57 protein-coding genes are annotated in these 56,009 nt (G+C 66.8%); 19 read left to right on the top strand and 38 right to left on the bottom strand.

Annotation, left to right across the window (positions count from 1 at the left end; all coding sequences use genetic code 11):
- Window positions 1-71: 71 nt before the first annotated feature.
- The gene (locus tag AB0I14_RS05290; protein WP_358016982.1) at window positions 72-941 is read right to left on the bottom strand and encodes a TIGR03619 family F420-dependent LLM class oxidoreductase; all 870 of its coding nucleotides are present in this window, start codon (window positions 939-941) and stop codon (window positions 72-74) included.
- 47 nt (window positions 942-988) lie between these two features.
- Between AB0I14_RS05290 and AB0I14_RS05285 the strand changes: the two genes are divergently transcribed.
- Both AB0I14_RS05285 and AB0I14_RS05280 read left to right on the top strand, forming a co-directional pair.
- The gene (locus AB0I14_RS05285) at window positions 989-2,323 is read left to right on the top strand and encodes a deoxyribodipyrimidine photo-lyase (RefSeq protein WP_358016979.1); all 1,335 of its coding nucleotides are present in this window, start codon (window positions 989-991) and stop codon (window positions 2,321-2,323) included.
- An 82-nt stretch (window positions 2,324-2,405) separates the two neighbouring features.
- Complete coding sequence (locus AB0I14_RS05280) at window positions 2,406-2,660, top strand: DUF2631 domain-containing protein (RefSeq protein ID WP_358016976.1); 255 nt, start codon at window positions 2,406-2,408, stop codon at window positions 2,658-2,660.
- Window positions 2,661-2,682: 22 nt separating this feature from the next.
- Here the strand turns inward: AB0I14_RS05280 and AB0I14_RS05275 are convergent, their stop codons facing one another.
- Entirely contained in the window at window positions 2,683-3,549 is an 867-nt protein-coding gene (locus AB0I14_RS05275) for an acyl-CoA thioesterase domain-containing protein (RefSeq protein WP_358016973.1), read from the bottom strand.
- Window positions 3,549-4,133 carry a hypothetical protein gene (locus AB0I14_RS05270; protein ID WP_358016970.1) on the bottom strand — a complete coding sequence of 195 codons (585 nt, stop codon included), beginning with the start codon at window positions 4,131-4,133 and terminating at the stop codon, window positions 3,549-3,551. The genes AB0I14_RS05275 and AB0I14_RS05270 overlap by 1 nt, the downstream gene beginning before the upstream one ends.
- A 227-nt stretch (window positions 4,134-4,360) precedes the next feature.
- Here AB0I14_RS05270 and AB0I14_RS05265 point away from each other — a divergent pair, with 227 nt between their 5' ends.
- On the top strand, window positions 4,361-5,068 hold the full coding sequence (locus AB0I14_RS05265) for a DUF427 domain-containing protein (RefSeq protein WP_358016967.1): 708 nt from the start codon (window positions 4,361-4,363) through the stop codon (window positions 5,066-5,068).
- 33 nt (window positions 5,069-5,101) lie between these two features.
- Window positions 5,102-5,596 carry an SRPBCC family protein gene (locus tag AB0I14_RS05260; RefSeq protein WP_358016964.1) on the top strand — a complete coding sequence of 165 codons (495 nt, stop codon included), beginning with the start codon at window positions 5,102-5,104 and terminating at the stop codon, window positions 5,594-5,596.
- An 8-nt stretch (window positions 5,597-5,604) separates the two neighbouring features.
- Here the strand turns inward: AB0I14_RS05260 and AB0I14_RS05255 are convergent, their stop codons facing one another.
- The 8 genes from AB0I14_RS05255 to AB0I14_RS05220 all read right to left on the bottom strand — a co-directional run bounded on the left by AB0I14_RS05255 (window position 5,605) and on the right by AB0I14_RS05220 (window position 13,921).
- The gene (locus tag AB0I14_RS05255; RefSeq protein WP_358016961.1) at window positions 5,605-6,843 is read right to left on the bottom strand and encodes a MinD/ParA family protein; all 1,239 of its coding nucleotides are present in this window, start codon (window positions 6,841-6,843) and stop codon (window positions 5,605-5,607) included.
- Between the two features lie 176 nt (window positions 6,844-7,019).
- On the bottom strand, window positions 7,020-7,943 hold the full coding sequence (locus AB0I14_RS05250) for an alpha/beta hydrolase (protein ID WP_358016958.1): 924 nt from the start codon (window positions 7,941-7,943) through the stop codon (window positions 7,020-7,022).
- Between the two features lie 3 nt (window positions 7,944-7,946).
- A complete protein-coding gene (locus tag AB0I14_RS05245) occupies window positions 7,947-9,479 on the bottom strand; it encodes an NAD(P)/FAD-dependent oxidoreductase (protein WP_358016955.1) in 1,533 nt (510 codons plus the stop codon).
- Window positions 9,461-10,165 carry an SDR family oxidoreductase gene (locus AB0I14_RS05240; protein ID WP_358016952.1) on the bottom strand — a complete coding sequence of 235 codons (705 nt, stop codon included), beginning with the start codon at window positions 10,163-10,165 and terminating at the stop codon, window positions 9,461-9,463. The genes AB0I14_RS05245 and AB0I14_RS05240 overlap by 19 nt, the downstream gene beginning before the upstream one ends.
- A gap of 35 nt (window positions 10,166-10,200) precedes the next feature.
- A complete protein-coding gene (locus AB0I14_RS05235; RefSeq protein WP_358016949.1) occupies window positions 10,201-11,013 on the bottom strand; it encodes an aldolase/citrate lyase family protein in 813 nt (270 codons plus the stop codon).
- Window positions 11,010-11,978 carry a zinc-binding dehydrogenase gene (locus AB0I14_RS05230; RefSeq protein WP_358016946.1) on the bottom strand — a complete coding sequence of 323 codons (969 nt, stop codon included), beginning with the start codon at window positions 11,976-11,978 and terminating at the stop codon, window positions 11,010-11,012. The genes AB0I14_RS05235 and AB0I14_RS05230 overlap by 4 nt, the downstream gene beginning before the upstream one ends.
- A 1-nt stretch (window position 11,979) precedes the next feature.
- Window positions 11,980-13,209: a cytochrome P450 gene (locus AB0I14_RS05225; protein WP_358016943.1), complete on the bottom strand. Its 1,230-nt coding sequence runs from the start codon at window positions 13,207-13,209 to the stop codon at window positions 11,980-11,982.
- Between the two features lie 7 nt (window positions 13,210-13,216).
- Window positions 13,217-13,921 carry an NIPSNAP family protein gene (locus AB0I14_RS05220; protein ID WP_358016940.1) on the bottom strand — a complete coding sequence of 235 codons (705 nt, stop codon included), beginning with the start codon at window positions 13,919-13,921 and terminating at the stop codon, window positions 13,217-13,219.
- A gap of 79 nt (window positions 13,922-14,000) precedes the next feature.
- On the opposite strand from AB0I14_RS05220, the gene AB0I14_RS05215 reads away from it, so the two are divergent.
- Window positions 14,001-14,903, top strand: coding sequence for an SMP-30/gluconolactonase/LRE family protein (locus AB0I14_RS05215; RefSeq protein WP_358016937.1), 903 nt, complete (start codon window positions 14,001-14,003; stop codon window positions 14,901-14,903).
- 9 nt (window positions 14,904-14,912) lie between these two features.
- A complete protein-coding gene (locus AB0I14_RS05210) occupies window positions 14,913-15,740 on the top strand; it encodes a thioesterase family protein (RefSeq protein ID WP_358016934.1) in 828 nt (275 codons plus the stop codon).
- On the opposite strand, the gene AB0I14_RS05205 is transcribed toward AB0I14_RS05210, so the two are convergent.
- Both AB0I14_RS05205 and AB0I14_RS05200 read right to left on the bottom strand, forming a co-directional pair.
- Window positions 15,737-16,909 (bottom strand): alpha-hydroxy acid oxidase, encoded by a 1,173-nt coding sequence (locus AB0I14_RS05205; RefSeq protein ID WP_358016931.1) that lies wholly within the window; start codon window positions 16,907-16,909, stop codon window positions 15,737-15,739. The genes AB0I14_RS05210 and AB0I14_RS05205 overlap by 4 nt on opposite strands.
- On the bottom strand, window positions 16,906-17,814 hold the full coding sequence (locus AB0I14_RS05200) for a cyclase family protein (RefSeq protein WP_358016928.1): 909 nt from the start codon (window positions 17,812-17,814) through the stop codon (window positions 16,906-16,908). Before AB0I14_RS05200 ends, AB0I14_RS05205 begins: the two co-directional genes overlap by 4 nt.
- Before the next feature lie 29 nt (window positions 17,815-17,843).
- Between AB0I14_RS05200 and AB0I14_RS05195 the strand changes: the two genes are divergently transcribed.
- Window positions 17,844-19,073, top strand: a complete 1,230-nt coding sequence (locus AB0I14_RS05195; protein ID WP_358016925.1) for a cytochrome P450 — start codon at window positions 17,844-17,846, stop codon at window positions 19,071-19,073.
- A gap of 4 nt (window positions 19,074-19,077) precedes the next feature.
- Here the strand turns inward: AB0I14_RS05195 and AB0I14_RS05190 are convergent, their stop codons facing one another.
- Both AB0I14_RS05190 and AB0I14_RS05185 read right to left on the bottom strand, forming a co-directional pair.
- Window positions 19,078-19,269: a ferredoxin gene (locus AB0I14_RS05190; protein ID WP_358016922.1), complete on the bottom strand. Its 192-nt coding sequence runs from the start codon at window positions 19,267-19,269 to the stop codon at window positions 19,078-19,080.
- Between the two features lie 11 nt (window positions 19,270-19,280).
- The gene (locus AB0I14_RS05185) at window positions 19,281-20,537 is read right to left on the bottom strand and encodes a cytochrome P450 (protein ID WP_358016919.1); all 1,257 of its coding nucleotides are present in this window, start codon (window positions 20,535-20,537) and stop codon (window positions 19,281-19,283) included.
- A gap of 87 nt (window positions 20,538-20,624) precedes the next feature.
- On the opposite strand from AB0I14_RS05185, the gene AB0I14_RS05180 reads away from it, so the two are divergent.
- Window positions 20,625-21,161, top strand: coding sequence for a helix-turn-helix domain-containing protein (locus AB0I14_RS05180; protein WP_358016916.1), 537 nt, complete (start codon window positions 20,625-20,627; stop codon window positions 21,159-21,161).
- Window positions 21,162-21,197: 36 nt separating this feature from the next.
- Window positions 21,198-23,411, top strand: coding sequence for a glycoside hydrolase family 3 C-terminal domain-containing protein (locus AB0I14_RS05175; RefSeq protein ID WP_358016913.1), 2,214 nt, complete (start codon window positions 21,198-21,200; stop codon window positions 23,409-23,411).
- Here the strand turns inward: AB0I14_RS05175 and AB0I14_RS05170 are convergent.
- The gene (locus AB0I14_RS05170; RefSeq protein ID WP_358016910.1) at window positions 23,399-24,580 is read right to left on the bottom strand and encodes a CoA transferase; all 1,182 of its coding nucleotides are present in this window, start codon (window positions 24,578-24,580) and stop codon (window positions 23,399-23,401) included. The genes AB0I14_RS05175 and AB0I14_RS05170 overlap by 13 nt on opposite strands.
- Before the next feature lie 55 nt (window positions 24,581-24,635).
- On the opposite strand from AB0I14_RS05170, the gene AB0I14_RS05165 reads away from it, so the two are divergent.
- The 4 genes from AB0I14_RS05165 to AB0I14_RS05150 all read left to right on the top strand — a co-directional run bounded on the left by AB0I14_RS05165 (window position 24,636) and on the right by AB0I14_RS05150 (window position 28,478).
- Window positions 24,636-25,784 (top strand): phosphotransferase, encoded by a 1,149-nt coding sequence (locus tag AB0I14_RS05165; protein ID WP_358016907.1) that lies wholly within the window; start codon window positions 24,636-24,638, stop codon window positions 25,782-25,784.
- Between the two features lie 43 nt (window positions 25,785-25,827).
- Window positions 25,828-26,385: a TetR/AcrR family transcriptional regulator gene (locus AB0I14_RS05160; protein ID WP_358016904.1), complete on the top strand. Its 558-nt coding sequence runs from the start codon at window positions 25,828-25,830 to the stop codon at window positions 26,383-26,385.
- Window positions 26,386-26,523: 138 nt separating this feature from the next.
- Window positions 26,524-28,008 carry an aldehyde dehydrogenase family protein gene (locus AB0I14_RS05155; protein WP_358016901.1) on the top strand — a complete coding sequence of 495 codons (1,485 nt, stop codon included), beginning with the start codon at window positions 26,524-26,526 and terminating at the stop codon, window positions 28,006-28,008.
- A 50-nt stretch (window positions 28,009-28,058) separates the two neighbouring features.
- A complete protein-coding gene (locus AB0I14_RS05150; protein WP_358016898.1) occupies window positions 28,059-28,478 on the top strand; it encodes a nuclear transport factor 2 family protein in 420 nt (139 codons plus the stop codon).
- Between the two features lie 132 nt (window positions 28,479-28,610).
- Here AB0I14_RS05150 and rlmN read toward each other — a convergent pair whose 3' ends face one another.
- Window positions 28,611-29,702, bottom strand: a complete 1,092-nt coding sequence (gene rlmN / locus AB0I14_RS05145) for a 23S rRNA (adenine(2503)-C(2))-methyltransferase RlmN (protein WP_358016895.1) — start codon at window positions 29,700-29,702, stop codon at window positions 28,611-28,613.
- A 13-nt stretch (window positions 29,703-29,715) separates the two neighbouring features.
- A complete protein-coding gene (locus AB0I14_RS05140; protein WP_358016892.1) occupies window positions 29,716-30,567 on the bottom strand; it encodes a LysR family transcriptional regulator in 852 nt (283 codons plus the stop codon).
- Window positions 30,568-30,722: 155 nt separating this feature from the next.
- On the opposite strand from AB0I14_RS05140, the gene AB0I14_RS05135 reads away from it, so the two are divergent.
- A complete protein-coding gene (locus tag AB0I14_RS05135) occupies window positions 30,723-31,691 on the top strand; it encodes a DMT family transporter (protein ID WP_358016889.1) in 969 nt (322 codons plus the stop codon).
- Here AB0I14_RS05135 and AB0I14_RS05130 read toward each other — a convergent pair.
- The 4 genes from AB0I14_RS05130 to AB0I14_RS05115 form a co-directional block, all read right to left on the bottom strand.
- A complete protein-coding gene (locus AB0I14_RS05130; RefSeq protein WP_358016886.1) occupies window positions 31,599-32,444 on the bottom strand; it encodes a phosphatidate cytidylyltransferase in 846 nt (281 codons plus the stop codon). The two genes, AB0I14_RS05135 and AB0I14_RS05130, sit on opposite strands and share 93 nt — an antisense overlap.
- A gap of 23 nt (window positions 32,445-32,467) precedes the next feature.
- The gene (gene frr, locus AB0I14_RS05125; protein ID WP_166904167.1) at window positions 32,468-33,025 is read right to left on the bottom strand and encodes a ribosome recycling factor; all 558 of its coding nucleotides are present in this window, start codon (window positions 33,023-33,025) and stop codon (window positions 32,468-32,470) included.
- 42 nt (window positions 33,026-33,067) lie between these two features.
- The gene (gene pyrH / locus AB0I14_RS05120; protein WP_358016883.1) at window positions 33,068-33,820 is read right to left on the bottom strand and encodes a UMP kinase; all 753 of its coding nucleotides are present in this window, start codon (window positions 33,818-33,820) and stop codon (window positions 33,068-33,070) included.
- A 146-nt stretch (window positions 33,821-33,966) separates the two neighbouring features.
- The gene (locus tag AB0I14_RS05115) at window positions 33,967-34,659 is read right to left on the bottom strand and encodes a class I SAM-dependent methyltransferase (RefSeq protein ID WP_358016880.1); all 693 of its coding nucleotides are present in this window, start codon (window positions 34,657-34,659) and stop codon (window positions 33,967-33,969) included.
- Between the two features lie 36 nt (window positions 34,660-34,695).
- Between AB0I14_RS05115 and AB0I14_RS05110 the strand changes: the two genes are divergently transcribed.
- Complete coding sequence (locus AB0I14_RS05110; RefSeq protein WP_358016877.1) at window positions 34,696-35,136, top strand: MarR family transcriptional regulator; 441 nt, start codon at window positions 34,696-34,698, stop codon at window positions 35,134-35,136.
- 56 nt (window positions 35,137-35,192) lie between these two features.
- On the top strand, window positions 35,193-36,314 hold the full coding sequence (locus tag AB0I14_RS05105; protein ID WP_358016874.1) for a glycerate kinase: 1,122 nt from the start codon (window positions 35,193-35,195) through the stop codon (window positions 36,312-36,314).
- Window positions 36,315-36,327: 13 nt separating this feature from the next.
- Here AB0I14_RS05105 and AB0I14_RS05100 read toward each other — a convergent pair whose 3' ends face one another.
- The 12 genes from AB0I14_RS05100 to rpsB all read right to left on the bottom strand — a co-directional run bounded on the left by AB0I14_RS05100 (window position 36,328) and on the right by rpsB (window position 49,139).
- Window positions 36,328-36,783, bottom strand: a complete 456-nt coding sequence (locus AB0I14_RS05100) for a DUF350 domain-containing protein (RefSeq protein ID WP_358016871.1) — start codon at window positions 36,781-36,783, stop codon at window positions 36,328-36,330.
- Between the two features lie 18 nt (window positions 36,784-36,801).
- Complete coding sequence (locus AB0I14_RS05095; RefSeq protein WP_358016868.1) at window positions 36,802-37,965, bottom strand: glutathionylspermidine synthase family protein; 1,164 nt, start codon at window positions 37,963-37,965, stop codon at window positions 36,802-36,804.
- Window positions 37,966-38,472 carry a hypothetical protein gene (locus AB0I14_RS05090; RefSeq protein WP_358018960.1) on the bottom strand — a complete coding sequence of 169 codons (507 nt, stop codon included), beginning with the start codon at window positions 38,470-38,472 and terminating at the stop codon, window positions 37,966-37,968.
- A gap of 245 nt (window positions 38,473-38,717) precedes the next feature.
- Complete coding sequence (locus AB0I14_RS05085) at window positions 38,718-40,694, bottom strand: primary-amine oxidase (RefSeq protein ID WP_358016865.1); 1,977 nt, start codon at window positions 40,692-40,694, stop codon at window positions 38,718-38,720.
- Between the two features lie 4 nt (window positions 40,695-40,698).
- A complete protein-coding gene (locus AB0I14_RS05080) occupies window positions 40,699-42,222 on the bottom strand; it encodes an APC family permease (RefSeq protein ID WP_358016862.1) in 1,524 nt (507 codons plus the stop codon).
- 25 nt (window positions 42,223-42,247) lie between these two features.
- The gene (locus AB0I14_RS05075) at window positions 42,248-42,970 is read right to left on the bottom strand and encodes an ABC transporter ATP-binding protein (RefSeq protein ID WP_358016859.1); all 723 of its coding nucleotides are present in this window, start codon (window positions 42,968-42,970) and stop codon (window positions 42,248-42,250) included.
- A 7-nt stretch (window positions 42,971-42,977) separates the two neighbouring features.
- On the bottom strand, window positions 42,978-43,544 hold the full coding sequence (locus AB0I14_RS05070; RefSeq protein ID WP_358016856.1) for an FtsX-like permease family protein: 567 nt from the start codon (window positions 43,542-43,544) through the stop codon (window positions 42,978-42,980).
- On the bottom strand, window positions 43,541-44,734 hold the full coding sequence (locus AB0I14_RS05065) for an ABC transporter permease (protein WP_358016853.1): 1,194 nt from the start codon (window positions 44,732-44,734) through the stop codon (window positions 43,541-43,543). Before AB0I14_RS05065 ends, AB0I14_RS05070 begins: the two co-directional genes overlap by 4 nt.
- A gap of 145 nt (window positions 44,735-44,879) precedes the next feature.
- Window positions 44,880-46,331, bottom strand: a complete 1,452-nt coding sequence (locus AB0I14_RS05060; RefSeq protein ID WP_358016850.1) for an amidase — start codon at window positions 46,329-46,331, stop codon at window positions 44,880-44,882.
- A gap of 52 nt (window positions 46,332-46,383) precedes the next feature.
- The gene (locus AB0I14_RS05055; RefSeq protein WP_358018957.1) at window positions 46,384-47,238 is read right to left on the bottom strand and encodes an LLM class F420-dependent oxidoreductase; all 855 of its coding nucleotides are present in this window, start codon (window positions 47,236-47,238) and stop codon (window positions 46,384-46,386) included.
- Window positions 47,239-47,452: 214 nt separating this feature from the next.
- Window positions 47,453-48,280: a translation elongation factor Ts gene (gene tsf / locus AB0I14_RS05050; protein ID WP_358016847.1), complete on the bottom strand. Its 828-nt coding sequence runs from the start codon at window positions 48,278-48,280 to the stop codon at window positions 47,453-47,455.
- A 28-nt stretch (window positions 48,281-48,308) separates the two neighbouring features.
- Window positions 48,309-49,139, bottom strand: a complete 831-nt coding sequence (gene rpsB, locus AB0I14_RS05045) for a 30S ribosomal protein S2 (protein WP_358016844.1) — start codon at window positions 49,137-49,139, stop codon at window positions 48,309-48,311.
- A 334-nt stretch (window positions 49,140-49,473) separates the two neighbouring features.
- Between rpsB and AB0I14_RS05040 the strand changes: the two genes are divergently transcribed.
- Window positions 49,474-49,935 (top strand): M23 family metallopeptidase, encoded by a 462-nt coding sequence (locus tag AB0I14_RS05040; RefSeq protein ID WP_358018954.1) that lies wholly within the window; start codon window positions 49,474-49,476, stop codon window positions 49,933-49,935.
- A 97-nt stretch (window positions 49,936-50,032) separates the two neighbouring features.
- On the opposite strand, the gene AB0I14_RS05035 is transcribed toward AB0I14_RS05040, so the two are convergent.
- The 3 genes from AB0I14_RS05035 to AB0I14_RS05025 are packed head-to-tail and all read right to left on the bottom strand — an operon-like array spanning window position 50,033 to window position 53,597.
- Window positions 50,033-50,878: an alpha/beta fold hydrolase gene (locus tag AB0I14_RS05035; RefSeq protein WP_358018952.1), complete on the bottom strand. Its 846-nt coding sequence runs from the start codon at window positions 50,876-50,878 to the stop codon at window positions 50,033-50,035.
- Window positions 50,879-50,935: 57 nt separating this feature from the next.
- Complete coding sequence (locus AB0I14_RS05030) at window positions 50,936-51,835, bottom strand: tyrosine recombinase XerC (RefSeq protein WP_358016841.1); 900 nt, start codon at window positions 51,833-51,835, stop codon at window positions 50,936-50,938.
- Window positions 51,836-51,893: 58 nt separating this feature from the next.
- Window positions 51,894-53,597, bottom strand: coding sequence for a CocE/NonD family hydrolase (locus AB0I14_RS05025; RefSeq protein ID WP_358018950.1), 1,704 nt, complete (start codon window positions 53,595-53,597; stop codon window positions 51,894-51,896).
- Window positions 53,598-53,897: 300 nt separating this feature from the next.
- On the opposite strand from AB0I14_RS05025, the gene AB0I14_RS05020 reads away from it, so the two are divergent.
- Together AB0I14_RS05020 and AB0I14_RS05015 are read left to right on the top strand one after the other, a co-directional pair.
- Window positions 53,898-54,254 carry a hypothetical protein gene (locus AB0I14_RS05020; RefSeq protein ID WP_358016838.1) on the top strand — a complete coding sequence of 119 codons (357 nt, stop codon included), beginning with the start codon at window positions 53,898-53,900 and terminating at the stop codon, window positions 54,252-54,254.
- A gap of 6 nt (window positions 54,255-54,260) precedes the next feature.
- The gene (locus tag AB0I14_RS05015) at window positions 54,261-55,781 is read left to right on the top strand and encodes a sensor domain-containing protein (protein WP_358016835.1); all 1,521 of its coding nucleotides are present in this window, start codon (window positions 54,261-54,263) and stop codon (window positions 55,779-55,781) included.
- 6 nt (window positions 55,782-55,787) lie between these two features.
- On the opposite strand, the gene AB0I14_RS05010 is transcribed toward AB0I14_RS05015, so the two are convergent.
- On the bottom strand, window positions 55,788-56,009 hold a 222-nt coding region (locus tag AB0I14_RS05010; RefSeq protein ID WP_358016832.1), incomplete at its 5' end, for an alpha-hydroxy-acid oxidizing protein.

The raw sequence follows: 56,009 nt of genomic DNA, 5'->3' as shown, positions 1-56,009 counted from the left end.
TTTCAAGCATCATGTTGACGCTGCGCTCAGGCGGATGAACTCTGCGCCATCGCCAGACCCACGATGAGCGGCTATGACACCTTCGCGATGACGGTTTCCGCGAACCGCTCGATGGGACCCCGGAACCGGTCGACGCCGGTGGCGCCGTTGGGCATCGAGAGCCAGGGCGCACACATCACCGCGGTGATGCCGAGATCCTCGGCCCGCCGGTACAGATCCGGCGAGGGCGGATCCAGCAGCGCCAGGATGATGTCGAACGGCTCGTGCTCGCGCCCATATTCGCGGCGAAGTTCGGCCAGCCGGGCGGTGTAGCGGGCGGCCTGCTCCAGGGTGTACGCGTAGCCGATCCAGCCGTCGCACGTGCGGGCCGCGCGCCGCAGCGCCGTCTCGGATTCACCGCCGCACAGGATCGGCACCGGCGCAGGCGGGTGCGGTTCGATCATCATCTCGGGAACCGAGTAGTAGTGCCCTTCGTACGACACCCAGCCGCCCCGCCACAGTTCGCGCAGGGCCGGGATCATCTCGTCGAGCCGTTTCCCGCGAGTGTCGAAATCCTGGCCAAGGAGCTCGAACTCCTCCCTCATCCAGCCGACGCCCACGCCGAGGGACACCCGCCCACCGGAGATCACCGCGGCCGTCGCCACCTGCTTGGCAACCTCAAGCAACGGACGCGCCGGTGCCACGTAGATGGCGTTGGAGAAGCGCAGCCGGCGGGTGAGGGCAGCCATCGCACCGATCAGAACCCAGGAGTCCGGCCAGCCGGTCTCGGGCCCCCACGGCGGCTTACCGGTCGATGAATCCGGGTAGGGCGAGGACAGTTCACGCGGGTAGATCATGTGATCCGAGCACACCATGCCGTGGTAGCCGGCCTCATCGAGCAACGGCGCCACCGCCAGCGCGTCGGTGGTGTCCATGAATGCCGTACCGCTCCAAAACTGCATCTGCGACCTTCCGTGTATTCCGGTGTGCTCATGGGCAGCATGGACACATGCCCACGCTGCTCTGGTTTCGGCGAGACCTGCGGTGCCACGACCATCCCGCCCTGCTGGAGGCCGCACAACAAGCCGGCGAGGTACTGGCCTGCTACGTGCTCGATCCGCGCCTGGAGGCATCCTCGGGTGCGCGTCGCCTGCAGTACCTGTACCGGACGTTGCGCGAGTTGTCCGACAACCTCGACGGAAATCTGCTGGTGACTCGCGGCCGACCCGAGCAGCGGATTCCGGCGCTCGCCCGGGCCATCGGCGCCACCTCGGTGCACGTCTCGCAGGACCACTCGCCGTTCGGTCGGCGTCGCGATGACACGGTCCAGGCGGCCCTCGGCGAGATCGCCCTGTGCGCAACAGGATCGGGCTATCTGGTGTCGCCCGGGGAGATAACCAAGTCGGATGGAGCACCGTATCGGGTCTTCACGCCGTTCTTCCGCGCCTGGCGCCGGCACGGCTGGGCAACTCCTGCGGATTCCGGGCCCGATTCCGCGCGCTGGATCGACCCCGCGAACATACCCGGCGACGCCTGTGGACGCGTCGAAATACCTTCTGTCACAGATGAACTGAAGTTCGAAGTGGGCGAACACGCGGCGTGGTCGCAGTGGCGGGAATTCGTGGCGGAGGAATTGGCCGACTACCCGGCCCGGCGCGACCGCCCCGACCTCGACGCCACCAGCCGGATGTCGGCGCACCTCAAGTTCGGCGCCATCCACCCACGCACCATGGCCGTCGACCTCGCCTCCGGCGATGAGGCCTACTTGCGGGAGCTGGCCTTCCGCGATTTTTATGCCGCGGTGCTGCACCACTGGCCCCACAGTGCGTGGCAAAACTGGAACCGCGATTTCGACGCGATCGAAGTGGACGACGACGAGGCGGCCCAGCAGGCATTCGAGGCGTGGAAGGACGGCCGGACCGGCTTCCCGATCGTCGATGCCGGGATGCGTCAGCTCGCCTCGACCGGGTTCATGCACAACCGGGTGCGCATGATCGTGGCCTCGTTCCTCGTCAAGGACCTGCATCTGCCGTGGCAATGGGGGGCGCGCTGGTTTCTCGACCAGTTGATCGACGGCGATCTGGCCAACAACCAACACGGGTGGCAGTGGGCGGCCGGTTGCGGCACCGACGCCGCACCCTACTTCCGCGTTTTCAATCCGGACCTGCAGGGCGCCAAGTTCGACCCCGATGGCGACTACATCCGACGCTGGATCCCGGAGTTGGCCGATGTCGTGAGTGTGCACAAACTCGGTGCCGGTCGGCCGAGGTCGTATCCGGAACCGATCGTCGACCACACCGAGGAGCGGCAGGAGGCGCTGCGGAGGTACCGGCGCCTGGGTTGAACCCCCAGGGCTGGCGTACGACACAGCGTCGTATGCCAGAATGTGCGCAAGCCAGAAGCCAGTTCGATCCGGAGGAGCAACCGTGGCCAGCACCGAAGTGGAGCGCAACAACGGCGTCGACGTCGAGGAAGTGCCGTCCGCAGCGTGGGGCTGGTCGGATCTGAACATCAAGGTGATCCACATCGGCGGCATCCTGTCCGCGATCTTCCTGCTGGTCATGATGCACGGCAACCACATCGGACACGTCGAGAACTGGTTCCTCATCACGTTCGCGGCGTTCATCTTCCTGGCCGTGTTCCGCAACATCTGGATGCGTCGCCGCGGCTGGATCCGCTAGCCGCACATCCCACCCGTCGGCCCTACAACCGGGCCGACACGGCGATCGTCGTGTCCATCGTTCGCATCGGACGGATCAGCCCCTCCTGAGCGAATGACGCCAGCAGCTCGCCGTCCTCGGTGTGCACCTGACCGCGGACATATGACATCCCCTGTCCGGCCGCGGTGCTCTCGTGGCTGTAGAGCAGCCAGCCATCCCACTCCACGGCTTCGTGAAAGCTGACCGACGTCGACAGCACCGCCGTGGACACCGTGGCGTGCGCCTGCGCTGTACCGACCCCGCGATGTGGCCGCATGGTGGTCGAGATGCCGAGTTGCCCGGTGAAGTACGCCAGCAGTGCCTTGGCGAGGTCGTCACGTTCGGGGATGGGGTCGTAGCGCAGCCAGGCATAGAGTTCGGGCGGCCCCACCTCCTCGGGGCTGTTGACGTCGACCACGTCGACGAGGCGCAACTCGTGGCCGACCATGGCCCGTCCGGCCGGGTTGGCATCATCGGGCGTTTCGACGTCGGGCCGCAATGCGTGGTGACAGACGACGTCGCCCGCCGGCACATCGGCCAGGACCGTCACGGTCGCGCACAGCCGTGCATTCTGGGCGACGGCCACCACCGCTGTCGCCGTCGAACGGCCCTCGTGCACCACATTGACCGAAAGCTCCACACTGGAGTCGATTCCGACCGGCTTGGTGAAGACCGCATGCGCTGAACGAATCAACTTGTCCGGAAATCGCTTTGCCACTGCGACGATGGCCTGGCCCAGCGCTTGCGCACCTTTGGCCACCTGCCTGCCGTCGGTTCCGGCCGGTCCGGTGACGCCGACGAACCGGTCCGGCCCGACTTGCGTCACATCGAACAGCTCGAGCAGGCCGGCGACCGACGCCTGTTCCGGCATCAACACACCGGCACCAGGTCGGCGTCGAGCAGGCCCGCGGACCGCCCACCCCGGAACAGCGCCTCCACCCGCCCAACCGACCCCGGATCCGCCCCGGCCACCGCCAACGCGTGGGCCTTGAACGCCAGTGCCGCCGCGCTCGGCCGGTACTGCACGCGGTCCACGGCCCCGCCGAGTCCATCGGGGCCGTGCGCCCCGAAAAAGATCACGTCGGCACCGGGGTTGTGCACGGTGAGCCCATGGTCACCGGATTCGAAGCGATCGGTGTCGATCGCCGTCATCGCCACCGTATCCGCCCCGGCCGACCGCCACAGGCCGTTCAGGCCAACGGCTTTCACCCCGAGGATCCGCAGTGCACGCTCGTCTGCGCAGTCGTCGGCGGCGACGCTGACGCGCCAGCCCGCCATCGCCCGGTCGAACAGCCATCCGCCGATGCCCGACACCATGCCGGCGACGTCGACGGCCACCACGTTGAGTTCGTACTGCATGGCCTTCTCGGTTTGCACCCGCGGCCGGGCGAGCGGGCCCATAAGAGAAACCGTGCCGAGCACATTGCCGTGCGCTCCGGACAACTGTGCGGACATTCCTGACTGTAGGGACATAGGGCATCCAATCCGGGTCCAAAGGGCTGATCGGCCGACACTCTCGACGGAGGTGTTGCGGGGTGGCCCGCCTCACTCAACAGCGTGACATTCTCAAGAGAATCTGTAAAGCTTCTATCTTGACGCAACTATCGACCGCGCGAAAGGCCACCGCTGCGTCACGTAGACGCGCCCGCGTCCAGCAAGTCAGCCAAAATGGAGGTGCCGCAATGAGTCTCGTTGCAGGGCGGGGTCCGTTCAGTACACAACCGGCCGGTTGGTTCACACCCCCGCTCGCTGCCGGCACGGTCTACGTGGAACCGCACCCGCGCCGTATTCAAGCTTTCCGCGGCGACGTCGCCGTACTCGACACCGAACACGCTGTGATGGTGCACCGCGCCGGTCACCCACTCAGTTATGCGTTTCCCGGCGATGAGGTCGGCGGCCTTCCGCAGGCGCCGGTAGCCGAGGCACCGGGATACGTGGCGGTGCCCTGGGACGCCGTCGACACATGGTTCGAAGAGGGCCGCAAGCTCGTCCACTACCCGCCGAACCCCTACCACCGGGTCGACTGCCGGCCGACCCGCCGCGGTCTGCGGGTGACGGCCGCCGAGACCGTACTGGTCGACACCGACGACACGGTGATCGTCTTCGAGACAGCTTTGGAACCGCGGCTGTACGTGGACCCCGCCCGGGTCCGCACCGATCTCCTGCAACCCAGCCCGACCACGTCGTACTGCAACTACAAGGGCACCGCCACCTACTGGTCGGCAGTCGTCGGCGACACCGTCATCACCGACGTGGCGTGGAGTTACCCCGACACCCCACCGGAGTCCCTGCCCATCCAGGGATTCCTCAGCTTCGACGACACGCGCGCAGACATGCTCGCCGAACTCCCCTCGTCCGGGACGTCGGCGACGTGCGGCTGCGAGCTCTGACCACATCTGGAATACCGAGGAAGGCGAACAGCATTGGGCATCGTGACCACCAGTTCCGAAACGGCGTTCACGCAATCCGCGGAGGAGGTCTACGACTTCGTCACCAACCCGGCGAATTGGGTGAAGACCTACCCGGGCAGCGCACACGTCGGCGGATTACCCGACCGGCTGCCGCTGGAGGTCGGCGACACCTGGACCGAGGCCGGACCCGATGGTACGCAGATCTACACCTGGCACCTGGCGATCGCCATGCGACCGCGAATGTGGGTGTTCAACTCGGTTGGCCGGCTCGGCCACGATGGTGACGGCAACGGCGGTAAGGAAGGCCGCATCACCGTCCAGTATCAGTTCACCCGCCCGGGCAACGACATCACGCTGTTCAGCCGCACGATGACCATCGAGGCCTACAAGGATGCCCCGCTGCCGGATGCGCTGTTCCGCGTGGTCAATCCGGCCAACATCGATGCCTATCACGCCGCGGTGGCTCGGGAGCTGGCGCTGAGCCACGAATCAAGCGACCGCGGCTGAGCCGCGCATCAGGCTAGCGCCGCACCGCCCTCGAAATCGTCGGACAGCGCAGCCGCCAGCTGCAGTGTGCGTCGCCGGAATGCGGGCCGCAGCAGGTCGAAATGGATCTCGGTACCCGCGGCGATGTGCTTGTCCCACGGCAACACGAACACGCGGCCCGGGGCGACATGCTTCTGGAACTGATGCACAAGGTCACCGGTGTTCACGTTGGGTTTGCGGGGCCCGACATGGTTGACCACGACGCAGGAGCGGTTCAGCAGATCCTGGTAGCCGTTGTGCCGCAGCCAGTCCATCGTCACCGCTGCCTGGCGGGCACCATCGATCGAGGCGCTGGCCACGATGACCGCGCTCGAAACCGTCGACAGCACACCGCGGCCCGCCGGGGCGAACATGTCGGCCGCGCAGTCGGCCAGCACCAGGTTGTAGTGCTTGGAGACCGCGGCGGTCGCCGCGTTCCAGTCCGCGTCGTTGAAGGCCCGGCTGGCGCCGCTGTACTCATCGCTGGACAGCACCTCGAGCTTCGACTCGTTCATGCTGGTGTAGGCGCGCACATCGTTGTAACGCGACAGGTCCTTGGCGGCCAGGAGATCGCTCACCGTCGCCGCAGACTGCCGTCCGACGCGGTCGGCCAGGTTGCCCCCGGCCGGGTCGGCGTCGAGGGCCAGAATCCGATCGCCCCGAACGGCACTCAGCACCGATCCGAGCGCCACGGTGACGGTGGTCTTGCCCACGCCACCCTTCAGGCCGAAGACACCGATCTGGTGGGATTCGCGCGCCGTGCGGCGCACCCTGGCGTAGAGATCCAGTTCGTACAGTTCGTCGCGGGAAAGCCCGAGGTTGAGGCGGGTGGTGACGTAGACCGCCCGCCGCCAGCCGCGTCGTGGCTGCATCTTGACCGAGGAGCGCACGCCGACGCGGGAGAGATTGTCGATGGCGCGCGGCTCGCCGGGAGCGGCGGCCGGGAGCGGCTGTTCCAGGATCCAGCTCCCGGCTGAGGACGACCCGCTGATCGGGCGGCCAGGAACCGGCGGGAGCTTGGTGGTGATCTCCGCTTCGCGTGGGGCGGCGAAATTCGAGGTCAAAACGATAGGAGGAGTCGATACCCTGGCATCGCCGTGGCGGGACCGCCCGTTCGGCAGCGCCGCGACCGGTCCGCCCAGCAAGGCGTCAAGTCCGCCGTATGCCAGAGGTTCCCTGGCGTGTTTGGCGTCCCCGGAGTACATGAGCCGGTCGTCGTCGGCCGACATAGTTACCTCTCAATCGCTCACTCGCTCCCGACGTGCCCGGGTTGACCCTTCGGGCGTGCCGGAGCCATCGTCGCACCGGTCGCACCGATTTGTGCATGCGAGATCCGGATAGAACAGACCTGCATTATTGCCCACAACGTCGATCACAACCACCGCCGAGCTGACCAGCTACCGCATCATCCATGCAGCGCACGGCGCAGCGCCGCGCCCTGTAATGCGAAAAGTTGCTGGCTGACCTCCCACTCGGGAAGCAACGAATCGAATCCATGGCACGTCCCGGGAAACAGATGCAGTTCGGTGGCAACGCCCTCGGTCAACAACCTGCGCGCGTAGTCGAGTGCCTCGTCGCGCAGCGGATCGAGTTCCGAACACGTGATCAGTGCCGGCGCCACACCGGTCAGGGTCGCGGCCCGGGCGGGCACGGCCGCCTCCGGAACGTCCCTGCCGCCCGCGTAGTGCCGCCACATCGCTACGGTCGCCGGGCCGTCGAAGCCCGGGGTGTCGGAGAACTCCTGCTTGGACCGGGTGGGACGGTCGTCGAGTACCGGCTGGTGCAGTGCCTGGAACACGACCGGCGGTGCCGAGCCGGCCGCGGCGTGCTGCGCCAGCAGTGCGGCCAGCGCGCCGCCTGCGCTGCTGCCGGCCACTGCGATGCGGCCCGCGTCGATGTCGAGTTCGCCGGCCAGCGTGGCCGCCCAGTTGAGCACCACCATCGCGTCGTCGAACCCGGCCGGATACGGGTACTCGGGCGCCAACCGGTAGTCCATCGCGATCACCGTGCATCGGGCCCGCCGCGCCAATTCCACGCATTGGATCTGGTCGGTGTCGAGGTTGCCCAGGACGAAACCACCGGAATGGCAGTAGACCACCGCGGGTGACGGCGACGGCCCACCCCGATAGATCCGCACCGGGATGGTGCGCCGTCCGAGTGCGACGCGGGCCCCGACGATCTCTACCCCCGGCGTGTCCAGGACCTGCGCGGCATCGCGGCGACGCTGATCCAGCGAGGTACGCACAACGCCCAGCTGCTCAGTGGTCAGATCGGTCCGGGCCTCGGCAAACCCTTGCAACGCGGGGTCGAGGCGCTCCAGCCAGGCCATGGCTCAGCCGTCCGTCCGATCGGCGGCCGCGGTGACCGGGGCCGGGTAGTTGGTGGGCGGTTCGAAAGTGTAGTCCGCCGCCCGGAACCGGCGGGTCATCGACCAGAAGACTCGGGCGCTGCGCGGCCATTGGGTGACCACCCGGCCGCTGGGCGCCCGGAAATAACTGCTGCACCGGGTCAGCCACACTGTGCCCTGCATCCACCTGTCGATGTCGGCGAGAAATGCGGCCATCGCACTGGGACGCACCGCCACATATGACTTACTTTTGCGCCGAAGGTGTTTCAGTGCCCGCACCACGTAGCGGGCCTGCGCCTCCAGGATGAAGATGACGCTGTTGGAGCCGACGTTGGTGTTGGGCCCGTAGAGCATGAAGAAGTTCGGGAAGCCGGGCACCGTCATTCCCAGGTAGGCGAATGCCCCGTCACGCCACGTGTCGTGCAGCGACACCCCGCCTTCGCCGGTCACCTCGATCTGCCCGAGGTAATCGGCGGCCGCATAGCCGGTGGCGCACACCACCACATCGACGTCGAGTACCCGACCGTCCTCGGTGACCAGCGATCGGGCCCGCAGCGCGCGGGCCGGACTGGACACCACCTCGACGTTGGATCTCGTCAGGGTGGCGATGAAATCGGGCGAGAACACCAGCCGCTTGCACCCGAGTGGATGGTCCGGGGTCAGTTGGGCCCGTAATTCCTCGTCGGCCACGGTCGATTCGAGGAGGTTGAGCGCCAGCGCCTTGAACTGCTGCGTCTTGTCGCTGCCGTTCTCGATGACCGCGATGTTGGACTCACTGCGCAGCCACAGCCGGGTTCGGTAGGCCTTCTTCGCGAACGGCACATGGGCGAACAGCCAGCGTTCCCGCTCGGTGTAGGGGCGGTCGGGTTTGGGCAGCACCCAGGTCGCCGAGCGTTGCACCGAGTACACCTTCTCGGCAACTTTCGCCATTTCCGGAACTACTTGGGAGGCAGTCGATCCGGTGCCGAGCACGGCCACCCTGGCGCCGTCGAGCGCGACGCTGTGATCCCAGTTCGCGGTGTGCATGACGGTGCCGGTGAACGGCTCCTCAGCCGGCAGGTCCGGTTGCAGCGGTTGGGTGAACAGGCCGATCGCCGACACCACGATGTCGAATCGGTGCTGCACACCCGACCCCGTGGTCAGCACCCAGCTGTTGTCATCGGCGTCCCACCGCGCCGAGGTGATCTCGGTGTTCAGGTGTAGATGCGGACCCAACCGATAGCGCTCGGCGCACCGCTCGAAGTACTCCAGGATCTCCGGTTGCCCCGCCCACAGCCGGCTCCAGTCGGCATTGAGCTCGAACGAATACGAGTACAGGTGCGACTTCACGTCACAGGCCAGACCCGGGTAGGTGTTGATCCGCCAGGTCCCGCCGACCCCGTCTTCGCGGTCAAAGATGATGAAATCGTCGAAACCGGCCTTTTTCAGGAAGATTCCGAGCGCCAGTCCACCCGGACCGGCCCCGATGATCCCCACCGAGGGTGAACTCGACATTCGACCTATCCGATCTGCAGACATTGGCCGCCGTCGACAAGGAGCTCGGAACCGGTGATGAACGCCGCCTGGTCCGACAGCAGAAACGCCACCGCATCGGCGATTTCGGTCGGCTTGCCCAGGCGGCCCAGCGTCGCCCGGTCCACCAGCCGGGCCCGGGTCGACTCGTCGAGCATCGGTGTCTCGACCGGTCCGGGGAACACCGCGTTGACCCGGATCCCGTCGCGGCCCAGCTCGGCCGCTGCCAGCTGGGTGAGCCCGCGCAGTGCCCACTTGGATGACCCGTACGCGGCGTGGTGCGGGAACGGGCGGACCGCACCGGTGCTGCAGGTGTTCACCACGGCAGCACCCTCGGCCTGCCGCAGCGGCTCGAGGGCCGCCTGCAATCCCAGGAACGGGCCCAGACAGTTGACCCGCCAGGAGCCTTCGAAACCGGCCGGCGTTTCCTCGGCGATCGACGCCCGGTGCAGCACCCCGGCGTTGTTGACCAACGCGTTGAGCCCACCGAACCGTCCGACGGTGGCCTGCACCGCCGCCTGCCACTGCTCGGCCGAGGTCACGTCCAACCCGACAGCCAGCACGTTGTCACCGAACTCGGCTGTGTTGGAGGATAGTTCGTCGATCAGAAGATCGGCCGCGGTCACCCGGTAGCCGTCGGCCACCAGTCGACGGACAATCGCCGCACCCTGGCCGCGGGCGGCCCCGGTCACCAATGCGGCACGGCTCCCCGGCCCTGCTCCTGCGTTCAGTTGTAGCCTCCTCGTTCGGTGCCGGTCGCGGCCTCCCCTGTTGCGGATGGGCCACCGGCATTTCCTGTTGCTTCGTTGAGGTGCTCGGTGGCACCGCGGCGTAGTGCCTGTGATTCCGAGGCCAGCGTGATCATCTGGAAGCCCAGCGCTGCCGCGGTCTTTCCGAGTTTGCCTGCCCCGGCATGGATTCCGATGACCAGGCCGGCCGCCTGGGCGGCAGTTCGGATCACGACCATCGCCGCCCGCACCTCGGGGTGTGTCCAGGCGTCGGAAAGCCGATATCCCATGGAGATGGCCAGGTCGGCCGGGCCGACGTAAATCCCGGTGAGTCCCGGCACCGCACAGATCTCCTCGGCCGCGGCCAGGCCCCGCGCCGTCTCGATCATCGCGAACACGCTCACCCGGGCCTCCAGCTCTGCGGTGTCGTGTCCAAGGGCGGCCCGCAACGGCCCGAAGCTGCGCACCCCGGCCGGCGCATACCGGGTGGCCGCCACCGCTGCGGCGGCCTGTTCGGCCGATTCCACCATGGCGATGATCACCGCGTCGGCACCCGCGTCGAGCACCCGGCCGATCGGTGCGGGATCGGCCGACGGCAGCCGCACCGCGGTCGCGATCGGCACATGCTCGAGCCGGCGCAGCAGCAGGGCCACGTCGGCGTCGTCGAGATATCCGTGCTGCACGTCGAATCCGACGTAGTGGTAGCCGGCCGCGGCGAACTCCTCGGGACCGAGGATCGTGGGCCCGACCACCCAGCCACCCCAGACCTGGGCATTGGCGGCCAGCGCGTCCTGAAGTCGGCTGGGGCTCATCGGGTGATCGCGATCTTGACGCGTTCGGGCACCGGGCGGCACGCGAAGTCGAATGCCGCCTGCACGTCGTCCGAACCGAAGGTGTGGGTCACATAGCTTTCCAACAGGTCGGGATGCGCGCGGGCGAACTCGTCGGCCCGGCGTAGCACGCGCTGACGGTCCAGGGTGACACCGGATTTCAGCGTGAGGTTGTTGCGGAGCATGGTGCGCATGCTGATCGGGTAGCTGTCGTCATCGGGCACGCCGAAGTAGAACACCGTGCCTCCGAACGCGGCGGCTTCCAAAGCGTGGTTGAGCGTGGCGACCTGATGCCCCACGGTCTCGATGACGATCTCAGGCTTACCGGTGCCCGCCAGATGCCGCACCCAGCGGTCGCTCGTGGCCCGGACCGGGGTATCGACGCCGAACTGTGTCCTCACCGAGGAGCGGTCCACCGGATCGACACCCGTCACCTGCGCGGCGCCGAAAGCCTTTGCCACGTAGGAGAACAGCAGCCCGATCGAACCCTGCCCGATGACCGCGACGTGGCGGCCCGTGACGTCGGGTAACTGTTCCATGGCGTAGAGCACGCACGCCAGCGGCTGCAGGCCGACAGCCAGCTGCGGGGACAGCGTCGGGTCGTAGGACACCAGCCCGGCGCCGTCGGCGACCACGCGGCCCATCAGACCGTCGAAACCCGACGCCCAACCGACCACCCGGTCCCCCGGTGCGTGGTCCGGATGGCGGCTGGCCAGTACCTCACCGACGATCTCGTGGATCGGGAAGCCGATCATCTCCGCCGCACAGGGTCCGGTGTCACCGGGCAACTTGCCCTGGGTGCCGCGGAATCCGGGGAGGTCGCTGCCGCAGATCCCGGCGGCCAGGAAGTCGAGCAACACCTGCCCGTCGGTCAGGGATTCTGCCGATGGCTCTGAGACCTCTTGCCGCTCAAACGTATACGGAGCGACGAGCCGGTAAGTCCACACGTCACACCTCCACGGGAATGTTGTTCCAGCCCCACTGGAAGCTCGACGGCGGCCGGGATGCCGCAGCCTCGTCGATGCGGTAGTCGGGCACGCGTTTGAGAAATTCCTGGATCATGATGGTGATCTCCAGCCGGGCGACGTGGACGCCGAGGCAGAAGTGCTGTCCATGGCCGAACGACAACAGCCGTTCGATGGGCCGGTTCCATACGAAGTCGTCCGGATTGTCGTACTCCCGTTCGTCGCGGGCCGCCGAGGCCAACAGGGTGATGACGCGTTGGCCGGGGTCGATGGTGGTGCCGTGGACGGTGTAGGGCCGCCGGACGGTACGGGCGAACCACTGCGCGGGTGCACTGTGCCGGATGATCTCTTCCCGCGCGACCGGCACGTTCCTGTCGAGATCGGAACGGACCGCGGCCAATTGGCCTGGATGCCGCAGCAGCTGCCAGAGCCCGGTCGCGGTGATCTTGGGGACGGTCTCGGTACCGCCGATGAACACGCCGAGCATCTGCACCGCGGCTTCCATGTCGCCGAAGGCCGAGCCGTCGGGCAGCCGGAAATCGATCAGGGCATCGGCGATCGGGACGCTGCCGTCATGCCCCTCGACACGCCGGCGCTCGATGATCGGGGTGAGGTAGGACAGGTAGCCCGGGCGGGCGTTTCCGACCTCGACGCCTTCCCCGGGTTGCGCGAGGCTGCCCGCGTTGACCGTCGCCAGTACTTCCGGCGCGAGATCAACTGGTAATCCGACGAATTCGCAGACCATCGCGGCCGCGACGATGCCGCCGTAATCCTGCGTCAAGTCGAATGTGCCTCGCGGCAGCAACTCGTCGAGGCGCTCGTTGGCCAGTGTCCGGATCCGGTCGGCCAGCTTGGCCGCCGACCGCGGCCGGAACTGCGCCGAGGTACACCGCCGCACGTTCTCGTAGAGCGGCGAGTCGAAGTTGGCGTGGAAAGGCATGGGATGCGACGGCGGATCCGGTACCGGTCCGTCATTGCGATGCGCCAGGACATTCGCGGCCGGCAGTGTCCCCTCCGACGCGACGAAGGTTCCGTCGTTGGTTCCGAGCATCTGCCAGATGTCGTCGAACCGGGACAGCGCATAGGTGTCCCACTTGTCGATGTAGTACAGCGGGTACTCGTCGCGCAGGATCCGGTAGTACGGCAGCGGGTTGGCCATCACTTCCGGATCGAACGGGTCGTAGGTGAAATCCTGCAGCACAGGTTGATTCATGGCGGGCCTACTTCAACGGCGAGGGCGGTAAGGCCGACAGGATGGAGTCCTCCCAGCCGTCGCGGAGCGCGGGAGCCACGCTCATCCAGGTGACGATCTCCGCGGGCGGGTCGCCCTTCCAGGACGGGTAATGGTTTTCGAAGCAGTCCCAGTCGTCGTCGAGCGCCCAATAGTGGATCACCTCGTTGAACCGGAACGTCGTGATGAACGAGCCCAGCCAGCGCTTGCCGGTCGATTCCGACCACGGCACATAGAGTCGCTCGAGCTCACGGATGTAGTCGTCCTGGCGCCCGGGCTTGGTCTGCATGATCTCCTGGATCACCAGGCCGGCACCGAAGTTCGCTTCTTCGAGTTGGGCCAGTGTCCTGTTGTACTTGCCCGCGTACATGATTCGGCCCTCACCGCGGGCCCCGACCTCGGACAGGTAGGCGGCCCACTGCAGCGCGGGCTTCTCGTGACTGCCGCCGACCGCCTGCGCCTTGCCGATCCGGGCGTAGTCGGCGAATGCGTCGATCTCCCAGATGATCGTCACCTGCGGCCAGTGCCCGTTGTAGGGAGTGGTTTCCCAGATCGAGAACAGGCGGGCGCCGAGATCCTGCATCATCGGGTGATAGACCTCGCCGAAAACTTCTGTGAACCGATCGGTCCTACCCGACCCCAGGTCAATGGTCTCGTGCAGATACAGCAGCGTGTGGCCATAGAACTTCTTCATCTAGGGCGCTCCGGTGGTTGACAGTGACACCCTGCGAGCGTGACACTTATGGCGTGTTTTGTAAAGGTGGTGCGAGAACGTGACGGCGGGAACCGAACAAACGGGGACAACCGAACTGGCACATGGTTTCTGCTTCGGCGAAGGACCGCGTTGGTTCGAGGGCCTGCTGTGGTTCTCCGACATGTTGGGCGAGACCGTGCATACGGTCACGCTGTCAGGTTCCATGACCAGCCTGCCCGTCCCCGGACATTCCCCGTCCGGGTTGGGTTTTCGGCCCGACGGCACCCTGCTGATCGTGTCTGCCGAGCGCCGCCAGGTACTGCGCTACGACGGCGACACCGTCGAACTTCTGGCGGATCTCAGCGACCTCGTCCCCGCAGCCCTCGGTGACATGGTGGTCGACGAGCACGGCCGGGCCTATGTCGGGTCCCAGGCCCGCCTCAGGGGCGAGCGCAGCGACGGGGAAATCGACCGCGGCGGGGTGATCGTGCGCATCGACCCGGACAATGAGACCGACCCCGTTCGTGTGGTCGCCGAACATCTCGACTTTCCGAACGGCATGGTGATCACCCCGGACGGCAGCACCCTGATCGTCGCGGAGTCCACCGCGCGACGGCTGAGCGCGTTCACGATCCGCGCCGACGGCAGCCTCACCGACCGGCGGGTGTTCGCCGACGGTCTCGACGGCCCGCCCGACGGTCTCGCGATCGACGCCGAGGGCGGAGTGTGGGCGGCATTGACCCTGGCCCAGGAGTTCCAGCGCATCGCTCCCGACGGTTCCGCGGTCACGCACCGGATCGACGCCGACGGTCGCACCGCCATCGCGTGCGCCCTGGGCGGCGCAGAGGGACGCACCCTGTTTCTGGTCACCACCACCGACGCCTATCCGGAGCGCCTCATCGGCACCAAACTGTCGCGGGTCGAAGCGCTGATGGTCGAAACACCCGCACCGGGCGATCACGACACCCATCATCACCACTGAACGGTAGATATGTCTGACTCCTACTACGAGCTGATCGACGAGAACGATCCGCTCGGCGAGAAGTTTCGCGCCACCGATATGGCGCGCGGCACCTGGTCGGCGGCGATCCAGCACGGTGCGCCGGTGTCGGCATTGCTGGTGCGTGCGCTGGAACGTTGCGAGCACCGTGCCGACACCCGGCTGAGCCGGGTCGCCATCGATTTGATGGGCGGGGTGCCGTCCGACGGTGACCTGTGGCTGCGTGCGCAGCTGGAACGTCCGGGCAAGCAGATCGAACTGGTCAGCGCCGAGATGCTCGCGACCGGGCCCGATGGCGCGCCCCGCGTCGTGGCGCGGGCCGGCGGTTGGCGGATGCTGCAGATGGACACCGCCACGATCGCTCACGCCGGCGTCGCGCCGCTGCCGCCGCTGGAGCAAGCCCGCAGCCGCGACATGGCCAAGAACTGGGAGACCAACTACGTGCACAGCGTGGATTGGCGCTGGCTGACGGTGCCGCAGGCCCCGGGTCCCGGTGAGTCCTGGCTGAGGCCGACGGTCGACGTGGTCAAGGGCGAGGCGATGACGCCGCTGCAGCGGTTGTTCGCGGTGGCCGACGACGCCAACGGCATCGGTTCCAAGATCGACATCCGCAAGTGGACGTTCCTCAACACCGATCTGGTGGTGCACATCCACCGGGTGCCCGATGGGGAGTGGATCGGCATCCGTGCCGACACCAACTACGGGCCCGACGGCATCGGCGCCACCGTCGGGACATTGTTCGACCAGGCTGGAGCCGTCGGCGCGATCCAGCAGTCGGTGCTGGTGCGGCCCCGCCCGCCCAAGCCTCCCCGCAACTAGCGGGCGATCAGCGAATCGCGGTCGAGGTCGGCCACGCCGGCCACGCCCATCAGGGTCAGCGTCGAGCGGATCTCGGCGGCCAGGATGTCGAGCACCGCACCCACCCCGGCGCCGCCGGCCACGGCCAGCCCGTAGATGTAGGGCCTGCCGATCAGCACCGCGTCGGCCCCCAGGGCCAGTGCCGTGACGATGTCGCTGCCGGTCCGTACGCCGCCGTCGAGCAGCACGGTGGCGCGATCACCGACGGCGTCGGCGATACCGGGGAGTGCGTCGAGTGAGGCGATCGCGCCATTGAGTTGGCGCCCACCGTGATTGGACACCACCAAACCGGTGGCACCTACCTCGTCGACGGCACGCACCGCGTCCTCGGGCTCCAGAACCCCCTTGACCACGAACGGTCCGTTCCAACGCTCGCGTAGCACCGCCACGTCGCGCCAGCTCAGGTCGGAACGGATCCGGCGGTTCTGGATGCCGACGGATTCGACGGCGCCCCTCGCACCTGCGGTGTGGGTCAGATTGCGCATCGTCATCCGCTGGTGCCGCAGCAGCCCGTACCACCAGTGCGGCCGTATCGCGGCGTCGGCGATGCGCCGTGGCGTCAGGATCGGCGGGTGTCCCATGCCCGTGCGTCGCTCCCCGGTTCTGTTGCCCTGCACCGGAACATCGACGGTCACCACCAGGGTGCGGTAGCCCGCGTCGCACGCCCGGCTGAGCATGGAATCCGAGAACGTGCCATCTCCCCAGGGGTAGAGCTGAAACCAGTGATCCGCCGAGGTGCCGGCCGCCACCTCTTCGATGGAGTACGACGACGCCGTCGACAAAATCAGCCGGGTACCGGCGAGTTCGGCGGCTTGCGCGGCAGCCAGTTCGCCCGACCAGTGGGCCAGCCCGGTGAGCCCAGTAGGTGCCAGCAGCACCGGCAGCTCAAGGTGTTGTCCGTCGGTCGTCACGCCCAGATCGGCCCCGGAGTGACCAGCCAGAACCCGTTGGCGCAACTGCCAATTCGCGAAGGCACTGCGATTGTCCCGCAAGGTCCGCTCATCCTCGGCACCGCCGTCGAGATACGCCCACACCATCGCAGGCAGGGCCCGCCGCGCCGCGCGGCGATAGTCCTCGACACTGACGAGCGGGGTCGGGGTACGCAGCCGGTACTGAAACGCCGGGCTCATTTGATCGCGATGGGCGTGGTCGGCGCACCGACCGCATTGCTGACGTGCAGCGGTGGGGCCACGAACAGGAAACTCCAGACGCCGTCACGGGCACAGTCGGCGCTCAGATCGTCCAGGTCGAGGATCTCGGCCAGCGGCATGCCCATGTCGCGGATCAGGACGCAATGCAGTGGCAGCGTCTCCCCTGTCTCACTGGGAACCACCTCGATGGCCCAGTTGTCGCTACCGACCGCCGCGACACCTCGGTCCCGCAACCAGCGAGCGCAATCGATGCCCAGACCCGGTTCCGTGGACATCCACCCGTCACGCCCCTGCGCCAGCAACCGGCCCCGCCAACCGGTACGCACCAGCAGGAAATCGGCTTCGCCGACGGTGACGCCCTGCGCCTGCTCGGCGGCCTCGAGGTCGGCCGGGGTGATGGCGGTACCGCCCTCGAGCCAGTCCACCCCGTGCAGTCGGGCGATGTCCAGCATCACGCCGCGTCCGGCGATCCGGTCGGTAAAGGCGTCGACGGCCAACCGACGCGCCCCGGCTCGGGTGCCGACCTCGTCGGCGGAGTGGCCGTTGTACAGCTTGCCGTCGTAGGCGATGTGCGACAGCGCGTCCCACTGGGTGCCGGATTGCAGCGGCATGATGATCCAGTCATCGGCGACCTGCAGACCGTGCGGATCCCAATCCCCGGGTTGCATGGACATCAGGTGCACCGGGTTGAGCCGGCCGCCCAGACCGCTCTGCGGCCCGTCCTTGCCGACGGGGATGCTCAGCTGGAACACCTTGCCCGAACGAACCTCACGCGCTGCGGCGTGCACGTGGCGCGGCTCGACGAGGTTGAGGGTGCCGATCTGGTCATCGGGTCCCCATCGGCCCCAGTTGGACAGTTGGCGGCCGAGGTCTTTGAAACTCACGATTTACAGAATTGCACACAATTGTCAACATGACAGCTATGGTTGCGACCCATTTTCCGCTGCTGTCGTTCGACACAACCGACCCGGCGTTCGTCGCCGATCCCTGGGCGCGCTACCGCGAGATCCGGGAACTCGGCGGAGTGGTCTTCAACGAGCGGATCAACCGCTGGATGGTCGGCGAGTTCGACCTGGTCAAGCAGATCCTCAGTACACCTGCGACATTCGGCTCCGAGCGCGGCCAGATCGAGCACGCGGCGGTGTTCGGCGGACCGACGATGGAGTTCTACGACGGCCCGCATCATGACCAGATCAGGTCGATCTGGTCCGGTGATTTCCGACCCAGAACTCTGGCCCGGCTCCGTCCGGTGATCACCGAGATCGTGCGGGCCCGGCTGGAACCCGTCGCCGCCAGGCTGCGTGACGGGGAGACCGTCGAGGTGGTCTCCGAGCTCACCCGCGGCATCCCGACCGAGGTGATCGCGCACATGCTCGGAGTAGAGCCGGAGATGGTTGACCAGTTCACCGCATGGAGCGATGCGATGGGTGCGTCCGCGGAGGGTTACAGCATGCCCGGCGAACACGGTGCGGAGTTGATCGCCGCCGGGAAACACGCGACGGCCCAACTGAATACCTACATTCGTGAACAGCTGCCCCGCCGTGCCTGCCCAGCCGCCGACGAGTGGGACCTGATCGGGACCATGGTGGGCCACGAATATGCGTGTGAGCACATGACAGAACAGGAGATCGTCGCGAGCAACACCCAATTGGTGTTCGCCGGCAACGAGACCACCGCCAAACTGCTCGCCCAGATCGTGGCGACCCTGGCCGTCCACCCGGATCAGCGTCGCATCCTGCAGGCCGATCGCACTCTGGCGCTCGACGCGGCGGAAGAAGTACACCGCCTGGAAACGGTGTCGCACTCCATCTTCCGCGATGCGGTGGGCGAATCTGCCGCAGTCGGTGACGTCGCCATGGCCGACGGTGACCGAATCACCCTGCTGCTGGGGGCGGCCAATCGCGATCCGCGGCGCTGGGAGCGCCCCGACGATTTCGACATCACCCGGCGCAAGCTGTCCCACCTGGGATTCGCCTTCGGCCTGCACAGCTGCCTGGGCATGAACCTGGCCCGACTGGAGGCCCAGATCTTCCTCGAAGAGTTGATCGATACCGTCGGCGACTGGCAGGTGGCCGGTCCGCTGGACTACGGCACCAACTACACCGTGCGCGGTCCCGGCCGGGTGCCGGTGGCCGCCGCCTGAACGTTCAGCCCTGCATCCGCAGGGCCGTCGCCGGGCATTGAGTCACGGCCTGCTGCAACCGTTCCCGGTCGCTCTCCGGGTGATCATCGCCGTGGATGTGCACCAGGCCCTCGTCGGAAACCTCGAACACGTCCTCGGCGATCGATTCGCAGATGCCGTGCCCGGTGCACTTGCCCAGATCGACTTCGACACGCATCTTGTCGCGCCCTACGCGATGTGCGCAGGCACGCGCTTGATGCCGTGCACGAAGCTGCTGTACAGCATTTCCGGCTCACCGAACTCGATGGTTTTGAGCCGGGTCAGCAACTCGCGGAAGAGGTGCCGCAACTCGGTCTTGGCCAATTGGTTGCCCAGACAGAAGTGCGGACCGCCGCCGCCGAACCCGACCTGCGGGTTGGGCGAACGGCTCAGATCGAAGCGACCGGGCTCGGTGAACACCGACTCGTCCCGATTGCCCGAGCAGTAGAACAAGCCCACCTTGTCGCCGGCCCTGATCTGCTGGCCGGCCAACTCGACGTCTTCGGTGGCGTGACGGGCGAACTGGATCACCGGGGTGGCCCACCGCACGAATTCCTCGGTGGCCATGCCGATCCGGTTGTCGAAATCCTCGAGCAGCCAATCCCTTTGGTCAGGGTTGGCAGCCAGGGCCATCATCGCGTGGGTGGCGGTCTGCTTGGTGGTGTCGTTGCCGGCCGAGGCCAGCAGGATCAGGAATGCCCCGATCTCTTCGTCGGTCAGCCGGTGGCCGTCGACTTCGGCGTTGACGATGCTGGTCATCAGGTCGTCACCGGGATTGGCCCGCCGGAATTTGGCCAGCTCCACCCCGGTGCTCGAGATCAGCATGATCTCGTTGATCGTGGCCATGGCCCGCTCTTCGAGCGAGGAGAACTCGTCATCGCTCATGCTGAACAGCTTTTCGGCAGCCTTGGCAAGCGCCGGCTGATCGGCGGTGGGCACACCGAGCATGTCGGAGATCGTCCGCATCGGCAGCTGCGCCGAGCAGGCCTCGACGAAATCGACATCGCCGGCACCGATCAGGTCGTCGACGACGGCGACCGCGTTGGCGTGGATCTGCTCTTCGATCCGGCGCACATTGCGCGGGGTGAACGCCGAGCTGATCAGGCGGCGGTACGTGGTGTGTTCCGGCGGATCCATCATCAGGAAGAACGTGGCGAACTTCTGCACCTCGGCCGGCATCGGATCCAGCGCCACGCCCCGGGTCGAGGTGAACAGCTCGGGGTGCTGGCTGACGAACTGAATGTCCGCGCGGCGCGTCACCGCCCAGAAGCCGGGTTCTTCGACATCGAACAGTGACGACAGCGGCTGATGCCAACTCAGGCCGTCACCGGCACGTAACTGTGCGAAAGTCTCGTCGCGTTCGGCGAACGGCTGGCTCCAGAAATCGTGTGACGTGATGTCGAATGGGCTGTATTCGCGTGCCCGCGGTGAGCTGGCAACTGTCACGGGGGTTCCCTCCTGCACGGCGCCCGACGACCATGTCGCGGCACGAATTAGCGTGACAGTTCGTCGATAGTTTGTAAAGCTGTGGGCATGGCGGAAATATCGTCGGTCGACGACGAGAGCAGTACCCGCGGACGAATCCTGGCCGCCACCGCCGAGGTGCTCGGGGCGAACGGGATGACAAAGCTCAGCCTGTCCGAGGTGGCCCAGCAGGCCGGGGTGTCCCGGCCGACGCTCTACCGCTGGTTCGCCTCCAAACAGGAACTGCTCGACGCATTCGTGGTGTGGGAACGCAAGTACTACGAGCACGCCGTTGCGCAGGCCTCCGCCGATTTGCCGGACAACGAGCATCTGGATGCGGCGCTGCGAACGGTCGTCGAATACCAGCAGTCCTACCCGGGCCTGCGCATGGTCGACATCGAGCCCGAACATGTCATCAAACGCCTCACCCAGGTCATCCCGCTGATGCGGGAACGCCTCCAACGGCTGACCACCGGGCCGGACGCCGACATCGCCGCGGCGACCGCGGTGCGGGTGGCGGTCTGCCATTACCTGGTGCGCAGCGACGACGCCGACGACTTTCTTGCGCAACTGCGGCATGCCGCCGGGGCGAAGCCCCAGCGTTGACCAGGGAAAAGCGCACCCGACGCTACGCTGGCGGCGGTGACGCACTCTCCTGATCCCATCGCCGGACTCGACCTGGCCGACCAGGCCGCGCTGGGCAGCGGCGCGAGCTTCTGGGCCACCAAACCGATCGACCCGGTGCCGGCGATCATGCTGACCGACGGACCGCACGGCGTTCGTCGCCAATCCGGCAGTGCAACAGATCATCTGGGTATATCCGGCAGTGAACCGGCGACCTGCTTTCCTCCCGCGGTCGGGCTCAGCCAGACCTGGGATCCCGAGTTGGTGGAACGGATCGGTCAGGCGCTGGGCGACGAAAGCCGCGCCCTGGGCGTACACGTGCTGCTCGGCCCCGGAGTCAACATCAAGCGTGACCCACGCTGCGGGCGCAACTTCGAGTACTACTCGGAAGATCCGCTCTTGTCCGGGACGCTCGGCGCGGCCTGGGTGCGCGGCGTGCAGGGCCGCGGCGTCGGCGCGTCGCTGAAACATTTCGCGGCCAACAATGCCGAGCACGATCGGATGCGCGCCAGCTCCGACGTCGACCTCCGCACGTTGCGTGAGATCTACCTGCGTAGTTTCGAAATCGCGGTGCGCCAAGGCCGCCCGTGGACGGTGATGTGCTCCTACAACCGGATCAACGGGGTCCACGCGGCCGAGAACACCTGGCTGCTGACCACAGTGCTACGTGACGAATGGGGTTTCGACGGCGTGGTCGTCAGCGACTGGGGTGCGGTGGCCGACCGGCCGGCGGCCGTGGCGGCGGGCCTGGATCTGGAGATGCCGAGCACCGGCGGGATCTCCGACGCCGAGGTCGTGAGCGCGGTAGGTGCCGGCACGCTGGACGCGGCTGCCGTCGCCCGCGCCGCTGCACGGGTGGCGGCTCTGGCCCAGCGGGTCACCCAAACAGACACCTCCGCATCATCATTCGATATCGACGACCATCACGGGCTGGCCCGCGAGGCGGCCCAACGAGCCATCGTGTTGTTGAAGAACGACCGGGATCTGCTGCCATTGGCGCCGTCACCGCTGGCGGTCATCGGCGGGTTCGCCCAAGAGCCCCGGTACCAGGGCGGCGGCAGTTCCCATGTGAACCCGACCCGCGTCGACATTCCGCTGGACGAGATCCGAAGGCTGGCCGGTGATCACGCGGTCACCTACTGCCCCGGAACCGACACGGCCGCCGCTGCCGCGGCCGCTGAATCTGCGGAAACCGCAATCGTATTCCTCGGCCTCACCGCCGAAGAGGAGTCCGAGGGTTACGACCGCGAGCACATCGACCTGCCCGCCGCCCAACTCGACCTGCTGCGTGCCGTGGTCGAAGTCCAGCCGCGCACCGTGGTGGTGCTGGCCCATGGCGGCGTGGTGCGCCTCGACGCCGTCGCCGGTCTGGCCCCGGCGGTCGTGGACGGGGCGCTGCTCGGGCAGGCCGGCGGCGGCGCACTCGCCGATGTGCTGTTCGGCGTGGTGAATCCCTCGGGCCGGCTGGCCGAGACCGTGCCGCTACGGCTGCAGGATTCCCCGGCCTACCTGAACTTTCCGTCCGAATCCGGCCATACCGTCTACGGCGAGCGGATGTTCGTCGGCTACCGCTGGTACGACTCCCGCGATATGCCGGTGGCGTTCCCGTTCGGCCACGGCCTGTCCTACACCCGGTTCGAGTACTCGGATCTTGAGCTCACCGCCGCCGGTGCGGGTGTGGCCGTGCGCGTGACGGTCACCAACACCGGCAACCGACCGGGCCGGGAGGTGGCGCAGGCCTACGCCGGACTACCCGACTCCCGCGTCGGCAGACCGGCGCGATGGTTGGCCGGATTCGCTTCGGTAACCCTCGACCAAGGACAAGGACAGACCGTCGAAATCCCCATCGACCGAACCGATCTCGCGTTCTGGAGCACGGAGGCCGGCCGCTGGGTGGTCGAGACCGGCGAGTATGCGGTGTCGGTCGGCGCGTCGAGCCGGGATATCCGGCTGACCGCGACGGTGCCCCTGGACGGCGACGAGCCGACGCGCCCGTTTACCCGTGACTCGACGCTGGGCGAACTGCTCGCCGACCCCGTGGCAGCGAAGACGATCCTGACGGTCCTGGGGAACGCATCCCCGTTCGGCGCGGCCGATTCCGCGCTCGGCAACAATCTCCTGCGGATGCTGGAATCGGTGCCGATCGGGCGGATGGTCGGATTCTCGGCCGGCAAGGTCACCCGCGAGCAGCTCGATGAACTGCTCGCGGGCATCAACGCTCAGCGATCCTGACCGCCGCGCAGTTCGGCCAGGATCTCGTCGGTGTGCGCTCCGAGTGCCGGGGCGACCATGCGCGGCTGCCATGGGGTGGCCGAGAAGTCGGCCGGGCTGGCCACCATCGGCACCGTCGAAATCCCGTCGGGCACTTCGACAATGCCTCCGGCGGCGTGGAACTGCTCATCGGCGATGACGTCGTCGAGGCTGTTGATCGGTGACCAGAAGAAGTCTGGCTCACCGTCGAACAACGGGGCCCAGTGATCCATCGGATGGCCGACGAAGATGGCGTCCAACTCGGCGATCAGCTCGCGCGCGTTGACGTATCGGTCGCGCGCCGTCGCGAACCGCGGGTCGGTCAGCCAGTCTTCGCGGGTCACCACCCGGCACAGTGCGGGCCAGTGCCGATCCCCCTGCAACCCGACGATCCAGAAGCGTTTGCCGTCACCGGCGGTGTAGTTGTTCATGCACGGGTTGGCCATCGCCTCACGCTGACCGATGGCGATCTGCTCACCGCTCATCAGCACGGTGTTGAGATCGAAGCTGACTGTGTAGGCACCCTGCCGGTAGAGCGAAGTGCTGACCAATTGACCTGTCCCCGTGCGATTTCGGGCCAGAAGTGCAGCGCAGACCGCAGCCGCCAGCGTCATTCCCGCGGAGTGGTCCCCCATCCCGCCGCGCTGAAACGGCGGAGTATCCCCGGGCCGGGTGAGCAGGTCGGCCAGTCCGGCCCGGGCCCAGAACGCGGCAACGTCGTAGGCCGCCCGATCCGCCTCCGGTCCGGTCAGGCCGTATCCGGTGACCAGGCCGTACACCAAGCGGGGATTTCTGGCCGCGACGGTCTCGAAGTCGAGTTCCAGCCGACGCAGCGCCGCGGGACGCACATTCGTCAGGAAAACATCTGCGGTGGAAAGCAATTCCATGGCGGTGCCCCGCCCTTCGGCGGTGCCGAGATCGAGGACGATGCTGCGTTTGGATCGGTTGTCCATCTCGAAGGGCGGGTTGGCCGCCACGCCCAGATCGGGATCCAGGCCGAGCATCCGGCCGAAGGTTCTCGCCGGGTCACCCGACGGCGGTTCGATCTTGATGACGTCAGCGCCCCAGTCAGCCAGTAGCGCACCCGCCGCCGGCGCAGCAACCCAGACGCCCAACTCGACGACCCGAAACCCTTCCATCGGACCCGCCATCGCCGCTCCTCCCGAAATCGCTTTACAATCTCACCGAAATTTGTAAACTTGGCCAATGTTCACACCGGGCCGCCGTCTCGTCCCTGTCGCCGGCCTGGCCGCACATGTCAGCCACGGCGTGCAACGTATCGCAACCGACGCGGCCATCGGGCGCATGCGCTCACTACCCCGGCACATCGGCAGCCTCGACGCGGCCTACCTGTCGCGGCTCACCGGGCGCAAGATCGAATCGGTGTCCGTGATCGGCGGCGACGCAGGCACGTCGTCGCGCGCCCGGCTCGCTCTGTCGGGCGACCCGCGCGACGACATCCCGGAATCGGTGTTCGTCAAGATGCCGGCCGAAACCGCGGCCACCCGGATGATGGGCGAGTTGGGCCGGCTGGGGCACACCGAGGTGCGCTTCTACCAACAGCTGGCCGACGGCCTGCCCGGGGTTCCCCGCTCCTACGGCGCGACCTTCGATCCACTGACCGGGCGGTACGTGCTGGTGCTGGAAGACTTGACGCTCAGCCCCTGCGAGTTCACCGACACCCTGCACCCGCCGGACAAGGACCGGGCCGCCGCGACTGTCGAGCTGCTCGCCCACGTCCACGCCGCGTTCTGGGGACGGTTACCGGCACGCAGCGGCGAGGGGCCGCTGGGCTGGCTGTACTCGGCATCGGGCGACCACACCTCACTGATGACCGGTGCACTGCTCAAGCTGTCGACCAAACGACTGGCCGAGAAGACCGACATTCCGGTGGGCGACGGACGGTTCATCGACGAGAATTACCGGGCGGCGGCGCAGCTACTCGACCGGCCGCCGCACACCGTGATGCACGGTGACGCCCACCCGGGCAACCTGTTCTTCCGCAACGGCGAGGCGGGCCTGCTCGACTGGCAGGCCGTCCGCCGGGGCCATCCCGGCCGGGAGCTGGCATACACCCTGGTCACCTGCATGACCACGGCCGACCGGCAAGCCGCCGAACGTGACCTGCTCGACGAATACCGACGCGCACTGGCGGCGGCCGGCGGCCCGACGCTGGGCCACGACGAGTTGTGGGAGCGTTACCGCCTGGGCGCGATCTATGCCTACGCGGCACCTGTCATCACCGCCGGACTCGGCGGTATGCAGGATGAAGGCATCGCGCTGGAAGGTGCCAGACGGGGCGTGGCAGCCTTGGCGGACCTTGAGACTGTGGCGATACTCAAGAAGTTGCTGTGATGGTCCTACCATTTGGTGAACCACGATCAACCAAGGCCTGGACGTGAATGAACCTCTACCCGCGCAGCGGGACGTATCCGTCGAAGACACCTCGACGCGCCACCGAATCCTGGTCGCGACCGCCGAGGTGCTGGCCCGCAGCGGCCAGACCAAGCTGAGCCTTTCCGAGGTGGCGTTGCAGGCGGGCGTTTCCCGGCCCACGCTGTACCGCTGGTTCGCCGACAAACAGGAACTTCTCGACGCGTTCGGTACCTATGAACGCGAGATGTTCGACCACGGTATGAGCCGCGCCACCGTGGGCTTGCGGGGCAGCGAGAAGCTCGATGCCGCACTACGTTTCATCGTGCAATATCAGCAGTCGTATTCCGGGGTCCGGCTCGTCGACATCGAGCCCGAAGTCGTGATCGCACAGTTGGCCAACGTTATCCCCCTGATGCGGGCGCGGCTGCTCAAGCTGCTGTCGGGCGCCAACGCCCCGGTCAAGGCTGCCACCGCGATCCGGGTGGCGGTCTCGCACTACATCGTGCGAAGCGATGACGGCGACCAGTTCCTGGCGCAGCTGCGCCATGCCGTCGGCATCAAACAGCCTGACTCCATCTGACCTGCTTCTACCTCGGCTCTACCCGTCGGCACCTCCCGCCCTCTGATCAATGGCACTCTACGATCGCAGAGACTTGCCAATCGGTCAATCCTTGATTCAAGGGGTGACACGACTCGCAATTTTTGTAAAGCTATCGGCATGACTCAGGTGCAGAGCGACACCGGCGTGCTCGCCGGTGACGAGCGGATGCTCATCGACGGGGAACTCCAATACACCAGCAGCGGCGCGAAGTTCGACGTCGTCCACCCCGCCAGCGAGCAGGTGGCGGGCCAGGCCACCGACGGCACGGTGGCCGACATCGAACGGGCCGTCGGCGCCGCGAGACGGGCCTTCGACGAGACCGACTGGAGCCGCGACGTCGAGTTCCGCCACCACTGCCTGATGCAGCTGCACGATGCGCTCGACGCCGAGAAGGAGCGGCTGCGGCGGGTGCTGGTCACGGAGGTCGGCTGCCCGGTCACCGTCACCGGTTCGCAGATCGAGGACCCGATCGGCGAGGTCAAGCACTGGGCCGAGCACGGCAGGAACTTCGAGTACGTCGTCGACAACGGCGTCCACCAAACCCAGCTCGGACCGGCGCGGCGCAAGATCGCCTACGAGCCGGTCGGCGTCGTCGGCGCCATCACTCCGTGGAACGTCCCGTTCTACCTCAACATCGCCGAAACGGTTCCGGCGCTGATGGCGGGCAACACCGTGGTGCTCAAGCCCGCGCAACTCACCCCCTGGTCGGGCACCGAGCTGGGCCGCATCGTCGCCGAGCACACCGACATCCCGGCCGGTGTCTTCAATGTCGTGGTATCCAATGCCAACGAGGTGGGCGCCGCGCTGTCGGCGGACCCGCGGGTCGACATGATCACCTTCACCGGGTCGACGGCGACCGGGCGCGCCATCTTGGCCGCCGGCGCGCCGACGGTCAAGAAGACGATGCTCGAACTGGGCGGCAAGTCCGCCCACATCGTGCTCGATGACGCGGACTTCAACTCGGCACTGCCCATCGCGGCGATGATGGCCTGTGTCATGAGCGGGCAGTCCTGCATCCTGCCCAGCCGAATCCTGCTCCCCCGCAGCCGCTACGACGAGGGCGTCGCACTACTCAAAGGAGCGATGGAGAACTTCCCGGTCGGCGACCCGTGGACCCCGGGCATCATGCAGGGTCCACAGATCAGCGCCACTCAGCGCGAGAAGGTGCTCGGGCTGATCAAATCGGGCATCGATTCCGGCGCCCGCCTGGTCACCGGCGGTGGGATACCGGAAAACCTCCCCACTGGTTACTACGTGTCCCCTACGCTTCTCGCCGACGTCGACCCCGATTCGCAGGTCGCCCAGGAGGAGATCTTCGGACCCGTGCTGACAGTCACGCCGTATGACTCCGACGACGAAGCGGTCGCCATCGCCAACAACTCCATTTACGGCCTGTCCGGGGAGGTTTCGTCCGGTGACGTCGACCGGGCGTTCGCCGTCGCGCGTCGGATCCGGACCGGCAACGTCACCATCAACAGCCGCAGCCACTTCGGCATCAACAGCCCGTTCGGCGGTTCCAAGCAGAGCGGTCTGGGCCGACGTAACGGCGAGGAAGGCTTCAAGGAGTACTTCGAATCCAAGACCATCGGGATGCCCGAGTGAGCGAAGCTTGCGAGCGAACCATGGATCCGAGCGAATCTTGCGAGCGAACCATGGATCCGAGCGAAGCTTGCGAGATCTCGGCCCTGCTGTACCGGTATGCCCGGGCCGTCGACTCCAAGGACTGGGAGCTGTACCGGTCGGTGTTCACCGAGGACGCCCACATCGACTATTCGTCGGCGGGCGCCATCGTGGGGACCCGTGACGAGGTGGTCGACTGGTTCGCCGCCAACTTCGGCGTCATCCCGTGGAGCATGCACTACATCACCAACATCGAGATTCTCGACGGCGACGGCGACACCGCAACGGTGCGGGCGATGTTCTACAACCCCATGCAGTTGCCGGGGATTGCCGAGATGAGTGCGTGCGGTGGGTACTACCACCACGAGTTGGTGCGCACGCCAGATGGCTGGCGCAGCCGTCACTTGCGCGAGGAGAACCTGTGGTTCACCAACGCGCCGACGAAGTCCTAGGTCCCAGGTCCCAGGTCCCAGGTCCCAGGTCCCAGGTCCCAGGTCCCGAGACTGCGTACAGCCCACCGAGACTGCGCACAGATCGCCATTTTCCACAAAAAGGCGATCTGTGCGCAGTCTCGATGCAGAAAATCAGCCTTCAGCGGCCAGCTGGCCGCAGGCCGCGGCGATCTCGCGCCCGCGGGTATCACGCACGGTGCACGAAACGCCCTTGGCCTGAACGCGTTTGACGAACTCCCGCTCGGCGGGTTTGGGACTGGCGTCCCACTTGCTGCCCGGAGTCGGGTTGAGCGGGATCAGGTTGACGTGTACCAGCTGGCCCAGCTTGCTGTGCAGCTTCTTGCCGAGAAGGTCTGCGCGCCAAGGCTGGTCGTTGATATCGCGGATCAACGCGTACTCGATGGACACCCGCCGGCCGGTGACGTCGGCGTAGTAGCGCGCGGCATCGAGGACCTCGTCGACGCTCCACCGGTTGTTGACCGGCACCAGGGTGTCGCGGAGTTCGTCGTCGGGGGTGTGCAGCGACACGGCGAGTGTGACACCGAGGCGCTCGTCGGCGAGCTTGCGGATGGCCGGGGCCAGACCGACCGTCGACACCGTCACCGACCGCGCGCTGATGCCGAAACCATTCGGCGGGGGCGCGATGATGCGCTTCACGGCGGCCAACACCCGGTTGTAGTTGGCCAGCGGCTCGCCCATGCCCATGAACACGATGTTGGAAAGCCGCCCGTCATGTTCGGACCGCATGGCCGACGACGCCGCCCGGACCTGTTCGAGGATCTCGGCGGTGGACAGGTTGCGCTTCAGGCCGCCCTGGCCGGTGGCACAGAATGGGCAGGCCATGCCGCAGCCGGCCTGCGAGGAGATACACACCGTGTTGCGCTGCGGATAGCGCATCAGCACCGACTCGAATGTCGTGCCGTCGCCCGCGCGCCACAGCGTCTTGCGGGTCTCCCCCGCGTCGCACTGGATCTGCTTCACCGGATCGATCAGTGTCGGGAACAGGGCCCCGGCCACTTGGTCGCGCACGGCGGCGGGCAGGTCGGTCATCTGCTGCGGGTCGGCGATCAGACGGCCGTAGTACTGATTGGCCAGCTGTTTGGCCCGAAATTTCGGCAGACCCAGATCGGTGACGGCAGCGATACGGCCGTCCTCGTCGAGATCGGCAAGGTGCTGCGGCGGCATGCCGCGGCGCGGGGCTTCGAAGACCAATTCCTGCTTCATGTCTTTTCCAGTATCAGGCTTGTCCGGCGAGAACGTCGTGAACGGTCCGCTCAACAGTGTCCAGGACATCGGTGTCCACCCCGGCGCGGCCGCGGACGAACACGGATGCGCGGCTGGCCGGAGGCAACCCCTCGGCCAGGCACAGTCCGTCGGGCAGCCGGCCGATCATCGGCAGCAATGCCACGCCCAAGCCAGAGCGCACGGCTGCGAACAGGCCGGACAGGTTCGCGGATTCGGCGGCGATGCGGTAGTCGGTCCCGCACCGATCGAGCGCGGCGAACATGGGTTCGCGCAACGTGCACGGTTCGGAGAACATCACCACCGGCAACGGCTGGTTCGCCGTAGCGGCGAAGCTGCGGCCCGAAACCCACTTCAGCGCAAGCGTTCCGGAGGCATGGGCGGGATCCAGTCCGGAACCGTCGAGCATCACGGCAAGATCGACCAGACCGTGTTCGATGGCGTCGGCCAGGGTTACATTGCGGTCGAGACGAAACCGCAGCCGCCAGTCGGGCAACCGCTCGCCCAGCGCCGCCGTGAGGGCGGGCAACATGACATCGGCGCCGTGCTCGGTCGCGCCGATCAGCAGCACTTGTTCCTCGGCCGCACCGAGATCGGTCAGCGCCGCGTCGTGCGCGGCGAGGATGGCCCGGGCGTGACCGAGGACGCGATGTCCCAGTTCGGTGAAGGCGACACCACGGCCGGACCGTTCGACGACGGGTCCGCCCACGACGGCTTCGATGCGCCGCACGTGCTGACTGACGGCGGACTGCGTCATGTGCAACACCGCGGCGGCGCGGTGAAACCCGCCACAGTCCGCTACCGCCACCAGGCTGCGCAGCGGTGCGATGTCCAGCACCTGTCCCATGCGATCAAGGTACTCCGATCAGTACTTACGATCAAAGAACAGGTATTTCCTTCCATCCACGCAGTTATTCCACCTTATTGATTAGCATCAACGATCGATCATGATTGCCGATAATCGTTGGACCGCGTGTACGGGGGTCGCTCACGATGGGGGGCATGGCGCCCACTCCGATGCCGATGCGCACGGCGACGACCGTGACGTTCTTCTACGCCCTGGGTTATCCGATCGGGAACCTGGCCGTGCACGCCCTCTCCCCGATGGCGGTGTTGGCAGTTCGTTTCGGGCTCGCGGGGTTGGTCCTCGGCACCTGGGCAGGGCTGGCCCGGGTCAGCTTCCCCACCGGCCGAAAGCTGTTCCACGTCGCAATGGCGGGCCTGCTCATGCAGGCTGTGCAGTTCTGCGCGCTCTACATCGCGATTCAGCAGGGTGCGCCGGCGGTGCTGTGCGCGGTTGTCATTGCGATGAACCCGGTGGCGACCGCACTGCTGGCCGCGATGTTCTTGGGTGACCGGTTGACGCCGCGCCGGCTCGCAGCGTTGGTGCTCGGTATCGCCGCAGTGCTGGCAGCCTGCGCGACGCGACTGGTCACCTCAGGTGGAATCGACCCGGCAGTGGGATTGCTGCTGGTCGCATTGCTCGGTCTGGCTGCCGGCGGGGTCTATCAACAGCGGTTCTGCTCTGATATCGACTTCCGCGCCTCCACCTCCGTGCAGAACGCCGTCGCGTTCATCCCCGCATTGGCGCTTGCGCTCAGCACGCCGATCGAGGTGCATGACGCCACCAAAGCCGCGCTGGCGGTGGCCGGAGTCGTGCTGCTCAACGCCATCCTCGGGGTGTCGCTGTACGTGCGGGCCATCAACCTGCACGGAGCCTCGGCGGTCGCGATGCTGTTCTGTGTGATCCCCGCGGTCGCAGGGGTGTTGTCCTGGCTCATGCTCGGCGAGCGGGTGAACATAGGCATCGCCGCGGGACTGGCCCTCGGTGCGGTCGCGTGCTGGCTGAACGCATCGGGCGCGCGCGGCGAACGCGGCCTACGCCAGCAGCGTCAGCACGATCCAGCCGACGACGGCGGACGGCAGCATCGCGTCGATCCGGTCCATGATGCCGCCGTGGCCGGGCAGTAGCGTGCCCATGTCCTTGATGCCGAGGTCGCGTTTGACCTGCGATTCCACCAGATCACCGAGCACACCGGTGATCACGAGCAACAGGCCCAGCGGCACGCCCACCCAGGCCGGCTTGTCCAACAGGAACGCCACCGAGAGCACAGCCGCGGTGACGCCGAACAGCAGCGAACCGCCCAGGCCCTCCCAGGACTTCTTCGGGCTGATCGCCGGCGCCAGCAGGTGCTTGCCGAACAGGACGCCCGCCACGTAACCACCGATGTCGGCGAAGACGACCGTCACGATCACGATGAACACCCGCACACCGCCGTGGTCGGCGAAAATGAGCAGGGCGGTGAAGGCCGCAAACATCGGCACCCACGTGGCGAGCAGCACCGTGGCCGCGATATCGCGCAGGTAATTGACGGGTTGCTGGTCCAGCCCCTGGCCGATCAGACGCCACACCATGCAGACGACGATGGTCCCGCCGTACGCGCCCAGTAGGCCCGCGGCCCCGAACGGCCAGGTCAGCCAGATCATCGCCTGCCCGCCGAGCAGCAGCGGCACGGTGGGCAGCGCATAGCCGTGTTCGCGCATCCGCCGGATCACCTCGTGGGTGGCGATGGCGATGGCGATGGCCAGCAGCGGCAGCCACCAGATGGGCGCGAAGAGCAGGGTGCCTATCGCAAGGGCGCCGAGAACTGCGCCGACGGTGATGGCGGCCGGCAGGTCCCGGCCGGCGCGCGAGGTCTTCTGTGGTGGCTCGGTCTGTGCCACGGGACTTGGGTGCTGAAGGTCGCCTAGACCTCCAGCAACTCGCCTTCCTTGTGCTTGACCAATTCGTCGATCTGGCCGGTGTAGGTGTGGGTGGATTTGTCGAGGTCCTTTTCCGCGCGCCCGACTTCGTCCTCGCCGGCCTCGCCGTCCTTCTTGATCCGGCTGAGCTCTTCCATCGCCTTGCGACGGATGTTGCGCACGGACACCTTGGCGTCCTCGCCCTTGGATTTCGCCTGCTTGACCAGGTCGCGGCGGCGCTCCTCGGTGAGCTGCGGGATGGAGATCCGGATGATGTTGCCGTCGTTCGTCGGGTTGACGCCGAGGTCGGAGTTGCGGATCGCGTCCTCGATCGGCCTCAGCTGGGATGCCTCGTAGGGCTTGATGACGACGAGGCGCGCCTCGGGAACGTTGATGCTCGCCATCTGCGTGATCGGCGTCATCGACCCGTAGTACTCGATGTTGATCCGCGAGAACATGCCCGGGTTGGCGCGGCCGGTCCGGATCGTGGACAGGTCGTCACGGGCCACACTCACGGCCTTTTCCATCTTCTCTTCGGCGTCGAAGAGAGTTTCGTCGATCACTTCGGGTTCTCCATCGATCTTGCTCCTCGCGTGCGCGGCAGGTCAGGTGGTGGTGACCAGTGTTCCGATCTTCTCACCCGCCACCGCACGGGCGATATTGCCTTCGGTGAGGAGGTTGAACACCAGCATCGGCATCCGGTTGTCCATGCACAAGCTGAAGGCGGTGGCATCGGCGACCCGCAGGCCGCGGTCGATGACCTCGCGATGGCTGACTTCGGTGAGCAGCTCGGCGTTCGGGTCCTCCCGTGGATCGGCGGTGTAGACGCCGTCGACGGCCTTGGCCATCAGCACCACCTCAGCACCGATTTCCAGGGCGCGCTGCGCAGCGGTGGTGTCGGTGGAGAAGTACGGAAGTCCCATGCCGGCGCCGAAGATGACGACGCGACCCTTTTCCAGGTGCCGCACGGCACGCAGGGGGATGTACGGCTCGGCGACCTGACCCATGGTGATGGCGGTCTGCACGCGGGTGTCGATGCCTTCCTTCTCCAGGAAGTCCTGCAGCGCAAGGCTGTTCATCACAGTGCCGAGCATGCCCATGTAGTCGCTGCGGGTGCGTTCCATGCCGCGCTGCTGCAGCTGCGCACCGCGGAAGAAGTTGCCGCCGCCGATCACGACCGCGACCTGGACTCCGCTTCGGACCACGGCGGCGATCTGGCGGGCCACCTGATGCACGACGTCGGGGTCGAGGCCGACCTGGCCACCGCCGAACATCTCTCCGCCGAGCTTCAGCAGAACCCTTGTATAGAAGGGACGAATGGGTGCTGCGCCCTCGCCGGCGACATTCGGATCCGCCATCGGTCTCCTCGGCACTCCTCGCATGTAGAGAGCCACCCGGGTTACCCCTGGACGGCCTCTCCATCCTGCCCTATGGCGGGCGGCACACCTAGTTTGGGTGAATTCTCGAGGACCGAGTGTCGCCGGCGGCGCAGATCAGCCGGCGCCTACCCCAGGTGCGCCTGAAGCAACCAGGCCGCCATGGATTTACGGTCGGTACCTTCGTCGCGGAGGTCCATTCGGGCGAAATCGGCGAAGTTGGCGAATTCCGCCGGCACGTGGGCGTGGATGCGGGCCGGTCGCACGTCGTCGATCACCCAGTACTTGCCGACGACCTCGCGCAATTCCTCCTCGCTGACCGGATTGGCCGGTCCGGAATCGCCCATCGTCCCCTTGTCGAACACCAGCACGAAGTAGGAGGCGCCGGGAGCAGCGGCTCGCACGATCGACTGCTGGTAGCCCTCGCGAAGTTCGACCGGCATGGAATGGAACAGCGTGGAGTCCACAATCGTCCCGAAGCGACCGTCGTAGCCGGTGAACGCGCTGATGTCGGCCACCTCGAAGCTGGCGTTGGCCAGCCCGCGTTTGGCGGCCTCGGCCCGGGCCAACTCGATGGCGGTGGCCGACTGGTCCAGCCCGACCGTGGCGAATCCGCGCTCGGCCAGGTCGAGCGCCGTGGCCGCCTCACCGCAGCCGGCGTCGAGCACCTCGCCGTGGAACTTGCCCTCGGCGATCAGTGCCGCGATCTCGGGCTGCGGTTCGCCGATGCTCCACGGCGGGCGCACCCCGGCGAACTCCGGAGCCTCACCGCGGTAAGCGGATTCGAACATTGCGTCTGACATTTCGCTTGGTGTGGTCATACGTCCGGTATATCAACCTGGTTGATATGTGTCAATATGCTTGATATGAACTCCGATATGGGCGGCATCCTGGAGGAACAGCCACTCGGATATTTGATGTATCGCGTGGTCGCGGTGCTGCAACCACGGGTCGCCGCACAGCTGCAACCGCTGGGCCTCAAACTGCCCGAGTTCGTCTGCTTGCGCATCCTGTCGATGGTCCCGGGCCAGTCCAACGCCGAACTCGCCCGCCACACGAACGTGTCACCGCAGGCGATGAACAGCGTCGTGCGCGGGCTTCAGGACCGGGGCGCGGTGCGCAGGCCGGCCACCGTCGACTCGGGACGGGCGCTGCCCGCCGAGTTGACCGCCGAGGGCGCCGAATTACTCAAACGTGCCGAAGCGGCAGTGCTCGCCGCCGAGGACGAGGTGCTCGACCGCCTCGACACCGAGCAGCGACGCGAACTCAAACGGCTCCTGGCGCACGCAGTCACCTGAGCCGTCCCGACTTCTGCCGTGCCGAGCGCCGACACAGTCGGTAATGTCGCCGGCGGATGAAGATCGTTCTGGCCCCGGACTCCTTCAAGGAGTCGATGACCGCGTCGCAAGCGGTGGCGGCGATGCGCGAGGGCATCCGGTCGGCCTTACCCGATGCCGAGTGCATCGGGGTACCGATGGCCGACGGTGGTGAAGGCACGGTCGACGCCGTTGTCGACGCCCTCGGTGGTGACCGCGTCACCGAGGTGGTGCAGGATCCGCTCGGCCGCCCGGTCCCGGCCACCTACGGCCATGTTGCCGGGCGCCGCCTGGCCGTGATCGAGATGGCCAGCGCCTCCGGCCTGGAGCTGGTGACACCGTCTGACCGGGATATTTTGCGCGCCGGCACATTCGGCGTCGGACAGTTGATCACTTCGGCCCTGGACCACGGCGCGACCGAGTTGCTGGTCGGCATCGGCGGTTCGGCGACCAATGACGGCGGGGCCGGCATGCTCACCGCCCTGGGCGTCGCCTTCACCGACGCCGACGGTGCCGCGTTGCCGCCCGGCGGCGCGGCACTGGCACGGCTGCAGCACATCGACGTCTCGGGCCTTGACCCCAGACTGGCCGATGTTAACGTCCGGATCGCCTCCGACGTGACCGCGCCGCTGCTCGGAACCGGCGGCGCCAGTGCAGTTTTCGGCCCGCAGAAAGGGGCCACCCCGGCGGACGTCGCGACCCTCGAATCCGCGTTGACCCGCCTGGTCGAGGTGACCGAGACCGCGCTCGGCCGCGCCCGACCCGATCAGCCGGGTGCCGGGGCCGCCGGCGGCCTGGGCTTCGGACTGATGGAATTCCTTGCCGCCGAATGCGACCCGGGCGTCGAGGTGATCGCCCAGACCGTGGGACTGGAAAGGGCGTTGACCGGAGCCGACTGGGTGTTCACCGGGGAGGGCAGCGTCGACGCCCAGACCATGTTGGGCAAGACGCCGTTCGGCGTCGCCCGGTTGGCTGCGCGCACCGGCGCCCGGGTGGTGATCTTCGGCGGCCGGGTAGCCCCCGACGCCGAGGTCCTGCTGGCCAACGGCGTCGACAAGTTGGTGGCGATCACCGCGCCGGGCACCCCGCTGGATCAGGCGTTGCGTGACGGCCCCGCCGCATTGACCCGTGCCGCCGCCGAGGTGTGCCGCGCGCTGTAACAGCCGTGACCGCTCAGAGGATCGCGGCCGCGATGATCAGGCCGAAGGCCACATACGAAGCCGTCACGACCAGGACCTGTGGGGTGAACCTTTCGGAGGCCAGGACGCCGCCGATGTCGATCCCCTTGATCGCGCCGACCAGCCGGACCGAGAACGCCTGGGCCGCAATGCCCAACAGGCCGAACACCAGCGTGGTGATCAGGCCCTGGATCAGGTCACCCGACGAGCTGTAGATGGCCAGCACGACGATGAACGCCATCGATATCACGCCGGAGGCGGTCACCGCGGCGGCGTTGGGACGCCCGGCCTGCACCAACGTCCGCAACGGACCGGGAGTGGTCCAGTCGATCACGTAGAAACCCAGGACCATCAGCGCCACACCGACAATCGAGTACAGCACGATCGCCGACACCCCGTGGCCGAGGACCGACCAGTAATCGGAGCCGAGCGCAACCAGAGTGGTTGTCATAGGGGTAGTCCTTCCAGATCACTGCGGGATACGGTGTGGCACAAAGGCAGCGCCGTTGTCGGTGACGAGACCGGAGGTCTCGCGGATCCCGAGTCCGGCGGATTCGTCGCCGACGATCCACGCGCCCAACGCCGGGCGCATATCGTCGAATTGCGGTAGCGGATCGAGCAGCTGGTACACGTAGCCCTCTTCGCCGTACACGCCGCCGGTCTCGGTCTCGTACCCGGCCCCGACGATGGTGATGTTGGCACCCTCACGTCCCAGTTTGGGTTTGCGCACGTACTCGGTCAGCTCGTGCGGGTCATCGACGTAGGCGGGCAACAGATTCGGGTGCCCCGGATACATCTCCCACAGCACCGCCAGGATCGCCTTGTTGCTCAACAACGTCTTCCACAGCGGTTCCACCCACATGATGGCCGGCAACGATTCGACGGCCCGGCGGCCGAAATCGTCGTCGAGCATCCACTCCCAGGGGTAGAGCTTGAAGATCGAGTCCATGGGCGCTTCCGCGAGGTCGACGAACCGGTCTAGATCCGCGTCGAACCCGATGTCCTCGATCGCCAGGCCCACGGTGTTCAGGCCGGCCTCGGCCGCACATTCCTGAAGGTAGGCCACCGTCACATGATCCTCGCCGCTGAGCTCGGCGCCCGACCAGGTGAAGTACGTCTCGGCCCCCGGAAGGCGGTCCCGGATCTCGCTCCAACGGGCAACCAGCTTCTCGTGCAACGAGTTCCACTGATCGTCGTCCGGATAGACGTCCGTCTTCCAGTGCCACTGCAGGATCGCCGCCTCCAGCAGTGTGGTCGGGGTGTCGGCGTTGTACTCCAGCAGCACCGGGGGTCGGCGGCCGTCGTAGCGCAGGTCGAAGCGACCGTACAGGTGCGGATCACTACGGCGCCAGGACTTCTCGATGTGCTCCCAGCTCCATTCGGGCAGCCCGAAGTCGCGGTAGCGCCCGGTCAACACGACGTGCTCGACGGCCTCGAGGCACATCGAGTGCAGCACCTCCACGGAGGCCTCGATCGACAGCACCTCGTCCATGTCGAAGACGTAGTGCACCGACTCGTCCCAGTACGGGCGGTCGGCACCGGCCGCGTCGCGCGCCGGGGTCCCGTAGCACATCCCCTGGTCGGCGACGATCTGTTCCCAGCCGGCTCGCGGGGAACTACGTTGACGGCGCATTCAGCTCCCCGAGCTTTTGCCGTAGCTCGACGACGAACCGAAGCCGCCACGCGAGATCGACGTCCCCGATTTGGTCTTGGCCGTGGTGCCCTTGGGCTGTTCGATGGTCCCGCCCCGGGCAATCGTGCCCACCCCGCCGCTGTTGCCGCCGTAGTAGTACCGGTACGGCGAGCCGAGGTAGATGAAGGTGCCCCCGGAACCGCTGTGGCCACTGGAGCAATACGAATCGGGCACCACCTCGTTGGTGCCCTCCTTGACGCACGACGCCGCGATTTCCTCTTTGTGCAACAGGTGGTAGCCGAGTGCGATCACCCCGACGACACCGACCACTGCCACCGAGCCCATCAGAACCTTTTTGCCGGTGGCGGCGCGACGTTCGCGCTGCTCCTCCTGCTGCCTCGCCCACTCTTCGGCGGCCTCGCGCGCCTTCTGTGCCTTGTCTCGCTGGCGTGCCTCAGCCACGGTCGGCGGCCGCGGCGTGGTCGTAGCCGGATCCTGCCAACGTATCGATCCGGGCCGCGGATCCGGCCGGTCCTCCTCGCTCGGCTGGAAACCGTCACCTGGTTGGTCTCCCAGACCCATGCACATCCCCCCGTTTCGGCGGTACCCGCCGGCCATCATAAGAGGAGGGCGCAACCGCCGCGCCATCTACTCGTGAGAACGAGCATAAGGCCCGGTTGCTGCACGAGCAGACACTTACGTACCTGAGCATGCTGTGGTCGGGGTACGCGTACGTGGCTGCTCGTGCCGCGTCAGTGGTGGTGGCACGCCGCCGGCGGCGAGGGTGGAACATCCAGGGCCGGGTTGCCGTCGAAGAAACCCACCGGCTTGAGCTTGAAGCCGGTGTAGTGGCACGGCATCACCGGCCAGTCCTCCGGGCACACCACGTGGTGCGCGCCCACGGTGTACCAGAGCACGACGTCGGTGTCCTCCAGCGGCGCATCGTCGGCCACATACTCCGGCAGCCCTTGGGCCTCGGCGCACTGATACATGTAATCGCCCGCAGCGTAGAGCTCCTTGGGGTCATAGCGGGTCACCCACAGGTTGTGCTGGACGAACCGGGCCCGATCGTAGATCGTCGACCCCTCCTGCACCATCACCGGGACGATGTCCTTGGGCATCAGCTTGTAGCCGACCGGTGCGCCGAACTCGTTGAGCTTGGACGGATTGACCACCTTCCAGTACCGGCCGGTCGAATGCTCCCAGTCCCGGGCCCCTTCGGACTCCGAGGCCACCAGTGTGTCGCGGGTTATCCAGGCGTTGTGGTGTGGGTTCAGTTCCGGGTTCGGCTCGGGGATCGAATCCACCTCGTACACACTGTTTCCCGGACCGTCGATGCTCATGTCCATCCGGAAGTTGAAGAAGTGCTGATGGTTGGGTCCGTACATTCCCGGCGCCACCATCTTGCCCCAGCGCGGTGGCTCCCCTTCGGTGATCGCCCCGGTGGTGAGTACTCCGGTGAGTTTGACCTCCATCTCGATGGACGCGTCGTTGTAGAGGTACCAGAAGAAGCCGTACTCGTAGTTGCCGACGGTGCAGATCATCGAGATGACCAACCGACGGGACCGCCGTACCTCGACCTCACCGGTGCGGAAATCGGTGTGCTTCCAGGAGATCCCGTAGTCCTCCTCGTGCATACAGATGGCGTTGGGGATGGTCACCGCGTTTCCGTCCGAGTCGTTCACGGTGCCGTCGAAGTAGAAGATCTCACCGAGACAGTCACAGCCCAGGGTCAGCGGGTTGGCCGAGAAGCCCATCCCCACCTCGCCCATGTCGAAGACGTTCTTGTTCCAGTGGGTCGGCGACGTATCGCCGTAGGGCACCACCATTTCCGACAGCGCTGCGCGATACATGACGGGCCGCACCTCGCCGCGGTCGGTGTAGGTGACCTCATGCAGCACCAGGCCTTCGCGCGGGTTGAACCCGACTCGCAGCGACCATTTCTGCCACGTGACGTTCCACCCGTCGACGGTGAAGCTGGGCCCGTGGGGCTGGGCGATGTCGATGGTCTTGACGTCGTCGCGGAACTGAGTGAACGCGGGTCGGTTGTCCGGATTGAACATGAACTGCTCGGAATAGTTACCGCCCGCGGACGGCAGCGGGACCGCACCGTGGTCCTCGATGTCGAGGACCACCATGTTGTCCAGGTCGAAGGTGACGATCAGGCCTTCGACCGGTCGTGCGTAGCCGTTCTCCGACGGCGCGGCGCGCATGAAGGTCAGCGGCCGGCAGATCAACGGCGAGTTCTCGTAGTGGTCCTGTGCGCCGTAGTAGCCGGCCGGCCACGGATCGATCATCGCCAGGCTGAAATCGGTGACGCCCCGTTTGCGCATGGCCGCCTGCCACCGGGGGTCTTCCCGCACCTTCTCTTCCACCCCGGTCATGTGCTCGACCAGGTAGGAGGGGAAGCGGCCGGGAATCGGGGTCCACGAATCGATGACCCTCGCGTCGAGGTCGACGACGGCTTCGTAGATCAACTTGGCGGCACCGTCGTACATCGTCGCGAACGCCCGGCGCGGAACATCGGCCGGCCCCGCGAAGCGCAGTGTGACATTCTTCGCCGGCTCGGCCAACTGAATCATGACGAACTTCAATGTCGGTGTGGCGTAGTCCGATCCGGTGATGACGGCTGCGGCCGCCTCGATCTCGGCGCCGGTCAGCGGGTCGAGTGGATAGCGGGTCGCGCCTTCGGCCGATCCGGCCGGTACCAGGGTGCTGTCCATGGTCATCGAGCTAAACCTCCTTGGTTGCAGTCGAGCCGTCGGTCAGGTCGAACACCGCGAGATGCGCGAGGGAGTCTTCCTGTGACACCTTGTGTGCCGAGCGGCGGCCGAAGATGTAGACCACCAGCCCGAGGGCGAACATGCCGACGCTGATGCTGCCGACCCATTTCATCCACTCGCCATCCCCGACCCCGGCACTGGTGAGCCAAGATTTCGCGAACGAGTAGTAGACGCCCCCGATGGTGCCCAGGGTGCCGACGACGACGGTGATCCAGACGCCGACCATGCCGCCGGGGATGCGCCAGAACGTCTCGTTCTCATAGCGATCGGCATACTTCTTGCGGGCGATGACGACCGGGATGAGAAAGAAGAAGCCGGAAAGCAGCCACACGGTCGACAAGCCACCCTGAAGGAAGATCGTCGTGTTGACCAGGCTGCTCTGCGAGTACAGGCCGACGATGAGCATCGACGAGATGACGCCCTGGATCAGGATGGCGGACACCGGATTACGAGTGCGCGGGTTGAGATGGGTGAAGATGCGCGGCAGGTGCCGCTCCAGACCGGAGACGAAGATCAATCGTGAGTAGGCCACCTGATACGTCATCAACGCGACGACGATGATCAAGGCGAGTACGACTGCGCAGATCTCCATCAACCCGGGGAATCCCGCGACGTCCAGCATGCCGATGACACCCGTCACGGCGTCGATCTCTGCGGTGGGCAGCGCCATCATGGTGCCCAGCGTCGTCAGCAGGTAGATGGCGACCAGCGCTGTCGAACCCCAGAGGATCATTCGCGGGCCACTCTTGCGCACCGACAGGAACTCCGCACCCATGTTGTACGGCGTCTCCACACCGAGCAGATAGAGCAGCACGGTGCCGTACAGGAAGCCCGATACCGCGAAGTTCGGAATCGTCGCCTCGGACCAACTGAACGGCGTTGCCGAACCATTCTTCACCGCGAAGAGCACACCCGAGATGAAGATCGTCAGCGCGAGGATGCCGAACACCACGAAGACAACGTTCATTATCCGTTGGTTGGCGGCGAGCTTCGCCAGCGCCAAGGCGACAACCGTCCACAGGATCGCCAGTTGCAGGATGACGCTCGTCATCACGCCGAGCTCGGTGTGGAAAGCCAACAACAGGAACGAGAGAACCACCGCGGGCGATGACGCGGCGTTGAGGATCACCGGCACCCACGACAGGTAGCCGCCGATGAAGCCCCAGGTCTCCCCCATCGTCCGGGTGGCCCAGATGTAGACACCGCCCTGCCCGGGCCACAAATTGCCGAGTTCCACCACGGCCATCCCGGCCGGGACCAGGAATGTGAGGATGCCCAGCACCCACATGGGGATGGCGGTCCATCCACCTGTTGCCATCACCGAGGAGCCGGTGATCCAGCAGATGATGAAGACGTAGGCCGCGGTCAGGCCGAAGGTGCTCATCACCTTGGGCAGGATCTGTTCGGGGACCAGCTCGGTCGTCATCAGCTTGTCACGCTCTGACGGCGCCGCGGTCTCCAATTCTTGAGTCATTGATTCCTCTCCCAATACGGTTGAGTCAGTTGACGATTTGTCCGTCTCGCATCCGGACGACACGGCTCGCTTCGTCGGCCACCGTGGGATCGTGGGTGCTTGCGACGACCGTGACGCCCAATGTCGAGCACAGGTCGCGCAGCATGCGCACCACCGTCTCCCCCGTGCGGTGGTCGAGATTGGCCGTCGGCTCGTCGGCCAGTACCAGGGTCGGGCTGCTGATCAGTGACCGCGCGATCGCGGTGCGCTGCTGTTCGCCGCCCGACATCTTGGTCGGCTGGTGATGCACCCGATGCCCGAGGCCCACCAGCTCCAACAGTTCGGTTGCGCGCTTGCGCAACGACTTCCGGTCGTAGGGCTCGAACATCAGAGGCAGTTCGACGTTCTCGACCGCGGACAGGAACGGGATCAGGTTGTAACTCTGGAATATGAAGCCGATGGTGTCGTGGCGCAACGCGGCGAACTGGCTTTCGGTCAGTTGCCCGGTGTCCTGTCCGTTGAGCGTGACAGAGCCCTTCGTCGGACGGTCCAGCCCGCCGATGATGTTGAGCAGCGTGGACTTTCCGCTGCCGCTCGGTCCCATCAGACAGACGAACTCCCCCGGCATCACCTGGAGTTCAGCGGCGACGAGGGCCTTGACCACCTCGTCGCCGAGCTTGTGCAGTTTCCACACGTTGCTGATCTCGATGACGGGCTTGTTGAGCAGCTCGGTGTCATCTACGGTTACAGCGTCGTCGAGTGCGGTCATGATCGGATTAACCTCCCGCGGTCAGGGATCGGATGGGCGGACGAGATGCGGCATTGAAGGTAGGGACGAAACTCGTTGCGACTGCGGCGGCGACGCTGACCCCGACGGCGATCACCGCGCCGACTGCCAGGCCGGCATAGGAGACTCCGGTGGGAGCCAAACCCACGAATGCGACCACGATTCCGGTGACACCCGCACAGACCGCCCCGAGCAGGGCGCCAAGGACGGCGGCCACCACCGGTTCGACAAGCAGGGCGGCGACCACGGGGGCCCGGGGAATGCCGTTGGCGCCGAGCACACCGAGTTCGCGGGTTCGGTGCGCCACGGTCCGGGTGGTCGCCACCGCGACTTCGACGACGCCGACCAGCAGGACTGTCACCGCGATCAGGACCACCGCCCGGTTGATCTCCTCGGCGTGCCCCAGGGTGGCCGACTGTGCGCGAATGCCCGCCGACATCCCGAACACCAGCACCACCAGGAAGGCACCGGTGGCGGTGGTCACCACTGGCAGCACCATCTCGCGGATACGCCGACGCGCTGACAACCAGCCGTAGGCCAGACCCTTGTCGATCACCTTGCCCCCAGAAGGTCGACCGGACGTTGTTGCAGGAGCCGGTGCACCGGCACCAGGGCACCGACGATGGCCATCGCCGGCAGGAACGCCGCCACCATGCCTGCGGCCTGCGCCCATGCGGTCGGTGTGGCGATCCCCGGAATAACCAGTGCCACAGCAAGACCCGCACCGAGGACGCCGACCACATAGGCCGCCACGAAGACGATCGCCGATTCGACCAGGAAGAAATACAGCACTTCGTCTGCCAGGCCGATGCTGCTCATGATCCCGAACTCACGCTTGCGTTCGGCGACTGCGGCCAGGAAGGACGAGACGGCGATGACGAAGCCCAGCGCCAGTCCGATGGTGGAGATCAGCCCCAATGTCGAGCCGGTCACTTTTCCGGAGAACAGTGCCGAGAACTTCTGCTCGAAATTCAGCGGACCCGATCCGCCGACCGTGTCGTAGATCAGTCCAGGTCCATCGGGCTCCGGGCGCACCGACGGATCCGCCGTGAACGGCAACCCGACAGCGGCGCCGAAGGTTTCGGCGAGGTCGCGGCGATGTTCGTCACCCGGCGGTGCGGTCACCGTCCACCAGCCGTTGTTGCCGACCAACAATCGCGCCAAAGTCGGCGCCACCGTCATCGACTCCCCCGGCCCGGAGACCTCGGCGGTGAGCGGCAGGCCCGCCACGTCGATCACGTCTCCGGACGCGACCCCTAACCGACCAGCCAGATCGGCGCCCAAACCCACTTTGCCAGAAGGTATTTCGTCGATACCGCGTAGTGACACCGCAGCGCCGTCGATCACCGTCACTCCGGAGATCGTCATCCGGCCATGCCAGCCGTCGGGCAGGTCGAGCACCGGCGGCGGTCCATCGGCAACCAGAGCGCGGGCCTCGTTGTCGTAGTGCACACCAGCAGCCGGCACCACCCACAGCTGGGCGCCGCCGAGCACTTCGGTGACCGAATCAGCCCCGGTGATAGCAAAACTCGACGAGATGGTGCGCACCACGGTGACGCAGGCGATTGCGAGCGCGATCCCGAGTACCGACAACACGAACCGTTCGGGCCGGCGACGAATGTTCGCCAGTGCGAATCTCATCAGGCACCCGAAGGTGCCCCCGGTCCGCACCGCAGCAGTCGCGATCTCCGGCGATCGACGAGCTGTGGATGCTTGAGACGACGGTATCGAAGCTACGGTCTCCACAGCAGGGAATGCTGCGAGCCGGGTGTTTCACCTGGAGCAGATCGCGGTGTCAGGCGAGTTAACACCCACTGATCGGCGTTACGTCATGATGTCGCCGGCACAACGGATTTCGTCGTGAGCCTTCGCTGACGAGTTCAAAACCAGCTTATTTCACCGCTTTTCGCGCGCGTTTGCGCGGGGCGGCCGGCGCCGGGTCCTGAATGCGCGGCCACGGCCTGGCCTCTTCGAGCTCGTAGGCCAGTTCCAGCAGCAGAGCTTCACGGCCCCGGGTCGCCGACAGCATCATGCCCACCGGAAGACCGGCATCCGTCTGGGCCAGCGGCAGCGAGATGGCCGGATCCCCGGTGGCGTTCTGCAGCGGGGTGAACGCCACCCAGCCCAGCAGCCGATCGATGATCTGCTCGTAGTCCGCCGTCGGGTCGAGCCGTCCGATCTCCAGGGTGGGCTCGGCCAGGGTCGGCATCAGCACCGCGTCGTAGCTGTTGGACAGCCGCTCGGTGATCCGCCGCGACCGCGCCAGCCGGGCAATCGCCGCCGGGACCCGATAGAGGTTGCGGGAGGCGTGTCGTTCCAGACCCAGCGTCAGATTGTCCATCTTGTCTCGGTCGAAGCTCGGGCCGAAGGAGCGCTTCCCGCCGCGCACCAACGCATACGCCAGGAATGCCCAGTACAGCAGGAAATCATCCTTGAAATGCGCCTGGACCGGGTTGCCGATCACGGTGATCTGGTGGCCGAGTTCCTCTAGCAGTGCGGCGGTCTTGTGCGTCAGCTCGGTCATCTCCGGACCGGCATCGTGCACGACCGACTGTGTGCACACCGCGATGCGCAGGCGCTGCTTGCCCGGGCGGCTCACGTCGCCGATCGGCGGCAGCTTGGGGTTGCGATAGACGCGCTCCATCTCCCGGTAGAGCGCCGCGGTGTCACGCACCGATCGGGTGAGTACCCCGTCGGACACGATCCGCAGCGGCATCATCCGCAGGTCCTTGTCCTGCGGCAAGCGGCCTCGGGTCGGCTTGAGACCGACCAGCCCGTTACAGGCGGCGGGGATCCGGATCGAGCCGCCCCCGTCGTTGGCGTGGGCGATGGGCACCACCCCCGATGCGACGAAAGCGCCCGAACCCGACGATGAGGCGCCCGCGGTGTAGACGGGGTTCCACGGGTTGCGCACCGGGCCCAGCCGGGGATGCTCGCACGACGCACTGAAGCCGAACTCCGAGAGACGGGTCTTGCCCAGCGGCACGAGACCGGTGGCGAGGTACGCGCGGGCGAAGTCGCCATGGGCCGTTTCGGGGCGGGGTTCCCACGCGTCGGTGCCGCGCATGGTCGGCATCCCCTCGACCGCGGTGTTGTCCTTGACGAAGGTCGGGACACCGTCGAAGAACCCGCCGTAGCGGCTGGGTGCGGCGCCGCGGGCGTGCGCCCGGTCGAAGGCCTCGAACGCCAGTCCGTTGAGGGTGGGATTGACCGCCTCGATCCGCGCCACCGCGGCCTCGATCAGGTCGGCCGCCGAGACCCGGCCGGCTCGCAGCTCCTCCACCAGGCCGACGGCGTCGTGCTCACCCAGGGCATCGTCGCCGAAGGCGAAGATTCGACTCATGCTCAGACGGTACCAACTAGTACCGCTCGGGCGGTGGGCTCCCGCCCCGCCGTCACTGCGTCCGGGCCACGCTCTGCAGCACCGCCAGATGCTCGTCGACGGTCCGCAGACCCGCTCCCATGGTGTTCACCGTCACGTGCGTGGCTCCGGCGTCGGCCCACGCGGCGATGTCGGCCGCGGCCTTGTCCGGATCACCGGTCCAGCCCACCCGACCCTCCATGCCGATCGTGGCGGGATCTCGCCCGGCCGAGACGGCCGCACGCTCGACCCGCGCTCGTGCGTCATCGAGTTCCAGCCCGGGCCCGATCATCGGGAACCAGCCGTCGCCGAGTCGCCCGGCCCGCTCCAGGGCCCGCGCGGAAGCCGCTCCGAACCACACCGGGATCGGACGCTGCACCGGCAGGGGCGCCAGCCCCGCACCGGTCACCCGGTGGTGACGGCCCTCGAAGGTCACCGACGATTCGGTCCACAGGCGGCGCATCAGCTCGACCTGCTCCTCGGAGCGCCTGCCGCGGTTGCCGAATTCCTCGCCGAGCGCCTCGTACTCGACCGCATTCCAGCCCAGCCCGACGCCCAGGCGCAGGCGCCCGCCGCTCAGCAGGTCGATCTCGGCAGCTTGCTTGGCCACCAGAACCGCCTGGCGCTGCGGCAGGATGATCACGCCGGTCACCAGTTCCAGGGAGGTGACCGCGGCCAGGTAGCCGAACATCACCATCGGCTCGTGAAATGTGGTGTAGAGGTCATATGGCCCGGCCCAGTCCCGATGGACAGCCGGATCAGCGCCGACGACGTGGTCGTAAGCCAGGATGTGGGTGAAGCCCAACTCTTCGACACGCTGGCCGTAGGTGCGCACGGCTCCTGGATCCCCGCCCAGTTCCGTCTGCGGAAATACAACCCCTACACGCATGCTCACCTCCAACACCATTGGTACCTGCCACACTCCCACACCGGCAAAGCTCCCCGCGCCGGCGTGAGCAACTACCCGGCACCGACCAAGTCACGAATGAACAAAACCCCGCGCTTTCCGGGATCGCCGGAATGAGCGCGGGGTTTTGCGGCGGGCGGCGACGGCTGAGCCGTCAAACCGGGTGTGGGTGTGCCGCCCGGGTCTCGGTGTACTGCTAGGCCTGGCCGACCTCGAACCGCACGAAGCGGGTCACGGTGACCCCGGCCTCGTCCAGCAGGGCCTTCACGGTCTTCTTGTTGTCGGACACCGACGGCTGATCCAGCAGCACGACGTCCTTGTAGTAACCCGTGACACGACCTTCGACGATCTTGGGCAGCGCCTGCTCAGGCTTGCCCTCTGACTTCGCGGTCTCCTCGGCGATACGGCGCTCGTTGGCGACGATGTCCTCGGGCACCTCGTCGCGGGTGAGGTACTTGGCCTTGAGCGCGGCGATCTGCAGGGCGACCGAGTGTGCGGCCTCCTTGCCCTTCTCCGCGTCGCCGGCCTGGTACTCGACCAGCACGCCGACGGCCGGCGGCAGGTCCGCGGCACGCTTGTGCAGGTAGGTCTCGACCGTGCCGTCGAAGTAGGCGGCCCGACGCAGCTCGAGCTTCTCGCCGATCTTGGCGCTCAGGTCCGCGATGGACTGCTCGACGGTGGTGTCCCCGACCTTGGCGGCCTTGAGGGCATCCACATCGCCGGCCTTCGCCGCGGCAGCCGCCCCGACGACCTGATCAGCCAGCTCCTGGAACTCGGCGTTCTTCGCGACGAAGTCGGTCTCGGAGTTCAGCTCGATCAGCGCGCCGTCCTTGGCCGCGACCAGACCCTCGGCGGTGGCACGCTCAGCGCGCTTGCCGACGTCCTTGGCGCCCTTGATACGAAGCAGCTCGACCGCCTTGTCGAAGTCGCCGCCGGCCTCGACCAGAGCGTTCTTCGAGGCGAGCATGCCAGCGCCGGTCAGCTCCCGCAGTCGCTTGACGTCGGCAGCGGTGTAGTTAGCCATGTAAGACTTCTCCTTGGACTGAAAAAAATCAGGAAGCGTCAGTGGATGTTTCGGGTGCAGCAGCGGCCTCGCCCTCGGCGGCACCGGCGGTGGCACCGGCCAGCAGCTCCTGCTCCCACTCGGCCAGCGGCTCGACACCCTCGGTGGCCTGCTTCTCACCGGCACCTGCGCCGGCCCGAGCCTTCAGGCCCTCGGCCACCGCGGAGGCGACGACCTTGGTCAGCAGAGCAGCCGAACGGATCGCGTCGTCGTTGGCCGGGATCGGGTAGTTGACCTGATCCGGGTCGCAGTTGGTGTCCAGGATCGCAATGACCGGGATGCCCAGCTTGATGGCCTCGTTGATCGCCAGGTGCTCCTTGTTGGTGTCGACGACCCAGATCGCCGACGGCACCTTGGCCATGTCGCGGATACCGCCGAGACTGCGCTCGAGCTTGTTCTTCTCACGCGTGAGCATGAGGATTTCCTTCTTGGTGCGACCCTCGAAGCCACCGGTCTGCTCCATGGCCTCGAGCTCCTTCATACGCTGAAGGCGCTTGTGCACGGTGGAGAAGTTGGTGAGCATGCCGCCCAGCCAGCGCTGGTTCACGTAGGGCATGCCGACGCGGGTGGCCTCTTCGGCGATGGACTCCTGCGCCTGCTTCTTGGTGCCGACGAACAGGATGGTGCCGCCGTGGGCAACCGTCTCCTTGACGAACTCGTAGGCCTTGTCGATGTAGGTCAGCGTCTGCTGCAGATCGATGATGTAGATGCCATTGCGGTCGGTGAAGATGAACCGCTTCATCTTGGGGTTCCAGCGTCGGGTCTGATGCCCGAAGTGAGCGCCGCTGTCCAGCAGCTGCTTCATGGTTACAACAGCCATTTCGGCTATGTCCTTTATTCGTCGGTTGTCGCCCGGCGTCGGGTGATGCCAGGCCCTGGTGCCCGCTGGTTGCCGGACCCGATCTGGGAAACCCCAGGTCAGGACCGCCGGCATCCGTGTACGACCCCGTTGAGGCGATCGATATGCGCAGACACGCGAAGTCAGCCCGCTAGCGAGCTGCGGGTAGAAGTTTACACGCCGCACAGGCGTGCCTTTACCACGCGGCAAACGCGGGCCCGTTCATCCACAGGCCCGGTTTTCGGGTCTTCCGGACCGCCCGGGTTGACGCTGAACTGGGGTGGTGAGGGTTGTCGCGACGGCGCTGCTACTGAGTATGGCGTGGATGTGGCCGGCTGCCGCCCACGCCGACGGCTCGCGGCTGCAGTGGCCGGTGTCCCCGCGACCGGCGGTGACCAGGGGGTTCGATGCCCCCTCCCCCAATTGGAACCGCGGCCATCGCGGCGTCGATCTGGCTGCCGCGCCGGACCGGCCGATCTATGCCGCAGGGCCGGGCACCGTGGTCTTCGCCGGCGTCCTGGCCGGCCGTCCGGTGGTCTCACTCGCCCACCCGGGTGGGCTGCGCACCAGCTACGAGCCTGTGCAGGCCGCGGTACGGCCCGGGCAGACGGTCGCGGCCGGGCAGTTACTCGGCGCGCTGCTGGCCGGTCACCCCGGTTGTCCGGCGACGGCCTGCCTGCACTGGGGAGCGATGTGGGGTGCGGCCGCCCGGGCGGACTACGTCGACCCGTTGGGGCTGCTCGCCGAGACGCCGATCCGGCTCAAGCCCGCTGGTTGAACGACACGCCGCGATTGGTCAGGACGCCGAACCCCGGGCCGTGCGGCGCACGCTGATCGCATGCTGAACTCGGTCACGACCGTCGTCATCGCGCCGATCAAGCCGGTGGGCTGAGGCCGCGCAGGAATCCGGTCATCGCACCCAGTACGACGTCGGGCCGATCACGTTGGACCCAATGCCCAGCTCCGGCAACGATTTTCAACTGCGCATCCGGGATCAGTGCGGCGGCTTCACGGGCGTGCGCGACGGGCACGCCCGGATCGCACGCACCGTGAACGACGAGCGCCGGGCGGGGCAACGAGGCCAGCCGCCCGGTGTAGTCGGTCCGCTGCCGATTCCACCCGACCTGGTCACGCTGCCACTGCTCGAATGCCGCGAATCCGTCCGGTTGGCCTGCCGCGGCCATGATCTCGTCCATCAACGCGTCGGTGAGCTGGCCGGGGTCGGTGATCAGCGCCTGCATGCTGCGTGCCATCGCCCTTCGGTTGGTGCCCACCCAGCGGGTCATCGCCCCCAGCAGGCCGGTGCGCAATGTCACCCAGGTAAGGAGTTGCCGCACGCCGGACAGCGGCCCGTCCGACAACCGGGGCATGATCCCGTAGCTGCTCAGCAGCATCGCGCCGGTGACCCGGTCGGGCCGGTCCAGCACGTGGCCGATGGTCATGCCCCCGCCGAGCGACAGCCCTCCGAGGGCGTAGCGCTGCAGGCCGAGCCTGTCGACGAACTCACCCACATAGGCGACCAGGCGCTCCTGCGTCGCCGGCCGGTGTGCCGGTGGGGATTGGCCGTAGCCGGGATGGTCCGGTGCGATGACGCGGTGGCCGGCCTGGGCCAGCCGGGGCCCGATGCCGCCCCAGGACAACGATGCGTTGTCCACCCCGCCGCCGTGCAGCAACACCACGGTGGAGCCTGGATTCGGCGGTTCCCAGACGAGATAGGAGATGGGACCCGACGGCAGGTCGACGTGGGATCGGGTCGCGATGATGACAACTCCTCTCGATCAGGCCCGAGGATGGGCCTGATCATGTACGGCGCGCAGTCGCTCCACAGTGACATGGGTGTAGAGCTGTGTGGTGGCCAGCGAGGAGTGGCCCAACAACTCCTGCACGATGCGCAGATCGGCACCGCCTTCGAGGAGGTGGGTGGCCGCGCTGTGCCGCAGGCCGTGCGGGCCGATGTCAGGGGCGCCGTCGACGGCAGAGACGGTCTGGTGCACCACCGTGCGGGCCTGACGTGGATCGAGCCGCTTGCCGCGGGCCCCAAGCAGCAACGCGGGACCGGAATCGGCGGTGGCCAGGGCTGGCCGTCCCTCGGTGAGCCAGGCCGTGAGCGCGTGGTGTGCGGGCTCGCCGAACGGAACCGTGCGCTGCTTGTTGCCCTTGCCCAGCACCTGCAGCACCCGACGTGCGGTGTCGATGTCATCGATGTCCAGCCCGCACAACTCGCTGACCCGGATCCCGGTGGCATACAGCATCTCGACGATCAACCGGTCCCGCAATGCCAGCGGATCACCTTCCTGCACAGCGGAATTCATCGCCTCCATGGCGTCGATCGCCTGATCGCGACGAAGCACCGAGGGCAGGGTGCGGTGGGCCTTGGGGACCTGCAACCGGGCCGCGGCATCATCCTTGAGCAGTCCCCGCCGGGCCGCCCAGGTGCAGAAGGTCTTGACCGTGGAAGTACGCCGCGCCAGCGTCGTCCGCGCCGCTCCGGCCGCCGCCTGCGTGGCCAACCATGACCGCAGCGCCGGCAGGGTGACGGTGTCCAGACCACCGCCGGTGTGGTCGAACAACGCCCGCAGGTCACCCCGGTACGCCCGGCGAGTGTGCTCAGACCTGCCGCACTGCAACGCGAGGTACTCGTCGAACTCCTCAAGTATCGCCTCGACCGGGGTGCTCACTCCCCCACCGTGACAGACCGTTCGGGCTGCGGTCGTCAACCGCGCGCGTGTCGCAGCGTCACGGAATGACCGGAAGCGTCACGGCCGAAGGATGCTGTGCGTCGTGCAGGATGGCCTGATCAGCCGTGCGAACCACAGTGTCCTGCCCGAACGGCGCTCCGGTGTTCGGGTTCGGCGCGAACTGCGGATAATCGCTGCTGGAGATCTCGAGCCGGATGCGGTCGCCGGCCTGGAACTCGTAGCTCGTCGGCCACACCTGTATCTGAAACGGGTAAGGCTGTCCGGGCACGATCGGCGTCGGGTTGGACAAAGAGTCCCGGAACGCCGTCCGCACGATGCCGTTGTTGAGGTTGATCACTTGCCCACCCGGTTTCACCACCTCCAGCTTGGCGGTGAAATCTGTGTCGGGAGCACTGGATTGCGCCCACAGTCGCACCGATACCGGTCCGGTCACCTCGGTGTCGTGGTCGAGCGGTGCGCTGCTGTAGACCAGCACGTCGGAACGCTGTTCGACGGGCGTCTGGTCGTAGGGGCCCTGCGGGCCGGTCAGTGCACCGCAGCAGGAATGGCCGCCCGCACTCGGCGCCGGGAACGCCGGGTCGTAGGTGTAGGTGTCGGGCGCCTGCGCTTCGGGCGCGGCGGTGACGAGTTGTCCTCGGCGATCAGCGATTCCCCCCGGCCCGGACAGGTAGAACGTCGTCCACCGGGTCTGCGGCAACGGCCATTGTGTCGCCGACTTCCACTTGTCGGCCCCCATGACGAAATAGTCGACGCGGGGCTGACCGGTCGTAACCGGGTTGTCGCCGTTCGTGTCTTCGCCCTTGAGGAAATGGTCGTACCAGGCGAGCATCAGGTCGTTGATCGGGCTGTTGCCGACCGCGCCGATGTCGCGCAGCAGCGGCGCCGGTTCCGAGTCGGGGCGGCCCCAGTTGACGTGGTCCCACGGGCCGATGACCAAGCGCTGGTTGTCGCGGGCCACCTGGGTGCCGCCGTGCGCGACCATCCCGGTGAAGTTCTCGACGCCGCCGGCGAGAAAGGCGTCATACCAGCCCTCTACGTCCAGGACCGGCACGGGCACCGAACTGTAACGATCCCTGATGCTGACCCGTTGCCAGAAGTCGTCGCGGGTCGAATGCCGGATCCAGTCGAAATACCAGGGTGCGATCGCGGGATTGGCCGGCTGCATGGGCGGCAGATCTTTGAACGGCCGAAAGTTCATCCACCGGGTGGGATCGGCCGCGGCTGCGGTCAATTGCGCTGCGGCGGCCTGATCGTGGCGGTTCTGCGCGGCGGTCAGCGCCAGCGAGCCGATGGCCCACGGCTGGACGAACGCCAGCCGGAATTCCCCGCCCTCGTATGTCCAGCCGTCGTAGTAGTCGGAGGCGGTGTTGGCCGGTGCGATCGTCACGAGATGCGGCGGAGCGGTCACGGCGGCCAGCCATTGGGTGGCACCGACATACGACGACCCGTACATGCCGACCTTGCCGTTGGCCCCGGGGAGTGCCGCGGCCCACTCCACTGAGTCGTAGCCGTCGTCCATGTCGTGGGTGAACTCTTCGAAGACGCCACCCGAGTTGCCCTGACCGCGGACATCCTGGATGACCACCAGATAACAGTGCGACGCGAACCAGTCCGGCGACTGGTACCGCGTCTGGGCCTGGGCACCGGTTTTCCCGTACTGGGTGCGCATCAGCAGCACCGGAACCTGCTTGTTGACATGCGGCCGGTACACATCGGCACGCAGCACGGTGCCGTCCCGCATGGTGGCCGGCACGTCGGTCTGTTCGGTCACCTCACACGGCCCGCGCCCGGCGGCGGCCGGGAACGGCTGCCGGTGGGCGCCGCCGCAGCCGGCGAGGACCAGCACGGCGACAGCCGCGATCGCCACACCACGAATGACGATTGGGCGCACCTGTCGACCGTAATGCCTGGAAGCGTCGGCCGACCTGCAGTCCGGCGGCGTCGAATACGGCACGAATGTGAATTAAGTAGCGCATTACTCGTGTCCATCTGCAGCTGCGGCCTGAAACTGGCTGTGAGCGACGGCGGACAGGAGTTCGGAATGGGCGTACGCCATCGGAGCCTCACGGCGATCACCGTCGGACTGGCCCTCGCAGGCGCTGCGGCGATGGCCACGGCGTGCGGCGGGCAGCAACAGGACCCTGAACCGGCCAAGACGGTCACCGTAACCAACCACACCGAGGCCACCACGTTGCAGACGACGACCCTGGCGCCGAAGTCGACCGGTCACGTGACCTACACCCCGCCGCCCACAACATCAGGTCCGACGCCGACCACCACCACCCTCGTCGGCACCCCGACCACCACCGCCGTTACGCCGACAACCCCGACCACCCCGACGCGCGACGTGCCCACCGATATCCCGACGAACGACGTCCCCACTCCCCCGGCCGGCTGAGCGCACATGGCTGACGACGACGGCGCCATCCCGCCGTCCGTGCACAAATGGATCGGCGTGATCGGTCTGGTCGTGGCGCCGACCACCCTGGTGACCGGGCTGTGTTATTACTTCGGCTACACCTCGACCCGAAAAACCTTGGCATATCTGGGTATTGATTCCGATGCGATCGGATTCACCACCAATGACTATGTCACCAAGAGCACCGGCGTGCTGTTCGTCACTGCGTTGGTGGCGTTGTTGACGGTCACGGCCGTACTCGGACTGTGCACATACCTGCGCAGGGTGGCCGCCGCCGGGCGGCATACCCGAACCCTGCGGGCGGTCGCCTGGGCTCTGGGAGCCTTGGGCCTGGCCTGCCTGCTGCGGGGGGTTGTCGGCGTCATTCGACCCACGTTCACGCCGGACGAAAAGCTATGGCTGACGCCCATTGCCCTCGGGGTCGGCGCGGCCCTCCTGGTCCTCGCGGCCTGGCTGTTGCGCGCGACCACGCCCGCGCCCGAACGGCCACCGGTGAGCGCATTGGAGCGGGCGCTACTGGCCGTGTCCGTGGCCGTGCTGGTACTGGCGTCGTTCTGGGCCACCAATATCTTCGCCACCAAGGTCGGCGAAGTCGCAGGCATCAACGCCGCCGGGGAACTGTGGGCGAAGGAGACGACTGTCATCCTCGACACCGGTGACCGGCTGGCCTTGCCCGAACAACTGGTACGCGCCACCCCGCTGACCGACGCGTCGTCCCCGCAGGGCGAAACGTTCCGCTACGAGTGTTTCCGCGGCTACGCCGTGCGCGGCGACCTGTGGGTGTTGTTACCGGCGAACTGGCGTCCGGAATTCGGCTATGCCGTACTGGTGAATGCTGATTCGTCACACCGAATCACACTGCGCACCATCAAAGGTGCTCCCGAGCGGGTGGGCGGCGGGGCGAACGTGCGCGAGTACTGGCCCTGCCCGGAATTGGTGCCCACCACCACCGGATCGGCTGTCGAAGGTCAATTGCTGCCCGCGCCCGACGCCGGTCGGATCCTCGGCACCGACCTGACCGTGAGCCGGGAGTACCTCCAGCACCCCGCCGCGGACGACGTCGCGACCACCCAGAACTGTGCCGGCGCAGTGGATTCGGACACCCAGTCGATCCCCGCCAAGACCGGATACCGGGTCAGGTACGTCCGCGAACTGACAGGCGGCTCACCGCCGGTCCGAGCACAGGAAAGCGTCATCGAGTTCGACACACCGCATCATGCCTCGGATTTCGTCGACGCGATGTCCTCGACCTGGAAAGGTTGTGCGAACAGCGAATTGACTGTTCAGCGCGACGGCGCCGAAGCACATCATCAGATCGGAGAGGTCAGCGAGACCACCGGGCTGATGACCGTCGACGTGGACTCCGGCGATCGCGCGACCGATGTGTGCCGACACGCAGTCGGGGCCAAATCGAACGTCGTCGTCGACGCTGTCGTGTGCGGGCCGGCGGCCACCGACAAGGCCGCCGCACTGGTGAACGCGATCCGGGACCGATTTCCGGGCTGAACCTGATCAGTCCACCCGGCGCAACGCGTCGGGTGTGAGATCGGCGCGCGTCGGGTACCCGTCGACGCCCATGATCAGATCGGCCTCGGCGAGCAACGACCGCAGCACGTGCACGATGCCCTCCGCCCCGCCTAGCGCCAGCCCGTACGCATACGGACGGCCCACCCCAACCGCGGTGGCACCCAGCGCAAGAGCCTTGACGATGTCAGCCCCGTTGCGGATACCCGA

The sequence above is a fragment of the Mycobacterium sp. NPDC050441 genome (assembly GCF_040655355.1).
Lineage (GTDB): Bacteria > Actinomycetota > Actinomycetes > Mycobacteriales > Mycobacteriaceae > Mycobacterium.
The sequence above is the reverse complement of the archived record's forward strand: the minus strand, read 5'-3'. Positions and strand labels throughout refer to the sequence as shown.

What these genes read in the sequence shown, in the direction of transcription:
- AB0I14_RS05290 (WP_358016982.1), bottom strand. Translation starts at nt 941, where the DNA reads ATGCAGTTTTGGAGCGGTACGGCATTCATGGACACCACCGACGCGCTG.
- AB0I14_RS05285 (WP_358016979.1), top strand. Translation starts at nt 989, where the DNA reads ATGCCCACGCTGCTCTGGTTTCGGCGAGACCTGCGGTGCCACGACCAT.
- AB0I14_RS05275 (WP_358016973.1), bottom strand. Translation starts at nt 3,549, where the DNA reads ATGCCGGAACAGGCGTCGGTCGCCGGCCTGCTCGAGCTGTTCGATGTG.
- AB0I14_RS05270 (WP_358016970.1), bottom strand. Translation starts at nt 4,133, where the DNA reads ATGTCCGCACAGTTGTCCGGAGCGCACGGCAATGTGCTCGGCACGGTT.
- AB0I14_RS05265 (WP_358016967.1), top strand. Translation starts at nt 4,361, where the DNA reads ATGAGTCTCGTTGCAGGGCGGGGTCCGTTCAGTACACAACCGGCCGGT.
- AB0I14_RS05255 (WP_358016961.1), bottom strand. Translation starts at nt 6,843, where the DNA reads ATGTCGGCCGACGACGACCGGCTCATGTACTCCGGGGACGCCAAACAC.
- AB0I14_RS05250 (WP_358016958.1), bottom strand. Translation starts at nt 7,943, where the DNA reads ATGGCCTGGCTGGAGCGCCTCGACCCCGCGTTGCAAGGGTTTGCCGAG.
- AB0I14_RS05245 (WP_358016955.1), bottom strand. Translation starts at nt 9,479, where the DNA reads ATGTCTGCAGATCGGATAGGTCGAATGTCGAGTTCACCCTCGGTGGGG.
- AB0I14_RS05235 (WP_358016949.1), bottom strand. Translation starts at nt 11,013, where the DNA reads ATGAGCCCCAGCCGACTTCAGGACGCGCTGGCCGCCAATGCCCAGGTC.
- AB0I14_RS05225 (WP_358016943.1), bottom strand. Translation starts at nt 13,209, where the DNA reads ATGAATCAACCTGTGCTGCAGGATTTCACCTACGACCCGTTCGATCCG.
- AB0I14_RS05220 (WP_358016940.1), bottom strand. Translation starts at nt 13,921, where the DNA reads ATGAAGAAGTTCTATGGCCACACGCTGCTGTATCTGCACGAGACCATT.
- AB0I14_RS05210 (WP_358016934.1), top strand. Translation starts at nt 14,913, where the DNA reads ATGTCTGACTCCTACTACGAGCTGATCGACGAGAACGATCCGCTCGGC.
- AB0I14_RS05205 (WP_358016931.1), bottom strand. Translation starts at nt 16,909, where the DNA reads ATGAGCCCGGCGTTTCAGTACCGGCTGCGTACCCCGACCCCGCTCGTC.
- AB0I14_RS05195 (WP_358016925.1), top strand. Translation starts at nt 17,844, where the DNA reads ATGACAGCTATGGTTGCGACCCATTTTCCGCTGCTGTCGTTCGACACA.
- AB0I14_RS05190 (WP_358016922.1), bottom strand. Translation starts at nt 19,269, where the DNA reads ATGCGTGTCGAAGTCGATCTGGGCAAGTGCACCGGGCACGGCATCTGC.
- AB0I14_RS05180 (WP_358016916.1), top strand. Translation starts at nt 20,625, where the DNA reads ATGGCGGAAATATCGTCGGTCGACGACGAGAGCAGTACCCGCGGACGA.
- AB0I14_RS05170 (WP_358016910.1), bottom strand. Translation starts at nt 24,580, where the DNA reads ATGGCGGGTCCGATGGAAGGGTTTCGGGTCGTCGAGTTGGGCGTCTGG.
- AB0I14_RS05165 (WP_358016907.1), top strand. Translation starts at nt 24,636, where the DNA reads ATGTTCACACCGGGCCGCCGTCTCGTCCCTGTCGCCGGCCTGGCCGCA.
- AB0I14_RS05155 (WP_358016901.1), top strand. Translation starts at nt 26,524, where the DNA reads ATGACTCAGGTGCAGAGCGACACCGGCGTGCTCGCCGGTGACGAGCGG.
- AB0I14_RS05150 (WP_358016898.1), top strand. Translation starts at nt 28,059, where the DNA reads ATGGATCCGAGCGAAGCTTGCGAGATCTCGGCCCTGCTGTACCGGTAT.
- rlmN (WP_358016895.1), bottom strand. Translation starts at nt 29,702, where the DNA reads ATGAAGCAGGAATTGGTCTTCGAAGCCCCGCGCCGCGGCATGCCGCCG.
- AB0I14_RS05140 (WP_358016892.1), bottom strand. Translation starts at nt 30,567, where the DNA reads ATGGGACAGGTGCTGGACATCGCACCGCTGCGCAGCCTGGTGGCGGTA.
- AB0I14_RS05135 (WP_358016889.1), top strand. Translation starts at nt 30,723, where the DNA reads ATGGCGCCCACTCCGATGCCGATGCGCACGGCGACGACCGTGACGTTC.
- pyrH (WP_358016883.1), bottom strand. Translation starts at nt 33,820, where the DNA reads ATGGCGGATCCGAATGTCGCCGGCGAGGGCGCAGCACCCATTCGTCCC.
- AB0I14_RS05115 (WP_358016880.1), bottom strand. Translation starts at nt 34,659, where the DNA reads ATGACCACACCAAGCGAAATGTCAGACGCAATGTTCGAATCCGCTTAC.
- AB0I14_RS05110 (WP_358016877.1), top strand. Translation starts at nt 34,696, where the DNA reads ATGCTTGATATGAACTCCGATATGGGCGGCATCCTGGAGGAACAGCCA.
- AB0I14_RS05105 (WP_358016874.1), top strand. Translation starts at nt 35,193, where the DNA reads ATGAAGATCGTTCTGGCCCCGGACTCCTTCAAGGAGTCGATGACCGCG.
- AB0I14_RS05100 (WP_358016871.1), bottom strand. Translation starts at nt 36,783, where the DNA reads ATGACAACCACTCTGGTTGCGCTCGGCTCCGATTACTGGTCGGTCCTC.
- AB0I14_RS05095 (WP_358016868.1), bottom strand. Translation starts at nt 37,965, where the DNA reads ATGCGCCGTCAACGTAGTTCCCCGCGAGCCGGCTGGGAACAGATCGTC.
- AB0I14_RS05085 (WP_358016865.1), bottom strand. Translation starts at nt 40,694, where the DNA reads ATGACCATGGACAGCACCCTGGTACCGGCCGGATCGGCCGAAGGCGCG.
- AB0I14_RS05080 (WP_358016862.1), bottom strand. Translation starts at nt 42,222, where the DNA reads ATGACTCAAGAATTGGAGACCGCGGCGCCGTCAGAGCGTGACAAGCTG.
- AB0I14_RS05075 (WP_358016859.1), bottom strand. Translation starts at nt 42,970, where the DNA reads ATGACCGCACTCGACGACGCTGTAACCGTAGATGACACCGAGCTGCTC.
- AB0I14_RS05060 (WP_358016850.1), bottom strand. Translation starts at nt 46,331, where the DNA reads ATGAGTCGAATCTTCGCCTTCGGCGACGATGCCCTGGGTGAGCACGAC.
- AB0I14_RS05055 (WP_358018957.1), bottom strand. Translation starts at nt 47,238, where the DNA reads ATGCGTGTAGGGGTTGTATTTCCGCAGACGGAACTGGGCGGGGATCCA.
- tsf (WP_358016847.1), bottom strand. Translation starts at nt 48,280, where the DNA reads ATGGCTAACTACACCGCTGCCGACGTCAAGCGACTGCGGGAGCTGACC.
- rpsB (WP_358016844.1), bottom strand. Translation starts at nt 49,139, where the DNA reads ATGGCTGTTGTAACCATGAAGCAGCTGCTGGACAGCGGCGCTCACTTC.
- AB0I14_RS05040 (WP_358018954.1), top strand. Translation starts at nt 49,474, where the DNA reads ATGGCGTGGATGTGGCCGGCTGCCGCCCACGCCGACGGCTCGCGGCTG.
- AB0I14_RS05025 (WP_358018950.1), bottom strand. Translation starts at nt 53,597, where the DNA reads ATGCGGGACGGCACCGTGCTGCGTGCCGATGTGTACCGGCCGCATGTC.
- AB0I14_RS05020 (WP_358016838.1), top strand. Translation starts at nt 53,898, where the DNA reads ATGGGCGTACGCCATCGGAGCCTCACGGCGATCACCGTCGGACTGGCC.
- AB0I14_RS05015 (WP_358016835.1), top strand. Translation starts at nt 54,261, where the DNA reads ATGGCTGACGACGACGGCGCCATCCCGCCGTCCGTGCACAAATGGATC.